Origin of the sequence: Mycobacterium sp. E183, from assembly GCF_001667735.1 — a bacterium.
Classification (GTDB): Bacteria; Actinomycetota; Actinomycetes; order Mycobacteriales; family Mycobacteriaceae; genus Mycobacterium.
Genome location: NZ_LZJN01000207.1, coordinates 1 through 46,965 on the forward strand (window position 1 = coordinate 1; position 46,965 = coordinate 46,965).

Consider the following 46,965-nt stretch of genomic DNA (forward strand, 5'->3'; position numbering starts at 1 on the left):
GGGCGGCGGTCAGCCCGCGCCCAGCGGCCACGGGCCGATCCAGTGTTACGCCTGCCACCCACCGGTCCCGCAACAGCCGGTTCACCCGCAGCCGGTTCACCCGGAGCCGCTGCAGCATCCCTGAGCGAGCGGTGCGCTATCGGGCCGTTCGCGAGCGCAGCGCCCGGTGGGCGTGTGGCCAGAAGGGCATGCCCGCCACGACGGTCGCGCCGGTGGCAATGAGGCCGACCGCGACGTCGACGCTCTCGCGGCCATCGCTTGCCCAGTAGACGTCCTTGAGGTCCAAGAGCAGGGCGAGCTCGTCGACGATCATGGCGTTCGCGGCGCCGTACGCGACGGCCGCCGCGGGATGCCGCCGTTGCTTGTCGGTTCCGCGTAGGCCCACAGCGCCGACCGTGGCCAGCATCCCGATGCCGATGTTGTAGTGGTGAAAATGCCTGCCGCCCATGGACATACCACCACCCGAGGGGCCATGGCCGGCGCGGATCCAGTGCGTGAGCGCCCGCAGCCCGGCGAACGTGAGCGTGAACGACGTCCAGGCCAGCACCGTGGCCTGCTCGCCGGGTTGCAGCCGCTGGTTCCATTGGTGGCGCAGGCGCTCCCACCGGGACCTCGGTGCGTCGGTGCCGTGAGGCTCCATACCCAACGACGCTAGACCAATAGCATTCCGAAGTGTGGAGTCCCGTTGGGTGCTGCACCTGGACATGGATGCCTTCTTCGCCTCCGTCGAACAACTGACGCGGCCGACGCTGCGGGGCCGGCCGGTGCTGGTCGGCGGCCTGGGCGGGCGGGGCGTGGTGGCCGGGGCCAGCTACGAAGCCCGCGTGTACGGCGCGCGCTCTGCCATGCCGATGCACCAGGCCCGCCGGCTGATCGGCGTGACCGCGGTGGTGCTGCCGCCGCGCGGGGTGGTGTACGGGGTGGCCAGCCGGCGGGTCTTCGACACCGTGCGCAGCGTGGTGCCCGTCGTCGAGCAGCTGTCGTTCGACGAGGGCTTCGGCGAGCCGCCCGACCTCGCGGGCGCGTCCGCCGAGGATGTCGAGGCGTTCTGCGAAGGCCTGCGGCGACGGGTCCGCGAGGAGACGGGCCTGATCGCGTCGGTCGGCGCCGGCTCGGGGAAGCAGATCGCCAAGATCGCGTCCGGGCTGGCGAAACCCGACGGAATTCGGGTCGTCTCGCGCGCCGAGGAACGGTCGCTGCTCGGGGGTCTGCCGGTGCGGCGGCTGTGGGGCATCGGTCCGGTCGCCGAGGAGAAGCTCAACCGGCTCGGCATCGAGACCATCGGCCAGCTGGCCGCGCTGACCGACGCCGAGGCCGCCAATATCCTGGGCGCGACGATCGGCCCGGCGCTGCACCGCCTGGCCCGCGGCATCGACGACCGCCCGGTCGCCGAGCGCGCCGAGGCCAAGCAGATCAGCTCCGAATCCACCTTCGCCGTCGACCTGACCACCCTGGAGCAGCTGCGCGAGGCGATTGACCCGATCGCCGAGCACGCGCATCAGCGCCTGCTGCGCGACGGGCGCGGCGCCCGCACCGTCACCGTGAAGCTGAAGAAGTCCGACATGAGCACGCTGACCCGGTCGGCCACGCTGCCGTACGCGACGACGGAGGCCGGCGCGCTGGTCGCCGTGGCCCGGCGGCTGCTGCTCGACCCTCGCGAGATCGGCCCGATTCGCCTTCTGGGCGTGGGGTTTTCGGGGTTGAGCGACGTGCGGCAGGAGTCGCTGTTCCCGGATCTGGACCTGGCGGGGGAGGACCACCCCGCGGAGACGGTGGCGACCGCGGCGGAGGCGATGTTCGCCGCGGCGCCCGGGGAGGGCTGGCGGGTCGGCGACGACGTCACGCATCCCGAGCTCGGGCACGGCTGGGTGCAGGGCGCGGGCCACGGCGTGGTCACCGCGCGGTTCGAGACCCGCAGCTCCGGCCCCGGCCCGGCCCGCACGTTCCCCGCCGACACCGCCGAGCTGACCAAAGCCAACCCCGTCGATTCCCTGGACTGGCCGGACTACCTGGGCGTGCTGCAGGCCCTGGACGCGAACGCCCCGTCAGCCCCAGCGGGCGATGACGTCGCCGACCGGTAGCCGCGCGGCCAGCGCGGCCATCATCAGCACCCGCGCCTGCGGCGGTCGTAGGCGGGGCACCATCACCGCGCCGGCGGCCGCCATCTGGTGCCCGGGCCCATAGGCGGCACCGACGCTCCCGCCGGGGACGCGGGTGGACACCGCGACGGCGACGCCGGCGCGGCAGTGCCGGGTCACCGCGTCGACCACCGCGTCGCCGGCGTTGCCCGAACCCAGCGCCTCGAGCACCACGCCCTTGGCCCCGGCCGCCACGCAGGCGTCGAGGGCCACCCCGTCGCTGCCCAGGTAGGCGGCGACGATGTCGACGCGCGGCGCGTCCGCCGCGCTGAGATCCCCGAGCTGAGGCCGTGTCTTGGTGACGGCCAGCGTGAGACCGCCGTTCACCGTGCCGATCAGCTCACCGGCGAATCCGGTCAGGTCGTTGGTCGCCACCTTGGTCAGCCCCAGCGGCTGCAAGACCCGGCCGGCGAAACACACCAGCACGCCCAGACCCCGCGCGCCGGGGCTGCCCGCCACGGCGAGGGCCGCACGCAGGTTGGCCGGGCCGTCGGCGTCGGGGGCGTCGGCGCTGCGCATCGCGCCGGTCAGTACCACCGGAACGTCGCCCGCGTGGGTGAGCTCGAGCCACAGCGCGCTCTCCTCCATGGTGTCGGTGCCGTGGGTGACCACCACACCGTCGGCGCCGCCGTCGATCGCCGCGCGCACGGCGCGGCGGATCCGGTCCCAATCCGCGGGCACCAGCTGCGAGCTGTCCAGCGCCAGCACGTCGACGACGTCGACGTCGAGGCCGGCGGCCAGGTCGGCCGCGCCATAAGCGGGCCGGTGCACGCCGTCCGCGCCGGTGCCGGTCGATATCGTGCCTCCGGTGGCGATCACGGTGAGCCGGCCCATGGTGAAATCATCGCGCACGCCAACCGCGAACATCGGCCAGCCCGCGTCGGCATTGGGGGATCGCGTGGGCATTGGGGGATGATGTGAGAGTGCCCGAGGAACCATCGACTGAGCCAGTGACCTCAACCGAGCAGGCCGGCGACGGCGCGGCCGCCGAGCCGCAGCGGCCGCCGAGGCGGCTGCGCCTGCTGCTGTCGGTGGCGGCGATCGTCTTGGCCCTGGACATCGTCACCAAGGTGCTGGCCGTCAAGCTGCTGCCGCCCGGTCAGCCGGTGCCCATCATCGGCGACACGGTCACCTGGACGCTGGTCCGCAACTCCGGTGCCGCGTTCTCGATGGCGACCGGCTACACCTGGGTGCTGACGCTGATCGCGACCGGCGTGGTGGCCGGCATCTTCTGGATGGGCCGGCGGCTGGTGTCGCCCTGGTGGGCGGTCGGGCTGGGCATGATCCTCGGCGGCGCCATGGGCAACCTGGTCGATCGCTTCTTCCGGGCGCCCGGGCCGCTGCGCGGCCACGTCGTGGATTTCCTGTCGGTCGGGTGGTGGCCGGTGTTCAACGTCGCCGACCCCTCGGTGGTGGGCGGCGCCATCCTCCTGGTGGTGCTGTCGGTCTTCGGCTACGACTTCGACACGGTCGGCAGGCGGAAGGCCGACCAGCGCCGATGACGCACCGTTCCATGCCCGTCCCCGAGGGGCTGGCGGGCATGCGCGTGGACGCGGGCCTCGCGCGGCTGCTGGGCCTGTCCCGCAGCGCCGCCGCGGCGCTGGCCGAAGACGGCGGGGTGGAACTCGACGGCGTGCAGGCGGGCAAATCCGACCGGCTGACCGGCGGCGCGTGGCTTGAGGTCCGGTTGCCCGAAGCGCCGCCGCCGGTGGAGAACACGCCGGTCGAAATCGAGGGCATGACGATTCTGTATTCCGACGACGACATCGTCGCGGTCGACAAGCCCGCCGCGGTGGCCGCGCACGCGTCGGTGGGCTGGACCGGACCGACGGTGCTCGGCGGACTGGCCGCGGCCGGTTACCGGATCACCACGTCCGGCGTGCCCGAGCGGCAGGGCATCGTGCATCGCCTCGACGTCGGCACCTCCGGGGTGATGGTGGTGGCGCTCTCCGAGCGCGCCTACACCGTGCTGAAGCGCGCGTTCAAACAGCGCACTGTCGACAAGCGTTATCACGCGCTGGTGCAGGGCCATCCGGACCCGTCGAGCGGCACGATCGACGCTCCGATCGGGCGGCACCGCGGCGGCGAGTGGAAGTTCGCGGTCACGACGAACGGCCGGCACAGTCTCACCCACTACGACACCATCGAGGCCTTCGTCGCCGCCAGCCTGCTCGACGTGCACCTGGAAACCGGCCGCACGCACCAGATTCGGGTGCATTTCTCCGCGCTGCATCACCCGTGCTGCGGTGACCTGGTCTACGGGGCGGATCCTAAGCTCGCGAAAAGGCTTGGGCTCCAACGGCAATGGCTGCACGCCCGGTCGCTGTCGTTCGCCCACCCGGCCGACGGCAGGCGGATGGAGATCGTCAGCCCCTACCCGGCCGATCTGCAGCACGCGCTGGACGTGCTGCGCGCCGAGGGCTGATCATTCTGATGGTCGCGACCCGTCCCCCAAGCTTCGCTGGGGGTGCCCCCAGCGCCCGGCTTCGCCGCGCTTGCGATCACTCGGCCGGCTTGCGCGCCTCGACGAGCAGCCGCGTGGAGTACGCGACGAACGGCCCGTCGGCCTCGATGCGCTCGTGCAGTTCGCGCAGCCGATCCCGGTAGGCGTCGACCGTGAAGTCCGGCACCGTCCAAATCACCTTGCGCAGGAAGTAGATAACGGCGCCGACGTCGAAGAACTCGGCCCGCATCCGCTCCATCCGGATGTCGACGACCTCCATCCCGGCGGCTTCGGCCTCGGCGCGCTGGACGTCGGGGTGTAGTTCGGCCCATTTTTCCGGTTGCGGCCCGATGAAGTACTCGACCAGTTCGGCCATCGTCGCGGGCCCGATCTGCTGGGCGAAGTAGGTGCCGCCCGGCCGCAGCACCCGCGCGATCTCGGCCCATCGCACCTCGATGGGATGGCGGCTGGTCACCAGGTCGAAGGCCGCGTCGGCGAACGGCAGCCCCGGCTCGTGGCCGGTCAACACCACCACCACGCCGCGGGGATGCAGGCGTCGGGTGGCCAGCGCCGCGTTGGGCGGCCACGATTCCGTCGCGGCCATCGCGGGCGGAAACCGCTCCGCGCCCGCGAGCACCTCGCCACCGCCGGTGTCGATGTCGCACGCGGCCGACACGCTCGCCAGCCGCCGGCTCATCTGACGCTGATACCCCCACGAGGGGCGTTCCTCGGTGGCGCGCCCGTCCAGCCAGGAGAAGTCCCAGCCGTCGACGGGGGCGGCATCGGCCTCGGCCACGAGGTCGTCGAATGTGCGGACCATGTCGAGCATGCTAGGCAGCGCTCAGGGCTGGTGATTACCGGCCTTGCCGTTCACCTGCGCAAGGGTGCTCCAAATCTGAGATGTGCCGTGCGAATAGATTTCGACGATGTTGCCGAAGGGGTCTTCGCAGTAGCACACATAGAATCCGATGCCGGGCGCGAACTCCCACACCGCGCTGCGTTGTCTGCCGCCGCTCTCCGCGATGCGCCGCGCAAGGCCTTCGACGTCGGGGTCGATGACGCAGAAGTGGAACGTACCGGTCTTGTGCAAGTAGAACTGTGTGTTCTCGTCAGCTGCCCGCTGCTCGGGTTTGGGTTCGGAGAACTCAAACAACTCCAGGCCGACACCATTGCCCGCGTCCATCATGGCGATCCTGCCGGATACCACGTGGGGGCCCAGCATGTCCGCGACCAGCTCGCCGAAGTAACCCTCGCCCGCGGTGTACTCCTGCGGCTCGTGCAGGAGTTGGAAGCCGAGGACGCGTTGGTACCAGTCGATGGCCGCCTCCGCATCGGTGACGGTCACACCGACATGAGTGATCGTTCGTGGCTGCACTTTCGCGATCGGTTCGGCCATCGGTGTCCCCCTTGGTGACGAGTTGGCAATTGCGCTCTCACTGCATCACGAAGTGAGCCCCGAATGGGCGCTGGTCCTCGAAGCCGTTACTGATCCGGTCGCTTTCTTGTATCGGCGGCCCTCAGCGGGCGGACTGGCGGCTGGCGTAACCGCGCGGCGTGGCGCCGAACCGGGTTCGGAACTCGCTGATGAAATGGGACACGTTGACGTAGCCGACCCGGTGGGCGATCTCGGTCACGGCCCATCTTCGATCCAGAACCAGTTCGCGCGCTCGGTTCAGCCGGACGTCTTTGACGTACTGATACGGCGACGATCCCGTCACCTCGCGGAACGTTCTGGTGAATGCGGATGAGCTCAGGCCCACCTCCGCGGCCAGGGTCGCGACCGTGATCGGCTCGGCCCAATGCTCATTGATGTAGGTCAGTGCCGCGCCGATGGGATTACCGGCCGCTTGCTGGGTGGCGAAGTGCAGCATCCGCGCAAACTGTTCGCGCTGCAGGACCCGATACACCAACTCGCGCAGATACAAGGGCGCCAGCACTCGCCGGTCGACCTCGGTCGAGAGCGACCGCACGAACCGCAGGACCGAGCTCATGACTTCGTCGTCGAGCGCGGAGACGACGCACGATTCGGTGAGCTCCGGTACCGACGCCGCCTCGGCGCCCCGCCCGCCCGGCATCTTCTCGGTGATCTCGCGAACGGTAGACGGATCCACCTCCAGCACCATGCATAGGCAGGGCTTGCGCGGCGATGCCTCGAGCACCTCGCTCTGGAAGTGCACATCGCCGTTGATCACCAGGTAGCTGAACTGGTCGTAGACGTGACGCCGGCCCATCTCGATGACGGCCTTGCGGCCCTGCGCGACGAGTCCGATCGACAGTCCCCGGATCTCCTGCCACTCGGGTTCGGTGGGCTCGGTGAATCGGTAGATGGTCAGACCGGGCCACAGCCCGACGTTCGCGCCGGGATGCGGTGCGCGCGCAGTCAATTCGGCGACGAGATCACCGGAACTGAGGTGATGTTCGATGTTTTCGGCGGCGGTCAGGTCAACACCCCCCTTGGCGTCAGCACACCGCGGGGGCCGGAACCGCTCCGCAAAGAAAAAGGTAGCCGAATACGAGGGCCCTCGCTGGGTGAGTGTCACCGCGCGGGATCGAAACCGGCAAACATCGGGCAGGAATCTTGTACCGCGGCCGCCGACCATCCGGTTGGCTATTGATCATCCTTCGGGCGGACCTATTCCCGGCGCAATCGCCGGTTACTTGCGGATATCGAGGAGACATCATGGCGATGCGGGCAGCACGCATGCACGGATACAACCAGCCGCTGGAGATCGACGAAGTGCCGGTTCCCGATGTCGGGCGAAGCCAGGTCCTGATCAAGGTCGCCGCGACGGGCATGTGCCGCAGCGACTATCAGCTGTTGGATGGCTACTTCCGCGACGGTCTCCCGGTGGACTTCCCGTTCATCCCGGGGCACGAAGTGGCGGGCACCATCACCGAGGTGGGCGCCGACGTGCCGGATTCCGCCGGCATCGGCGAGGGAGACCTTGTCGTGGTGGACCCGAACTGGGGGGACGGCACGTGCCGGCAGTGCCACGAAGGCAACCAGCAACTGTGCGCCGACGGGCAACTCGTCGGGTTCGGACCCAACGGGGGCTTCGCCGAGTACATGGTCGCCCCGTACGACCACGTGATCTCGGTCGCCGATCAACCGGATGCCGACCCCCGGTACCTGGCCCCGCTGACCGATGCGGGCCTCACTCCGTACCGCGGCATGAAGAAGTTGCGCGACGCGGGCAAACTCGGCGCCGGCCGTACGGTCGTCATCAACGGCATCGGCGGTCTGGGCAGCTACGCGGTGCAATACGCCCGGCTACTCGGTGGCGGCGCGACCGTGCTCGGATTCGCCCGGAGCGATGAAAAACTCAAGGTCGCAACCGAACACGGCGCGCATCACACCGTGAACGTCCGGGACAAATCCGTCGAGGACGTGCAGAACGAGCTCGAGGACCTGACCGGCCGACGCACCGTCGACGCGGTGCTGGACTGCGCCGGATCCACGGAGTCCCTGGGATTGGCGGCCGCGATTCTCGAGACGGAGGGTGCGCTATCGCAGGTGGGCCTCATGGGCCAGCGGGTGGAGCTCCCGTTGTTTCCGTTCGTCAGCGGAGAGAAGTCGTACTTCGGCTCGTTCTGGGGCAATTACAACGACCTTCGGGAGGTGCTCGCGCTTGCCAGCCAAGGCCTGATCAAGCACCACGTGGTCCCGGTCAGGCTCGACGACATCAACGACAACCTGGAAGCCCTGGGCCGGGGCGACATCGTCGGCCGGGCCGTGGTCGTCTTCGACTGACCGCTGGCCGGCGGCGCGCCGAATCACGGCGCGCGGCAGACGAATTTGGTGCCGTTGAGGTCGAGCTTGACCTCGCCCTGGTGCTCCCAGTATTCCGAGCCCTGCCGGCCGTACCTGGCGCCGCTGCCGGACGGCTCTTGGAACAGGATCTGCTGGTTGCCCTTCCAGTCGAGCACCGCCGCGGGCGGGTCGAACTCGTTGTAGAACTGCGCGGTCAACGGTCCGGTGTCCGCGGGGCACTGGTAGCTGACGACGGGCGGGCTCAAGGTGCCGGGGTCGGCGATGGCCAACTGGACCAGCCGCGTCTGATACGCCTCGGTCAGGCACGTGCGCATCTCGGGGTTTTGTGCACAGCCGTCCCGCCCGCTCGCCCAGTTGTTCTGCGCGCTGGCCAGCGCGGCTTGGTCCGCGCCGGGCCGGCCGAGCGCCTCCTGGTAGGCGGCCTGGACCCGATGGTCGAGATCGCTGAGGTGCGGATCGGTGCACACCTGCCGCTGGGCCGCGTTCGCCGGGGTGGCGCAGTCGAGCGGCGCCGCGGTCGGCGGGGCAGTGGTGGTCGCCGACGTGGTGGTGGCCGGCGCCGGGGTCGTCTTCGCGCCGCAGGCGCTCAGCACCAGGGCCGCAACGATGACGGCGAGCAGTCGCATACGTGCTGACTACCGCCTGCCGGGCGCACCGTCGGCGCGACACGCCGAAATGCGCGACCGCAACCGCCGCGGCGATCCCGGCGGGGACGGTCAGACCGTGGCCGTGTTGGCCTCGCCCGTCGCGATCTCGGGGGCCAGCGGCGCGATCGCGCCGATGATCGCGGTGACCGTTTCGGACGGCACCCCGGCCGCGGCCAGTGCGTCCGACAGGTGCCCGGCCACCAGGTTGAAGTGGTACATGGTGATCCCGCGCCCCTGGTGGACCTGCTTCATCGGCGCGCCGGTATAGGGCTCGGGGCCCCCGAGCGCGGCGGCGAAGAACTCGACCTGCTTGCCCTTGAGCCGGTTCATGTTGGTCCCGGTGAAAAAGCCCGCGAGTTGGTCGTCGGCGAGCACACGAACGTAGAAGTCCTCGACCACGACTTCGATTGCCTCGTGGCCGCCGATCCGGTCGTAGATGGTGCCCGGCTGTGGCTTGTGGAAGCGTGCCAGAATTTTCATAAGTCCGATTGGAACATTTCGGCGTTGCCCACCAGTTAGTTCGCAATCACGCTCGGATGTCCTTGCGTAACAACCGGATTGCTCACCCATGACGGCCCCGCCCGCCGCGGCGTGAGATGTGCGGCGCGCTTTACATGCCGGAAATCTGCATCGAGTGGGGGCGCTGATGTCCTAGGTTGGCTTTATGACTCGCGTCACAACATTCACACAGCCCCGCAAGGCGGTCGTGGTCAACGGGCAGGCCAGTTGCGGTCGGGGGGCCGACATCATCAGGAGCGAAAGCCAATGAATCTCGGCGACATCACCAACATGGTCGAAAAGCCGCTCGCGAATCTGGTGGAGAAGCCGATCGCGGCGGTGTCCCACATCGTCAACACCCCCAACTCCGCGGGCCGCTACCGGCCGTTCTATCTGAGGAATCTGCTCGACGCGGTGCAGGGACGCACGCTCGACGAGGCGGTCAGTGGCAAGACCGTCCTGATCACCGGGGGATCGTCGGGCATCGGGGAGGCCGCCGCGAAGCGGATTGCGGAAGCGGGCGGTGAGGTGGTGCTCGTCGCGCGCACCCGGGAGAACCTGGAGAAGGTCGCCGCTGAAATCGAAGGCAACGGCGGCAGCGCCCACGTCTACCCGTGCGACCTGACCGACATGGACGCGATCGCCGCGATGGCCGACCAGGTGCTCAGCGACCTGGGCAGCGTCGACATCCTGATCAACAACGCGGGGCGGTCCATCCGGCGCTCGCTGGAGCTGTCCTACGACCGGATCCACGACTATCAGCGGACCATGCAGCTGAACTATCTGGGCGCGGTCCAGCTCATCCTCAAGTTCATCCCGGGGATGCGGGAGCGCGGCTTCGGGCACATCATCAACGTCTCCTCGGTCGGGGTGCAGACCCGCGCGCCGCGCTTCGGCGCCTACATCGCCAGCAAGGCCGCGCTGGACAGCCTGTGCGACTCCCTGCAGGCCGAGACCGTCAACGACGGCGTGAAGTTCACCACCGTGCACATGGCCCTGGTGCGCACCCCGATGATCAGCCCGACCACCCTGTACGACAAGTTCCCGGCGCTGACGCCGGATCAGGCGGCCGGGGTGATCGCGGACGCGATTGTGCACCGGCCGCGCCGGGCCAGCTCGCCGTTCGGTCAATTCGCCGCCGTCGCCGACGCGGTGAACCCGGCGGTGATGGACCGGGTGCGCAACCGCGCGTTCGCCATGTTCGGCGACTCCCATGCCGCCAAGGGGGACGAATCATCAAGCGACTCACCGCAATTCGACAAACGCAGCGAGACGTTTGTGCGGGCGACTCGCGGGATACATTGGTGACATCATGAGCCTTCCGAAACCCGACATTCAGACCACTGTCGTCATCACCGGCGCCTCGTCCGGCATCGGCGCCGAACTGGCTCGCGGGCTGGCCCGCCGGGGCTTCCCGCTGCTGCTGGTGGCGCGGCGCCGCGAGCGTCTCGACGAACTCGCCAACGAGGTGGGCCAGGAATACTCGGTGGCGGTCGAGGTGCTGCCGCTGGACCTCGGCGATCCCAAGGGCCGCGCCAAGCTGGCCGATCGGCTGCGCGCCGAGCCCATCGCCGGGCTGTGCAACAGCGCCGGGTTCGGCACCAGCGGGGTCTTCCACGAGCTGCCGCTCGAGCGGGAAAGCGAGGAGGTGACCCTCAACTCGCTGGCGCTGATGGAGCTCACCCACGCGGCCCTGCCCGGCATGGTCGAGCGCGGGGCCGGGGCGGTGATGAACATCGCGTCGATCGCCGGCTTCCAGCCGGTGCCCTACATGGCGGTCTATTCGGCGACCAAGGCGTTCGTGCAGACGTTCTCCGAGGCGGTGCACGAGGAGTTGCACGGGACCGGGGTGTCGGTCACGTGCCTGTGCCCCGGGCCGGTGCCGACCGAATGGGCGGAGATCGCCAACGCCGAGCGGTTCAGCATCCCCATCGCGCAGGTCTCGCCCCGCGACGTCGCCGAGGCGGCGATCGGCGGCATGCTGTCCGGCCGGCGCACCGTGGTGCCCGGCGTCGTGCCCAAGGTCGTCAGCACCGGCGGCCGGTTCGCCCCGCGCAGCCTGCTGCTGCCCGGGATCCGGATCGGCAACCGCTTTCGCGGCGGACCAAACCGCTGAGCCTGCGTCGGTCGCCCGGTCACCGTGGTCACTTGCGCCGGGCGATCGACGAAGCGGCCGCGCTAGGCTCCGCTCATGGCCGCCGTTGACCTGACCGCCGACATGCCGATGAGCCCGCAGGAAATGTGGGATCACGTCTCCGACCTGTCGGACCTGGGCGACTGGCTGGTGATGCACGAAGGGTGGCGCAGTGATCTGCCCGAGGAACTCGGAGAGGGCGTCCAGGTGGTGGGCGTGGCCCGGGCCAAGGGTTTCCGCAACCGGGTGACATGGACGGTGACGACGTGGGATCCGCCCCATGAGGTGGCGCTCTCGGGTTCGGGCAAGGGCGGCGCCAAGTACGCCGTGACGCTCACCGTGCGGGCCGCCGACGAGGGATCGACGCTGGGCCTGCGCCTCGAGTTGGGCGGGCGGGCGTTGTTCGGCCCGGTCGGTTCGGCGGCCGCGCGGGCGGTCAAGGGCGACGTGCAGAAGTCTTTGAAAAACTTCGTCGAGCTGTACGGCTAGAGCGCCGGGTGTCTGCACGCGGCGGGTCGCCGCGAATCAATAGCAGACACACTTCGCGACACGCCCGAAACCCGTCGGTGCTCAGTCATAGACTGGCGTCCCTATGACAGGTTCGATTCCTCCTCACGCAAGCGTTCGTCGCGAGTCGTCGTTCGTGCACCTGCATAACCACACCGAGTACTCGATGCTGGACGGGGCCGCGAAGATCACGCCGATGCTGGCCGAGGTGGAGCGGCTGGGAATGCCCGCGGTCGGGATGACCGACCACGGAAACATGTTCGGCGCCAGCGAGTTCTACAACGCCGCGGCCAAGGCGGGGATCAAGCCGATCATCGGGGTCGAGGCCTACATCGCGCCTGGCTCGCGTTTCGACACCCGCCGGATCACGTGGGGTGACCCCGGGCAGAAGTCCGACGACGTGTCGGGCAGCGGGTCCTACACGCACCTGACGATGGTGGCCGAGAACGCCACCGGCCTGCGCAACCTGTTCAAGCTGTCCTCGCTGGCCTCCTTCGAGGGCCAGCTCGGCAAGTGGTCGCGGATGGACGCCGAGCTCATCGCCGAACACGCCGAGGGAATCATCGCCACCACCGGGTGCCCGTCGGGCGAGGTGCAGACCCGCCTTCGGCTCGGGCATGACCGCGAGGCGCTGGAGTCGGCCGCCAAGTGGCGGGAGATCTTCGGCGCCGACAACTATTTCCTCGAGCTGATGGACCACGGCCTGTCCATCGAGCAGCGGGTCCGCGACGGCCTGCTCGAGATCGGCCGCAAGCTCGGCATCCCGCCGTTGGCCACCAACGACTGCCACTACGTCACCCGCGACCACTCGCACAACCACGAGGCGCTGCTGTGCGTGCAGACCGGCAAGACGCTGTCGGACCCCAACCGGTTCAAGTTCGACGGCGACGGCTACTACCTGAAGTCGGCCACCGAGATGCGCCAGATATGGGACGCGACGGTGCCGGGCGCGTGCGACTCGACGCTGCTGATCGCCGAGCGCGTGCAGCCCTACGACGACGTGTGGGCGCCGCGCGACCGGATGCCGATCTTCCCGGTGCCCGAGGGACACGACCAGGCGTCCTGGCTGCACCACGAGGTGATGGCCGGGCTGCGGCGGCGTTTCCCGTCCGGTGTCGGCCAGGACTACATCGACCGGGCCGAATACGAGATCAAGGTCATCTGCGACAAGGGCTTTCCGTCGTACTTCCTCATCGTCGCCGACCTGATCAACTACGCCCGCTCGGTCGACATCCGGGTGGGGCCGGGCCGCGGTTCGGCGGCCGGTTCGCTGGTGGCCTACGCGCTGGGCATCACCAACATCGACCCGATCCCGCACGGCCTGCTGTTCGAGCGGTTCCTCAACCCCGAGCGGCCGTCGGCGCCCGACATCGACATCGACTTCGACGACCGCCGGCGCGGTGAGATGGTGCGCTACGCCGCCGACAAGTGGGGCCAGGACCGGGTGGCCCAGGTCATCACCTTCGGCACCATCAAGACCAAAGCGGCGCTGAAGGATTCGGCTCGAATCCACTACGGCCAACCCGGCTTCGCCATCGCCGACCGGATCACCAAGGCGTTGCCGCCGCCGATCATGGCCAAGGACATCCCGCTGTCGGGCATCACCGATCCGAACCACGAGCGGTACAAGGAGGCCGCCGAGGTGCGCGGCCTGATCGAAACCGATCCCGACGTGCGCACCATCTACCAGACCGCGCGCGGCCTGGAGGGGCTGATCCGCAACGCCGGCGTGCACGCCTGCGCGGTGATCATGAGCAGCGAGCCGCTCACCGAGGCCATTCCGTTGTGGAAGCGGCCGCAGGACGGCGCCATCATCACCGGCTGGGACTACCCGTCGTGCGAGGCCATCGGCCTGCTGAAGATGGACTTCCTGGGCCTGCGCAACCTGACGATCATCGGCGACGCGCTGGAGAACATCAAGGCCAACAGGGGAATCGACCTCGACCTGGAATCGGTGCCGCTCGACGACAAGCCGACCTACGAGCTGCTGGGCCGCGGCGACACCCTGGGGGTGTTCCAGCTCGACGGCGGCCCGATGCGCGACCTGCTGCGGCGCATGCAACCCACCGAGTTCAACGACATCGTCGCGGTGCTGGCGCTGTACCGCCCGGGCCCGATGGGCATGAACGCCCACAACGACTACGCCGACCGCAAGAACAACCGCCAGGCGATCAAACCGATCCACCCGGAGCTCGAGGAGCCGCTGCGCGAGATCCTCTCGGAGACATACGGTCTGATCGTCTACCAAGAGCAGATCATGTTCATCGCCCAGAAGGTCGCCTCCTACACGATGGGCAAGGCCGACGCGCTGCGCAAAGCAATGGGCAAGAAGAAGCTCGAGGTGCTCGAGGCCGAGTACAAGGGTTTCTACGATGGCATGACCGCCAACGGGTTCTCCGAAAAAGCGGTGAAGGCGTTGTGGGACACGATCCTTCCCTTCGCCGGCTACGCGTTCAACAAGTCGCACGCGGCCGGCTACGGCCTGGTGTCCTACTGGACGGCCTACCTGAAGGCCAACTATCCGGCCGAATACATGGCCGGGCTGTTGACCTCGGTGGGCGACGACAAGGACAAGGCCGCGGTGTACCTGGCCGACTGCCGCAAACTCGGGATCACCGTCTTGCCGCCGGACGTCAACGAGTCCCTGGTGAACTTCGCGTCGGTCGGCCAGGACATCAGGTTCGGGCTGGGTGCGGTGCGCAACGTCGGCGCCAACGTGGTCGGTTCGCTGATCAAGACCCGCAACGAGAAGGGGAAGTTCACCGACTTCTCGGACTACCTGAACAAGATCGATGTCTCGGCCTGCAACAAGAAGGTGACGGAGTCGTTGATCAAGGCCGGCGCGTTCGACTCGCTGAGCCATGCCCGCAAGGGCCTCTTCCTGGTGCACACCGATGCCGTCGATTCGGTGCTGGGCACCAAAAAGGCCGAGGCGATGGGGCAATTCGACCTGTTCGGCGGCGATGACGGGTGCACCGAGTCGGTGTTCACCATCAAGGTGCCCGAGGACGAATGGGAAGACAAACACAAGCTGGCGCTGGAGCGCGAGATGCTGGGCCTGTACGTGTCGGGTCATCCCCTCAATGGCGTGGCGCACCTGCTGGCCGCCCAGGTGGACACCCAGATCCCGGCCATCCTGGACGGCGACGTCCCCAACGAGACGCAGGTGCGGGTGGGCGGCATCCTGGCGTCGGTCAACCGGCGGGTCAACAAGAACGGAATGCCCTGGGCGTCGGCGCAATTGGAAGACCTCACCGGTGGCATCGAGGTGATGTTCTTCCCGCACGCATATTCCGCCTATGGCGCCGACATCGCCGACGACGCGGTGGTGCTGATCAACGCCAAGGTGGCCATCCGCGACGACCGCATCAGCCTGATCGCCAACGAGCTTGTGGTGCCGGACTTCTCCAATGCCCAGCCGAACCGGCCGATCGCGGTCAGCCTGCCGACCCGGCAGTGCACCATCGACAAGGTCAGCGCCCTCAAGCAGGTGCTGGCGCGCCACCCCGGGACCGCCCAGGTGCACCTGCGGCTCATCAGCGGGGACCGGATCACCACCCTGGAGCTGGACCCGTCGCTGCGGGTGACGCCCTCGCCGGCGCTGATGGGCGACCTAAAGGAGCTGCTCGGCCCGGGATGCCTGGGCGGCTAGCCGGGCGCCGCCGAGTGCGAATGTGGTTTCACACTCGCGGCCGAACGTGAAAGTAACCGCACACTCGCGGGCTCGCCGTCCCTTTCGTCAGGCGTCGCCGGCCTGCAGCCGCGCACGGACCGCTTCCATGCGTTGAGCCAGCGCCGCCTCGTCGATGACGTTGCGGGCAACCAGGGAGTGCGCCAGCGCGACCAGCTGGCTCTCCGGATACGGCAGGGCCACGTACACCTCCTCGCCGAGGCGATCCTCGTCGGTCCGGCGCATCAAGAGCTCCAGCGCTGTGCCCTGCCGGTCGAGCGCCTCGCACATCCCGTCGAGGCTGGACTTCCAGGGCGGCACCGGGTTGCTCACGCCATATTTCTCCGCCATCCGTGCCCACACCTGATCGCGTTCGGCGACCTGCTCCAGCGTCGGCACCCGGACGGCGGTGACGTCGATCTCCGCAGACATCGGCGGGCCCTCAGTAGTTCTCGGCGGGGCGGACGGCCGGATGCACGGGGCGGTCGATATTCGAGGTCACGCCGGGCCTGGGCAGGGCGACGCCGATCATGCAGTCGCGCGTCACGATTTCGGCGAGTTGCTCCTCGCTCCACCCATCGGTGCCTGCCGGCCGGAGCGGCAGGACGAGGAACCGGTGTTTGGAGTTCGAGTCTTCGACCCGGATCTCGACGTCCTCCGGCAGGTACAGGCCGAACTCGGCCAGGACTTGGCGGGGCCATCGCACGATGCGGCGCCGGTAGTTAGGCGTCCGGTACCACTCGGGTGAGTTCCCCAGCAGCGGGCGTGGGTAGCAGGAGCACAGCGTGCACACGATCACGTGGTGCAGCGTCTCGGTGTCCTCGAGTATGTGCAGTGCGGTGAAGTCGCTGGGTGTGCCGAAGCCGGTCGGATGGAGCCAGTCGATGCCGACCTCGCGGCTGGCGGCGACGCCGTCTTGCAGGGCCAGCCGTTTGAAGTCGGGGTCCACCCACGCCTTCGCGACGAGCCGGGCGCCCGGCGCAGGGCCCATCTGCTCGACGAACTCGGTGTAGCGCCGATGATCCTCGGCGGTGAACAAGCCCTTCTCGATTGCCAGCTCGCGCAGGGCGATTTCCAGCACTTCGAAGTCGGTGACCTCTTCGACCATCGGTGCCGCGTGGCGCTCGGGTTCGTGGGCCGCGTCGGTGTGCTCTGTCATCTCGCCATCCTGGTTGGTGAATCGGCTAAGAAGCCGGCTGCAGCCACCGCTCGGATATCTCCGCTTGCAGCGTGTCGTTCGGCGGGCCCGCATAGGGGTCCCAGAGGTCGGCCATCTTGAAGCGAACGATGTAGAACCACTCCGGCCGCTGATCTTCGCGGTCGAACGCCTCGTCCTCGGGGGCCGGGCTCTCGTACGACACCCGGACGACCGTGCCCGGCTTGCCCCGCAGGTATTCCTGGGTGCGGGTGTAGAAGATGGTGGGCAGATCCCGCACCACCACCGGGTCGCCGACCGCGAACCGTGCGTCACCGGCGAGGCCGTCGAAGCACTGCGGATCGCCCTTGCCGACGGCCTCGACGTGATGGCGGTTCCTGGGCACCGCGGCCGCGTCGCCGACAGTGTGAGACGCCGGCTCCAGCGGCGTCGCACCGGCCGCCGCGCGCCCACGTACTTCGGCCGCTCGTTCGATCAACTCACCGAGGGTGATGTGGCGTTTGTCGATGAGGCACCGGGCAATCGCCAAAACCCAACGGCCGTAGTAGGGGAAACCCTGATAAAGCATTCTCCCGACATCGACGTTGCCGAGCCGTCTGCGCTCCTCCGATGTCCAGATGCCCCGCCAGCCGAGCACCTCACACGTGACAAACGTGTTGAGTTCCCACTGCTCTTCCTCCTTCTCCTCGAAGACCGCCGGAGCGTCCGGCTCGCCGCCGACGTCGTGGGGCGTCTTCATGAAGGCGCGGAAGCGATCGTGAGTTATCTCGTCCGGGTAGGCCCAGTCCTGCAACCGGTGAAGGGCGACGCGCAGTTGGCTGACCAAGTCGCCCATAACAGAATTCGCCACGATCGCTACCTCAAAGTAGAAGCGAGAGTGCATAACCCGAAGACCACCGTAACATCGCGGGGGTCATCCGAGTGTGGGGAATCTGTGGACCGCCGCCGGTCACACCGTCGCGCCCCATTGTGCGGGGGGCTACGCGGACAACCCCAGCGCCGCCTCGTGGTCGTGGGTGGGGATGATCGTCACCGAGTGCCGGGCCAGGTGCAGTCGCTGCAGGGTCCGGAAGGCTTCCTCGCGGTCCTCGTCCACCAAAACACCCGGGTAACTCGACTTTTGGCGCACCTTCTCAATCTGCAACCAATGCCAGGCCGCGTCGCCGGCGATCAAGACCCACCCGCGCGCCGTGTGGGCGAGCACTCCGACGCTGCCGGGAGTGTGTCCGGGCAGGTCGACCAAGAGGACGGAGCCGTCACCGAACAGGTCGTGGCTCCGGGTGAAGGTCAGCACCGGCGGCCCGTCGAGCTCGTAGTCGACGGTGGGCCGGCCGCGCAGCGAATCGCGAACGCCGCCGACCGGCGCCACCGGACCCGAATCGATCCAGTCCCGTTCGGTGCGGTGCAGATGAACCGGCAGATCCGGCAGGTCCAGCAGACCCGACACGTGGTCCCAGTGCGCGTGAGTCGGCAGGGCGAAGTCCAACGCCGGCGTCTCGGGCAGCCGGGTCAGGGCCGTGATCGTGGGAACCGTGTCGGCGGGCGGACGGACCGCGACGCGAAGCACCGCGGGTAGTTGGGCGATCGCGCGGCGCTCGACGTCGCGGCACACGGCCGGATCGACGATGAAGGTGGCGTCCGGGTGGGTGACGACGAACGACGTCATCGAGTTGTCGACGCGGGTGGGCGCGAAAGTGCCCTCGACGATCGCCGCGGTGGGCACCGAGCGCGGCACCTGGGGCAGCGCGATCACGGTGACGGTGCGCCGGGGCTCGGGCAGGCCCGCGTCGGTGACACCGCGGAGGAAGCGGTCGTCGGGCCGCTTGGGGCGCACGGCGCCCCAGACCAACCCGGTTGCGGCGGCACAGCATTGGCGCAGGGTGGGGGAGCGAACCGGGTCGCGCGTCATGGCACCGCCACCCGGACGATGACGCTGTCGGCCCACACGCCGCGGTCGCGCGCGCGGCGCAGCTTCTCGCGCACGCACAAATCTTGGTGCACGTTCGTGACGCCCGGGACCTTGATCAGCGGCACGATGTTCCACTGCCAGCCGTAGCGGCGGTGCAGGAGGCGATTCGCCCGCTCGGCGTCGGCCCCCGCGAGGATGGTGGCGCGGCCCGCGACCGTCGTCGCCCCGCGGCGAACCCGGCCCCGATGGTCGCACGCGGTGAGTTCGACGTCGGCGCGGGCGGCAAGCCGGTTGGTCTTCGGCCCCCGCTTGGTGCGGAACAGCAGCGCGCCGCCGTCCAGCCCGAACCAGATCGGGGTGTCGACCGGGGTGCCGTCGCGGCGAAACGATCGGAGCAGCGCGTAGCGCGCCGCGCCCAGCCCGTCGAGTGAATGTGTGTGCATGCCCCCAGTCAACGACTTAGAGTTGGCTCTAAGTCAAGCGTCGAGGAGGCCCGATGAGTGCTCGGCTCACGATCGGTGAGGTGGCGCGCCAAGCCGGCGTCGCGGCGACCACCCTGCGCTACTACGAACAGATCGGGCTGGTGCCCCCGCCGGGCCGGCTGGGCGGGCAGCGCCGCTACGACGACTCGGTGCTGGCCCGGCTCGACGTGATCCGGCTCTGCAAGTCGGCCGGCTTCGCACTGGAGGAGATCCAGCTGCTCTTCGCCGACGACGCGCCGGGGCGGCCCGTCAGCCGGGCGCTGGCCGAATCCAAGCTGGCCGAAATCGATGCCCAGATGGAGGCGCTGGCCCGGGCCCGTGCCGTGATCGAATGGGGGATGCGCTGCACGTGTCCCTCAATCGACGCGTGCACGTGCGGGATTCACACCGCGCTGCCCGCCTGAGCAAAGGAGCTCCATGACCCAGCCCATCGCCGTGCGCAACTTCTCCCACGTCTGCATCGGCGTCTCGGACATCGAGGCGTCGCGCGCGTTCTACACCGCGGTGCTGGGCATGGACGTCGTCTTCGACGTCGAGCTCGACGGTGCGGGACTGGACTCGGTGACCGGCGGGGCCGCGCAACGGGGCCGCATGGTCGGCGGGCTGGTCGGCTCCGCGATGGTCGAACTGCTGTCGTTGGGCGCCGTCCCCGACTGCCCGAGCGGACCGCACCTTGGCTACACCAACGTCTCGTTCCGGGTCGACGACCTGGATGCCACCTACGACGCGGTGCGGCGCGAGCACCCCGGCGTGCGGGCCGAGCCGCCCGTCGACATCGGCGGGGTGCGGATGTTCTTCATCTACGACCCCGACGGCACACCCATCGAACTGCTGGAGTTGCCGGCCGGCATTTCGAGCACGGTGCAGCTCTGGCGCCCGGATCCGGCGTGATCCATTCCGCGTCTCCGATCGCGGACGTACGCTCACGAAGGCACAGCTGAGAGGACACCCATGACCGAGCGTCCCATCACCCTATGCGAGGCGTTCCAGCGCAACGCGTCGATCGATCCGGACGCCGTCGCGCTGCGCACCCCGGGCAACACCCAGACCATGACGTGGCGCGAGCTCGCGGCGCAGGTGCGCAAGGTGGCCGCCGGCCTGGCGGGCTTGGGCGTCGGGCCCGGCGACACGGTCTCGCTGATGATGGCCAACCGCATCGAGTTCTACCCCTTCGAGATCGGCGCCCAACACCTGGGCGCCACTTCATTTTCCGTCTACAACACGCTGCCCGCCGAACAGCTGACCTACCTGTTCGAGAACGCGGGAACCCGGGTCGCGATCTGCGAGGAGCAGTACGTGGACCGCATCCGCGCCAGCGGCGCACCGATCGAGCACATCGTTTGCATCGACGGCTCGCCACCGGGCACCATGTCGGTCGACGACGTCTACGCCGCCGCGCGGGAGGGCTTCGACTTCGAGGCGACCTGGCGGGCGGTGCGGCCGGACGACGTCGTCACGCTCATCTACACCTCCGGGACCACCGGCAACCCCAAGGGCGTCGAGATGACGCACGCCAACCTGCTTTTCGAGGCGTACGCCCTCAACGCCGTCCTCCCGTCCCAGTTCGGTGACCGCGTCACGTCGTACCTGCCGACAGCGCACATCGCCGACCGGGTGATGGGCCTGTACGGCCTGGAGGTCTTCGGCGCCCAGGTCACCGTCGTCTCGGACGTCCGTGCCATCGCCGCCGCGCTGCCCGACGTGCGGCCCACGGTGTGGGGCGGCGTGCCGCGGGTGTGGGAAAAGCTCAAGGCCGGAATCGAATTCGCCGTCACCAGCGAGACCGACGAGGTCAAGCGGCAGGCGCTGCAGTGGGCGATGTCGGTGGCCGGCAAGCGGGCCGCCGCCCTGGTGGCCGGCGAGCCGATGTCGGACGAGCTGGCCGCCGAATGGGCCCAGGCCGACGAGCTGGTGCTGTCGAAGCTGCGCGAGCGGCTCGGCTTCGGCGAACTCCGCTGGGCGGTGTCCGGCGCGGCCCCCATCCCCAGGGAGACCCTGGCGTTCTTCCTCGGCATCGGCATCCCGATCGCCGAGGTGTGGGGGATGTCGGAGCTGAGCTGCGTCGCCAGCGTCAGCCACCCTCGCGACGCGCGGTTGGGCACCGTCGGCAAGCTGCTGCCCGGGCTGGAGGGCAAGGTCGCCGACGACGGCGAGTTCCTGGTGCGTGGCCCGCTGGTGATGAAGGGCTACCGCAAGGAACCCGCCAAGACCGCGGAGGCCGTCGACGCCGACGGCTGGCTGCACACCGGTGACATCATCGAGGTCGACGACGAGGGCTACCTGAGGATCATCGACCGCAAGAAGGAGTTGATCATCAACGCCGCCGGAAAGAACATGTCGCCGGCCAACATTGAGAACACCGTGCTGGCCGCGTGCCCGATGGTCGGCGTGATGATCACGATCGGTGACGGACGGCCCTACAACGCCGCGCTCATGGTGTTCGACGCCGAATCGGTCGGCCCCTACGCGGCGCAGCACGGCCTGGGCGACGCGTCGCCCGCGGCGCTGGCGGCCCATCCGGAGGTCGTCGCCCGCATCGCCGCGGGTGTGGCCGAGGGCAACGCGAAGCTGTCACGCGTGGAACAGATCAAGCGCTTCCGAATACTGCCGTCACTCTGGGAGCCCGGGGGAGACGAGATCACGCTGACCATGAAGCTCAAGCGCAAGCCGATCATGGCGAAGTACGCGAGCCAGATCGAGGAACTCTACGCGCCCGAACTCCACCCGGACGTGCACGAGCCGTCGGCGGCGACGGTGCAGCCGGCATGAGCGGGGGCCCGGGGACTACGGCCCGCGAGTTCGGTCGGGTCGGCGTGCGAAAGTTGCTGCAGCGCACCGGCGTCGTGGAGGAGGCGACGACACCGCTGACGACGGACCCTGCGGAGGTCGTCCAGCTGCTTGCGGCCCCGTGGTATGACGAGCGGCTGGGCGGCCTGGCCGACGAGCTCGGGCGCAACCTGGCCAGCGTGCGCGCCGAGGCCGCCGGCTACCTAAGGGAGATGGCGCCGTCGCTGGACGAGCGGGCGGTCCGGGCGTGGCGCAGCTTCAGTCGCTGGCTGATGCGCGCCTACGACGTCCTGGTCGACGAGGACCAGATCGCGCAGCTGCGCAAGCTGGATCGCAAAGCGACTCTGGCGTTTGCCTTTTCGCATCGCTCCTATCTCGACGGCCTGCTGCTGCCGGAGGTGATCCAGGCCAACCGGCTTTCCCCGGCGCTCACCTTCGGTGGCGCGAACCTGAATTTCTTTCCGATGGGCGCGTGGGCCAAGCGGACGGGCACGATTTTCATCCGGCGCCAGACCAAAGACATTCCGGTGTACCGCTTCGTGTTACGCGCCTACGCCGCGCAGCTGGTGCAGAACCACGCCAACCTCACCTGGTCCATCGAAGGCGGCCGCACGCGAACCGGCAAGCTGCGGCCCCCCGTTTACGGCATCCTGCGCTACATCAGCGACGCCGTCGACGAAATCGACGGTCCCGAAGTCTATTTGGTGCCCACCTCGATCGTGTACGACCAGCTGCACGAGGTGGAGGCGATGACCACCGAGGCCTACGGCGCCACGAAGCGGCCCGAGGACTTTCGTTTCCTGATCCGGCTGGCGCGCCAGCAGGGGGAGCGGCTCGGGCGCGCCTACCTGGACTTCGGCGAACCGCTGCCGCTGCGCAAGCGCCTCGAGGAGCTGCGCGCCGAGGAGTCCGGGACGGGCACCGAGATCGAACGCATCGCACTCGATGTCGAGCACCGGATCAACCGCGCCACCCCGGTCACGCCGACCGCGGTGGTTAGCCTCGCGCTGCTGGGTGCGGACCGGTCGCTGTCCATCAGCGAGGTGCTGGCCACCGTGCGACCGCTCGCCAGCTACATCGGGGCGCGGAACTGGTGCGTCGCCGGCGCCGCCGACCTGACGAACCGCTCGACCATCCGCTGGGCGCTGCATCAAATGGTCGCCTCGGGCGTCGTCAGCGTGTATGACGCCGGCACCGAACCCGTCTGGGGCATCGGGGCCGAGCAGCACCTGGTGGCCGCGTTCTACCGCAACACGGCCATCCACATCGTGGTCGACCGTGCTATCGCCGAGACCGCACTGCTGGCCGCCATCGAGGACGCCGAGGGTTCGGTGGACGGCTTGGTGGAGCCGACGACGGTGCGCGACGAGGCGCTGCGGCTGCGCGAGCTGCTGAAGTTCGAGTTCCTGTTCTCGGCGCGCGCGCAATTCGAGAAGGAGCTCGCCGACGAGGTGCGTCTGATCGGGCGGGTGGAGGACACCAGCAAGGCGGCCAACGCGGCCGACGTGCGTGGTCTGCTGGAGAAGGCCGACCTGCTGCTGGCGCACCTGGTGCTGCGGCCGTTCCTGGACGCCTACCACATCGTCGCCGACCGGCTGGCCGCCTTCGACGACGAATCGTTCGACGAGAAGGCCTTTCTCGCCGACTGCCTCGAGGTGGGCAAGCAGTGGGAGCTGCAACGCAGGATCGCCAGCGCCGAGTCGAGGTCGATGGAGTTGTTCAAGACCGCGCTGCGGCTGGCCCGGCATCGCGAGCTGGTGGACGGGTTCTCCGACGTCGACATCGCCCAGCGGCGCCGCGAGTTCGCCGACGAGATAGCCACGGCCGTCCGGCGCGTGAACACCATCGCGGGGCTGGCCGGGGCGCGCTAGGCGGGCTTTCTGCGGAGAGTGCCATTGCGCCTCAGCGCGTGGGCGGGACCGGCATGTCGGCATGGCGAACCTGGTTGCCGCCCGCGCGTTTCGCCTCGTACATCGCCAGGTCGGCCGCGTGGACCAGGCGCTCGATCACCTGCCGTTCGGTGCTTTCGCTTGGTGCCCGCAGTTGGATGCTGCTGACACCCAGGCTGGCCGTGACACCCCAGGGTGTCGCGGCGATCGCCAGCCGCATCGCTTCGGCGGTCTTGAGGGCTTCGGAAGTGCCGGCCATCTCGGCGACCAGGAATTCCTCCCCGCCCACCCGCGCGATGACCGTGCTGTCGTTGCCGATCCGCCGCAGGTTGTCGGCGACGGACACCAGGATGCGATCCCCGGTCGCGTGGCCGTGCGTGTCGTTGATCCGCTTGAAATTGTCGAGATCGGCCATCAGCACACTGAGGCACGAGGTGCGCCCGTCGGCGGCTACCAGTTTCGCGGCCGATCGGTAGAACCCCCTGCGGTTACGCAAGCCGGTGAGCGGATCGGTCGAGGATTTCAGAGCATCCACCGAAAGCCAGTGCACCAGTACCTGCCCGCAGAACGGCACCGCCAGGATCCCCGCGCCGAGCAACAGAAAGTTGGCCGCCGCCATCGATGCGTCACCGGACGTAGCGATACGCACGGCGCACGCCGCGGCCGCACCCAGGGCGGTGCCGAGCGTGAAGACCAGCAGGCGGGCGGAGTGACAAAACGCGACATAGCCCGCGAGGCCGCCGAATGCCGCGCAACTCAGCATCCCGCTGCGCGGGTCGGCCTCGGTCACGCACACGGCGGCGATACCGATCGTGCCCACCACCGAAAACACTTGTGATTCAACGCGCGAGGGCCACCGTCGCGCCCACACCAGCGCCATGCCCGCCAGGCAGGCGATGAACGCCACCGCCAGGCCGCCCCGCACCGGCGTCTGCATACCCGACGGGCTGTTCAGCATCAGCAACGTCGCCGCGATCAGGATGGACATGATGCCGACCATCAGGTAGCGGATGAATGGCTGCAATCCGCGCGCGCCGAGGTAGTCGGAGAACCAGTCGTAGTGGTCGGGCTGACGCCACCACGCGCCCATCCAGTGCATTCCGCGACGCCCCTAACCCGTACCTTCGACTACGTGATGCTACTGAGCGCCGACGGAGTCGGGAGCCGATTATGACCACCGTCGACAATCCCATTCCGCCGCAGGACTTGTCGGGGATCGTGGGATGCCGGTTCATTTACACCTACGCCAACGGCTGGCGCTACGAGATGTATGTCAAGAACGACCGCACCATCGACTATCGAATCCATTCCGGCCATGTCGGCGGACGGTGGGTCAAGGGTCAGGACGTCGACCTGGTGCAGCTCGACGACGACAGCTACAAGGTCTCCTGGACCGAGCCCACGGGCACGTCGGTGGCAGTCAACGTCATGCCCGGCAAGCGGCGAATCCATGGCGTGATCTTCTTCCCCCAGTGGATCCGCGAGCACGGCGAGCGCACGGTGTGTTTCCAGAACGAGCACCTCGACCAGATGCGCGCCTACCGTGATGAGGGACCGACTTACCCGATATTCACCGTGCCCGAATTCGCATACATCACCCTGTTCGAGCGTGTCGGTGCCGACGACGAATCGGTGATCGACGTGGCCCCCGACCAGCTTCCACCGGGTTGGGCCGACCGCACCAATTGACGCCGAGATTTGTCGTACCCCCCTGCGATGATGAAGCCATGTCTTCGATCGCCTCGCCTCCCGCGGAGGTGAAACCTGTTGACCGTCTTGAGGTGTTGTTCGACGAGCTGGCGGAGCTGGCCGGTCAGCGCAACGCGATCGACGGCCGCATCGTCGAGATCGTCGCGGAGATCGAGCGTGATGGGCTGTGCGCCATGACCGGCGCGCGCTCGGTGCCGGCGTTGGTGGCCTGGAAGCTGGGTTTGTCCTCGACCACCGCGCACACGATCGCCACCGTCGCGCGCCGGGTCGAGGAGTTCCCACGCTGTGCGCAGAGCATGCGGGAGGGCCGGCTGTCGCTGGATCAGGTCGGCGTCATCGCGGCCCTGGCGGGCGATGGATCCGACGAGCACTACGCGGAGTTAGCCCGGGTCGCCACGGTCAACCAGCTGCGCACCGCGGTCAAGCTGGAACCGCGACCGGAACCCGACGCCCGGCCGCACGAGCAGCGCTCGATCACCAAGACCGCCTGCGACGAGTTCACTTGCTGGCGGATCAGACTTCCCCACCTGGACGCGGCGAAGTTCGACGCGGCGCTGGCGTCTCATCGTGACGCGCTGATCGCCGAATGGAAACACGACCGCGCCGAGGGTGCGTCAGACAGCGCGCCGCCCCTGCCTGGCACCGTCGAGGCGTTCATGCGGCTGGTCGAGGCCGGATGGGATGCCGAGGCGGCCCGCCGTCCGCACGGGCAGCACACCACGGTGGTGGTGCACGTCGATGTCGAGCAGCGCGCCGCCGCGCTGCACATGGGTCCGCTGCTCACCGACGCCGAACGCCGATACGTGACGTGCGACGCCACCTGCGAGGTTTGGTTCGAACGGGACGGTGAGGTCATCGGCGCCGGGCGGGCGACCCGCCAAATCAACCGGCGGCTTCGCCGCGCACTCGAGCATCGCCACCCCACCTGCGCGGTTCCCGGCTGTGGCGCCACGCGCGGTCTGCACGCACACCACATCCGGCACTGGGAAGACGGCGGCCCAACGGAGCTGGCCAATCTGGTGCTGGTCTGCCCCTATCACCACCGGTTGCACCACCGGGGCGTCATCACGATCACCGGACCCGCCGACGACCTCGTCGTCGCCGACAGCTCGGGCCGACCGCTGAGTGCGGGATCGCTCGCCCGTGCGCCCGACCGTGCCCCGCCCGCCGTACCGCCGTGGTCCGGGCCCACCGGCGAGCGCGCCGACTGGTGGTGGTACCAACCCTTTCAGCCGCAGCCACCACCAAGCAACAACTAGGTTGGTTGGCGAACAAATGGCGGCTGGCTGCGCGGCGCCGAAGCCCCACCGCCGGTTCGCCGAGAAGGTGACGGGCAAGCTCTTCACATGATCCGAATGGCAACGCCGGAGGATGCGGACGCGATCTCCGACATTTATGCGCCGTATGTGCGCGACTCCGCGATCTCCTTCGAAGCGGTGCCGCCGACGGCCGAAGAGATGCGGTCGAGGATCAAGGCCACGCTGACCGACCTGCCCTGGCTGGTCATCGCCCATGCCGACGCCGTCAGGGGCTATGCCTACGCAAGTCCGCACGGCGAGCGGGCCGCCTACCGCTGGTCGGTCGACGTATCCGTTTACCTCGACGCGTCACTGCAACGGAAGGGCAACGGCCGCCGACTGTACGCAGCTTTGTTCAATGTGCTTGCCGCTCAGGGGTACGTCAACGCCTACTCCGCCATCGTGCTGCCCAACCCGGCAAGTGTCGGCCTGCATGAGGCGGTGGGCTTCCGTCGCGTCGGCCTCTTCAATCGTGTGGGCTTCAAGAACGGAGCGTGGCGGGACATCGGCTGGTGGCATCGCCCGCTCGTCGATCCGTCCGCGCAGCCCGACGACCCGCGGCCGTGGTCGGACCTGCCGGCTCACACGCTCGAGGCCGCCCTCGCAGGGCACACTGGGTAATGGTTTGGGAAGGTCTGCGCAACCGGCGAATCGAGGGGAGTCGATGAGCGACAAGTCCGGAGGGCCCGCGCGCCCGCTGATCGCGTTCACCACCGCGGACAACGCGCCGCCAATCGCGCCCGCGCCCATCAGCCGGCCGTGGATGTCGCACCTACGCAATGGTTGGCCTAACCGGTGCCTACCGATCCTGATCGCGAACCAGAGTGGCTGGGAGCTGCGCAACCCGTGCGCATTCACCGCGACCTGGATGGGCGGCGACGACAGCATGGGGGTCATCATCGCGCCCGACCGGCGCGACCCGGGTCAGCTGTTGCCGTTCAGCCACTTCGGTCACGGCATCCTGACCTGGCACCTGCCGATGCTGTTCCGCACCCCGCCCGGTTACAACCTGTTGGTCCGCGGGCCGGCGAACTATCCGAAGGACGCGGTGTCACCGTTGGAGGGCATCGTCGAGACCGACTGGGCCACATCGAGTTTCAGCATGAGCTGGCAGATGACCCGCAAGATGATGCCGGTGCGGTTCGAGGTCGACGAGCCGATCTGCATGATCGTCCCGCAGCGCCGGGCCGAGCTGGAGGAGTTCGCGCCGGAAATCAGGCCGATCGACTCCGACGAGGAAGTGCGCCGTAAACACGAGTTCTTCCTGCGTTCACGCAACGAGCTGGGTCAGGCGCAGGCGGCGACCAACACCGAACTGGGCGAAAAGGTGCCGTGGCAGGGCGACTACACCCGCGGCAAGCACGCCGACGGCGAACCCGGGGCGCCCGACCACCAAACGCGCGTCCACCTCCGCCCGTTCGTCGACACGCGGCGATAGGCCATCACCCCGCGCGTACCGCGGCCGGCCCAGGGATCCGGGCCGGCGCCTGGGCCGACGGCCCCGCCCAGCCGATGTACCCGTCTGGGCGCACCAGCACGGCCGGCCCGCGGTCGGTCCGCTCGGCCTGCAGCATCCCGGGCGCCTCGACCGGTGGGGCACCGCGTTCGCGCACCAACACGAAGCCGCCGGTGCGCTGCAATTCGGTCAACCGTCCCTCGACGAGGGGGATCTGGGTGGCGCGGGTGCCGACCAGGCCGTGCCGGCCGTAGCGCAGCGTCGTGCCGGCGAAACTGCCCGCCACCCTGTCCCGAACCGACGGAATCCGAAGCAGCCTGGGCGCCAACAGGTTCCGCAACCATCGGGCGCCGCGCGGATGGAGAGTCGCGGCACGGGCCATCAGTCCGGACTGCAACACCACGCGCTTGCCGATCGGGTGGCGTTCGGTGTGGTAGCTGTCCAGCAGCGCCTCGTCGGCGCCGCCGAGCGCCGCGTCGAGCTTCCAGGCCAGGTTGGCGGCGTCCTGAATGCCGGTGTTCATGCCCTGACCGCCCATCGGGGAGTGCACGTGCGCGGCGTCGCCGGCCAAGAACACCCGCCCATGCCGGTACCGCTCGACTTGCCTTTCGTCGCAATGGAACCGGGACTTCCAGCCCACCTCGACGACGCCGTGGTCGGTGCCCATGCCGCGGGCGAGCACGTCGACGATCTCGGCGTCGGAGACCGGTTCGCCGTCGGGTACTTGATGCGCGCGGTCCCAGACCATGGCGCGATACCAGGAACCGCCCGCTCGGTCGTAGGGAGCCAGGAAGGCCAGGAGGTCGCCGGGGGCGGCGACCGTGAGGCCGCCACCGGCGGGCCCGTGCGCCAGCCTGACGTCTGCCAGCACGATCGACGTCAGCACCGTCTTACCGGGGAATGCGGCGCCCACCAGCCGCCGCACGGTGCTGTGCGCGCCGTCGGCGCCGATCACGTACCGCGCCCGCCACGTCAGCCGGTGGGCCGGATCGTCGTCGTCCTTGGGGCGGGCGGTGACGGTCACGGAGTCGGAGTCCTGGCGGAGCGCGACCACCTCGATGCCGCGCCGGATCTCGGCACCCTCGGCCACCGCGTAGCGACGCAGCGCCGCATCGACGTTGGTCTGCGGGGTGATCAACACGAACGGATAGGGGGAGTCGAGGTGGGTCAGGTCGATCTGCGCGCCGGCGAACAGTCGCACGCCCGGTGCGCGGTGCCCGCGCGCCAACAGGTCGTCGGCCAGGCCGCGCGCGTCGAGCACTTCCAGCGTGCGCGCCATGGTGGCGAACGCGCGGCTCGCCGGGTTCTCCGTGGGCCAGCGGTCCAACACGGTGACCGACCGCCCGGCGCGGGCCAGGTCGCCCGCGGCGGTCAGGCCGGTGGGGCCGGCCCCCACCACCAGGACGTCGACTTCGTGGGTCGTCATCGCGCCGCCCCCTCGGGCTGCGGGTACCAGCGGCGGATGTCGCCGGGCGTGGACTGCGCTGCGCGGTTGAAGACGAATCGGCAGCCGGGTTGGGTCGCGTGCGCCGCGTTGACGATCGACTCGAACAGCAGCGTGTTGTCGGCTACCAACCGGATCCCGGCCCCGATCAACACCGCGTCGTAGCGCTTGGCCTGAAGCCACCGGCGGGCCTTGTCGGCGCCGGCCGTGCCGAAGTCGATCAGACAGTTGTCGACCTCGTAGCCGGCGGCACGCAACGCCGCGACGTTGTCGTCGTTGGCCGTCCGCAACACTTCCCTCGAGAGGCCCGCGAACTGCGCGAAATCCGGCGACGAGCAGTCGACCACGTCGGGATCGAGCCCGATCTGGATGACGGACACGGTCATGAGTAGGACCTCCCCGGAGTTGAGTTCAACAGTTGTTGAACTCAACGGTAGGCCCGGGATGCTGGCTGTGTCAACAGTTGTTGAATACAATCGGGACCATGCCCGCGAAGACGCGCGACGGGAAGGTCACCCGCGAAACCATCCTGCGCGCCGCGCGCGCCCAGTTCTCCACGCACGGCTTCGAGCGCACCACCATCCGCTCGATCGCGTCGGAGGCCGGCGTGGACCCCGCGCTGGTCATGCACTACTTCGGCAGCAAGGCCGATCTGTTCGCCGCCGTGTCGCGGCTCGAGGTCAAGTTTCCCGACCTGTCCGGTGTCGCGCCCGAGCGCCTCGCGGACGTGCTGGTTCCCCTGTTCGTCCAGGTTTGGGACCCGCACGGCTCCTTCCTGCCGCTGCTGCGCGCGGCCGCCACCAATCGCACGGCCGCCGACACCCTGCTGGCCGTGTTCGTCGAGCAGGTCGCCCCGGCGCTGGCCAGCGTCACCCCCGACCGCGCCGCCGAGCGGGCCGCGCTGGTGGGCTCACAGGTGCTCGGAATCGCGATGGCGCGCTACGTCGTCGGGGTGCCGGCCCTGGCCGAGCTGGACGACGCGGCGCTGACCGAATGGGTACGCCCGGTGCTCGCCCGCTACCTGACGGGCCCGGCGCCCCCGGCTTCCCCGGCCTAGAGTTGGGGCATGCCACTTTCTGGGGAATACGCGCCGAGCCCATGGGATTGGTCCCGCGAACAGGCCGAGAAATACGAGCAGTCCGGCGGGACCGAGGCCACCGACATGAAGGGCAAGCCCATCATCGTGCTGACCACGGTCGGGGCGAAGACGGGCAAGCTTCGGAAGACCCCGCTGATGCGGGTCGAGCACGACGGCGAGTACGCGATCGTCGCGTCGCTGGGCGGCGCCCCCAAGCACCCCGTCTGGTACCACAACGTCGTCAAGAACCCCCGGGTCGAGCTGCAGGACGGCGGCACCACCCGCGAGTACGACGCGCGTGAGGTGTTCGGCGACGAGAAGGCGGTTTGGTGGGAGCGCGCCGTCGAGGCCTGGCCCGACTACGCCGAATATCAGAAGAAAACCGACCGCCAGATCCCGGTGTTCGTGCTCACCCCCGTCGGCTGAATTCCTGTGTTGACCGGCTGGCATGGCACCATTGACCAGTGTCCGCCGAACTGAGCCAGCACCCGCACGTGCCGTACGTTTGCGGGTCTGACATCGACACCGCGGCGAAGCGGATCGCCGCGGTGGTCACGCCGACCCCGCTGCAATACAGCGACCGGTTGTCGGCGATCACCGGCGCGCAGGTCTACCTCAAGCGGGAAGACCTGCAGGTGGTGCGCTCCTACAAGCTGCGCGGGGCCTACAACCTGCTAGTGCAGCTGTCCGACGAGGAGCTGGCCGCGGGGGTCGTGTGCTCGTCGGCCGGCAACCACGCGCAGGGCTTCGCCTACGCGTGCCGGACGCTGGGGGTGCACGGGCGCGTCTACGTGCCCGCCAAGACGCCGCAGCAGAAGCGCGACCGGATCCGCTACCACGGCGGGGAGTTCATCGAACTGATCGTCGGCGGCACGACGTACGACCTGGCCGCCGAGGCCGCGTTGGCCGACGTCGAACGCACCGGCGCCACGCTGGTGCCCCCGTACGACGACCTGCGCACCATCGCCGGTCAGGGCACCATCGCCGTCGAGCTGCTCGAGCAGCTCGACGAGGAGCCGAACCTGGTCGTGGTTCCCGTCGGCGGTGGCGGTTGCATCGCCGGCATCACCACGTACCTGGCGGAGCGGACGACGAACACATCGGTGCTGGGCGTCGAGCCGGCCGGGGCCGCCGCGATGATGGCCGCGCTGGCCGCCGGCGAGCCGGTGACGCTGGATCACGTCGACCAGTTCGTCGACGGCGCCGCGGTGCGCCGCGCGGGGACGCTGACCTACGCCGCGCTGGCGGCCGCCGGTGACATGGTGTCGATCACCACGATCGACGAGGGCGCGGTGTGCACCGCGATGCTGGACCTGTATCAGAACGAGGGCATCATCGCCGAGCCCGCGGGCGCGCTCTCGGTCGCGGGACTGCTGGAGGCGGACGTCGAACCGGGCTCGAGCGTGGTGTGCCTCATCTCCGGCGGCAACAACGACGTCTCACGCTACGGCGAGGTGCTCGAGCGGTCGCTGGTCCACCTCGGCCTCAAGCACTACTTCCTGGTGGACTTCCCGCAGGAGCCGGGCGCGCTGCGCCGGTTCCTGGACGAAGTGCTGGGCCCCGACGACGACATCACGCTCTTCGAGTACATCAAGCGCAACAACCGCGAGACCGGCGAGGCGCTGGTGGGCATCCAGCTGGCCTCGTCAGCCGACCTGGACGGCCTGCTCGCGCGGATGCGGGCGACGGAGCTGCACGTCGAACGCCTCGAGCCGGGTTCGCCGGCTTACCGCTACCTGTTGTTCTAGGGCCCGGGCCGCGCTGCATGGACCAGCAGTATGGCCCCGGTGCTGGCGGGTTCGGCCTGGTCGGCGCCGGCATCGTGGTTCTGTTCGTGCTGCTTGCGTGGGTGGCGGTTCGGGTCGCCCGACGCGGACCCCCGTTCCGGACGCTCTGGGTGAAGGTGTCCAAAACGCTGACCCGGGCCCGTGACCGGATCAGCGACCGAGGGTGGTCGCTGGCCCGTCGGTGGTCGGAGAGCGAGGTCGCCGGTGCCGCATTGCTGCTCGGGCTGGCCGTGGTCGTCGCGCTTGCGGTCGGCTTCAGCGAGATTCTCGAGGACGTGCTCGAGGGCGACGGCATCGCCGGAATCGACCAGCCGGTGACTCGTTGGCTCGCAGCCCACCGTGAATTGTGGCTGACCGCCGCGTTGCGGGCGATCACCATGGCGGGCGGACCCCTTTTCCTGACGGCGATCGCGTTCCCGATCTCCGTTGCCGCTGGTTATCGGAGCAGGTCGTGGCGGCCCGTCGTGCTCGCGCTGGTCGGCGGCGGTGTGGTTCCGCTGGTCCTCTTCACCGCCAAGGCCCTGGTGGGTCGGCCACGGCCGCCCTTTCCCTTCGCCCTCGTCGACGCGGACGGGTATTCGTTTCCGTCCGGGCACGCCACCGGCACCGCCGCGATCATGGTGATCTCCGCGTGGATGCTGACGCGGTGGCTGATCATGCGGTGGACCGGGCGGGTGGTCGTGTGGACGGTCGCGATCGGCTCGGCGTTCCTGATCGGGTTCTCGCGGATCTACCTGGGAGTCCATTACGTCAGCGACGTGCTCTCCGGCTGGATGTTGGGCCTGGCCTGGGCCGGCACCGTCATGCTCGTCGGAACCTGGTGGGACGACAGCCGGCGCGCGCGGGTGGGCCTCAGCCCCTTCGCTCGCTGAGGTACGCCGGCACCGGCAGTGCCGGGTCCAGGTCCGAGGCCGGCACCGGCGCACCGGCCGTCACGCTCAGCGGCACCACCCCCGCCCAGTGCGGCAGCGCGCAATCCTCCGGATCGTCCACCGGCCCGCCGCCGCGCACCTTGGCCGACACCTCCACCAGGTCGAGGGCGAGCACCCCCGTCGCGGCCAGCTCGCGCGGGTTCGGCGCCCGGCAGTCGGCGGCGCGCCCGGGCGCGATGCGATCGAGCAGGCCGGCGAGCGCCCGCAGTTTCTCCGCCGCGTCATCGACCACACGCGCGGTGCCGAGCACGACGACCGAGCGGAAGTTCACCGAGTGGTGCATGGCGGCGCGCGCCAGCACCAGCCCGTCGACCAGGGTGACGGTGACGCACACGGGCAGGCCCGAGGGCGCCGCGCCTGCCGCGAGCAGGGGGCCGCTGCCGGTCGAACCGTGCAGGTAGAGGGTCTCGCCCAGGCGGGCATGGGTGGTCGGCAGGACCACCGGCCGGCCGTCGCCGAGGTAGCCCAGGTGGCAGATCAGCGCCTCGTCCAGGATGCGGTGGACGGTCTCGCGGTCGTAGCGCGCGCGCTCCCGGTAGCGGGTGGGCGTCGTGCGCGGTGTGGGCTGGTATCCGGCGGTCATGGCGCCTACCTTTGTTCTAGTACATAATCGATTGCGTGCCAGTACAAAACAGCATAACCGGGACCGGTGCCGATTCCATAGCCGCCAGCATCGAGGCGGCCATCTCGGCCGGCTCGCTGGCGCCCGGCGACGCGCTGCCGCCCGTCCGCGACCTCGCCGCCCAGCTCGGCGTCAACGCCAACACCGCGGCCGCGGCCTACCGCCTGTTGCGGCACCGCGGGGCGGTGGAGACCGCCGGCAGGCGCGGCACCAGGGTGCGGCAGCGCCCGGCGACCACGCCACGATCCCTGCTGGGGCTCGACGTCCCCGCCGGGGTGCGCGACCTGTCGACCGGCAATCCCGACCCCGCCCTGTTGCCCCTGGCGGGGGCGTCGCTGCCCGGCCCGGTCGGGGGCCGCCCGGTGTTGTACGGGGAGCCGGCCATGTCGGCGGCCTTGGTGGAGTTCGCCCGGGCGGCGCTGTCCGCCGATGGTGTCCCGGCCGAGCACCTCGCGGTGACCAGCGGCGCGCTCGACGGCATCGAGCGCGTGCTCACCGCGCACCTGCGTCCCGGTGATCGGGTCGCCGTCGAGGACCCGGGCTGGGCCAACCTGCTCGATCTGCTTGCCGCCCTTGGGCTTTCGGCCGAGCCCGTTCGGGTCGACGACGAAGGGCCATTGCCCGCCGACCTGGCGCGGGCGCTGGACCGCGGGGTGCGCGGGTTGATCGTCACCACCCGCGCCCAGAATCCGACGGGGGCGGTGTTGTCCGCGGGCCGCCGCGACGAACTACGAAACCTGTTGGTGCGCCGGGCCGCTGACCTGCTGGTGGTCGAAGACGATCACTGCGCGGGCATTTCGGGCGCGCCGCTGCACACGGTGGCGGGCGTGACCGAGCGGTGGGCCTTCGTGCGGTCGGCGTCCAAGGCGTACGGCCCGGACCTGCGCGTGGCCGTGCTGGCGGGGGATCGGCGCACCGTCGAGCGCGTGCACGGCCGCCTGCGGCTGGGGCCGGGCTGGGTCAGCCATCTGCTGCAGGACCTGGCCGTCAGCCTGTGGTCCGACCCGGCGGCCGCGCGCCTGGTCGCCACGGCCGAGCGCAGGTACGCCGACACCCGCCGGCGGCTGGCGACCGCGCTGGCCGAGCGCGACGTCGCCGCGCGTGGCCGCTCCGGACTCAACGTGTGGATCCCGGTGCCCGACGAGACGGTCGCGATCACCCGGTTGCTGGGCGCGGGCTGGGCCGCGGCGCCGGGCACGCGGTTCCGCATCGGCACGCCCCCAGGCATCCGCGTCACCATCGCGGACCTCGGCGCCGACGAGATCGACCCGCTGGCGGACGCGATCGCCGAGGCGGTGCACGGCGCGGGCCGCCCCAGCGTCTAGCCGAGGGTCAGATTATTCGGTGCGCCCGAGGCCGGGGCCGGTCCACAACAGCTCCACGCTGCGTTGTGGCGGCGCCTCGTCGGGCGGGACGAGCGGAGCCGAAACCGGCTGTTTCTTCCTCAGCAAGCCGATCCACCGGCCGAACACGGATTGATCCATGGGCGAATCATCGGCGGTCGCGCGCCGGGCCGCGCACCGTTGTCCACAGGCGTCAGCGCTGCTCGCCCACCGCGAGGATGGCGAGCGAATGCCCTTCGAGCACCGTCTTGTCGGCGTCGACCGCGGGGTCGCCCCAGGCCAGCACCACGTCGCCGGCGACGGGCACCGTCGCCGCCTCGGCGCCGAGGTTGCACACGATGCGCAACCGGCCGCGGGACACGCTGATCCAGCGTTGCTCCTCGTCGAAGTCGACGGCGAGGTGCGCCAGCCACGGATCGGCGAGGTCGGGGTCGCGGTGCCGTAACGCGATCAGGTCGCGGTAGAACCGGTGCAGCCGGCCGTGCTCGCCGGAGTCCACCTCGGCCCAGTCGAGCTTCGAGCGCTGGAACGTCTGCGGGTCCTGCGGGTCGGGGATGTCGTCGGCGTCCCAGCCGTGCTCGGCGAATTCCGCCTTGCGCCCCTCCGCGGTGGCCTTGGCCAGCTCCGGTTCGGGATGCGAGCTGAAGAACTGGAACGGGGTCGACGCCGCATACTCCTCGCCCATGAAAAGCATTGCGGTGAAGGGCGTTCCGATGGCGAGCGCGGCCTTGATCGCCAGCTGGCCACCGGACAGGTTCTGCGACGGTCGGTCGCCGAGCGCCCGGTTGCCGACCTGGTCATGGGTGCAGGTGTACGCGACCAGCCGGGTGCCGGGGATCCCCGAGTTCTCGGTGGTGTCCAACGGGCGCCCGTGGCGGCGGCGCCGGAACGACGAATAGGTGGCGGCGTGAAAGTAGCCGTGGCGCAGCGTCCGCGCCAGGGTGGCCAGGCTGCCGAAGTCGGCGAAGTAGCCCTGGCGCTCGCCCGACACCGCGGTGTGGATCGCGTGGTGGATGTCGTCGGCCCATTGCCCCGTGAGGCCGTAACCACCCCGGTCGCGGGGGGTTATCAGCCGCGGGTCGTTGAGATCGCTCTCGGCGATCAGCGACAGCGGGCGACCCAATTGTCGTGACAGCCAGTCGGTTTCGGTCGCGAGCTCCTCGAGGATGTGGATGGCGGTCGTGTCCACCAGGGCGTGCACGGCGTCCAGGCGCAGCCCGTCGGCGTGGAAATCGCGCATCCAGCGCAGCGCGCACCCGATGATGTAACGCCGGACCTCGTCGGAGTCGGCGTCGGCGATGTTGATGCCTTCGCCCCACGGGTTGCTCGCCGACGACAGGTACGGGCCGAACTTGGGCAGGTAGTTGCCCGACGGGCCGAGGTGGTTGAACACCGCGTCGATCAGGACGCCCAGGCCCCGCGCGTGGCAGGAGTCGACGAACCGGACCAGGGCGTCGGGGCCGCCGTAGGGCTCGTGCACGCTGTACCACAGCACCCCGTCGTAGCCCCAGCCGTGCGTTCCGGCAAAGGAATTCACCGGCATCAGCTCGACGAAGTCGACGCCGAGATCCACCAGGTAGTCCAGCTTCTCGATGGCCGAGTCGAGGGTCCCCTCGAGGGTGAAGGTGCCGAGGTGCAACTCGTAGATCAGCGCGCCCTCGACCGACCGGCCCTGCCAGTCGTCGTCGGTCCAGGCGGCGCCGGCCGGGTCCCACAGCTGCGAGCGGGCGTGCACGCCGTCGGGCTGGCGGGGCGAGCGCGGGTCGGGCAGCACCGTGGGATCGTCGTCGAGCACGAACCCGTAGCGGGCGTCCGCTGCCGCGTCCACGGACGCGTGCCACCACCCGTCGTCCGAGCGCGTCATCGGGTGCACGCGGCCCTCGACGTCGAGCCGGACCAGCTCCGGTTTGGGCGCCCAGACCCGGAATTCAGTCATGGTGGCGCTCCAGCAGCACGACGGGCAGCTCGGCGAACAGTTGGGCCGCCGCCGTCGGCCCGTCCGCGATGACGCCGGTGAGGGCGTCCTTCCAGGTGCCCTCGGGCAGCGCCAGCACCGTGTTACCCCAACCGGTTTCGGTCAGGCGCACGGTCCACCGGGTCACCGCGACCACGATGTCGGAGCCCCGGCGGAAGGCCAGCACGTGATCGCCGGCGTCGCCATTGGCCAGCACGGGAACGTAGTCGCCGCGCAGGAAGGTGTCCGGATGGGCGCGGCGCACCCGAAGCGCGGTCGTGACCACCCGAATCTTGGGATGCTCCAACGCCTTCAGCGCGGCCCGCCGGGCGGCGTAGTCGACGGCCCGCCGATTGTCCGGGTCCACCAGGCTGTCGTCCCACAGTTCGGTGCCCTGGTAGACGTCGGGTATCCCGGGCACGGTCAGGGCGAGCAGCTTCTGGCCGAGCGCGTCGCTGGCGGCGTGCGGGTTGAGCTGGGCGACGAGCTCGGTCAGCTGGCCGGCCACCGGGCCGTCGAACACACCGTCCAGCCACCGGTGCACCGCGTCCTCGAACTCGGTGTCCGGGTCGTTCCACGAGGTATGCCAGGCCGCCTCCCGAATGGCCTTCTCGGCGTAACCGTGCAGCCGCTCGCGCAGCTCCGGGCTGACCTCACCGGTGACCGGCCAGACGCCGAAGATGTTCTGCCACAAGAACTGTCCGGTCGCCGGGTCGGGGGAGGGCGCGTCGATCTCCCAGCGGGCGAGGAACTCGGTCCACAGCGACGGGACCTGTGACAGCACCCCGATCCTGGCCCGCACGTCCTCGCCGCGCTTGGTGTCGTGGGTGGTCAGCGTCGTCATCGTGTGCGGCCACAGCCGGGCCCGGGTGGCGGCGCTGTGGTGGAATTCCGCCGCGCCGACACCGAAGCGATGCGGTTCACCCCCGACCTCGTTGAGCGACACCAGCCGCGCGTCCCGGTAAAAGTAGCAGTCCTCGACTGATTTGGCGGTCACCGCACCGCAGAGCTGCTGCAGCCGGACGGCCGGCTCGCCGCCCGGGGCCAGCGCGGCGGCGATCACCTGCAGCGCGGGCCCCAATTCCGGTGACTGTGCCTGTGTTTCGGCCAGCGCCGTGGGCATGATCGCCGACAGCCCCGGGTAGTCGCAGCGGTAGACGCCGATGTGGGTGAGCAGCGTGGCCACCGCTTCGGGCAACCGCGGGTGGTCGTCGCCGGCCGCGGCCACGATCGCGCGGCGCAGCCGGCGCAGTTCGCTCGCGAGGGTGTCGGTGGCCGCACGGATCTTGAGTTCCGCCAACATCTCCGGCGCCGCTCCGTAGTCCAGACCCGCCGACTCGACGAGCTCGGTGAGCGCGGGCGCGCCGCTGGGGTCGACGAAGACCCCGCCGATCTCCCGCAGCACGTCGTAGCCCGTGGTGCCGCCGATCGGCAGCGTGGGTTCGAGCGCCTCGTCGACCGCCAGGATCTTCTCGATCACGATCCAGGTTTGCGGCCCAACCGATTCTCGCAGCCAGGCCAGGTAGCCGCAGGGGTCGGAAAGCCCGTCGGGATGGTCGATGCGCACACCGTCGACGAGTCCCTCGGCGGCCCACCGGGCAACCTCGGCGTGGGTGGCGTCGAACACGGCGCGGTCTTCCTGGCGCAGCCCGGCCAGCGAGGTGATCGAAAAGAAGCGCCGATAGCCGCACACGCCGTTGCGCCAGCCCACCAGGCGGTAGTGCTGGCGGTCGTGAACCTCGGGCCCGGTGCCCTCGGCGGTGCCGGGCGCGATGGGAAGCGCCAGGTCGCCCAGCCGCAGCAGGTCCCCGTCGACGTGGAGGTCTGCGGCGTCGTCGTCGGAGCCCAAGATGGGCAGGACGATGCGGCCGTCCTCATCGAGGTCCCAATCGATGTCGAAATACGTTGCGTAGTCAGACGAACGGCCGTGCCGCAACACGTCCCACCACCATGCGTTCTGTTGGGGCTGGTCGATTCCCACGTGATTGGGCACGATGTCGACGATCAGGCCGACGCCGCGCTCCCGCGCCGCGGCCGACAGCCGCTCGAGGCCGTCGCGGCCGCCCAGCTCGGGGGAGACGGTCGTCGGGTCGGTGACGTCGTAGCCGTGATTCGACCCGGTGGCCGCGGTCATGATGGGGGACAGATAGAGGTGGGACACCCCGAGTTCGTCCAGGTAATCCAGCAGGCGTTCCGCGTCGGCGAAGGTGAACGCGAACCCGCTGGCCTCACCGCGCAGCTGCAACCGGTAGGTCGAGAGTATGGGAAAAGGCATGCGTCACATGGTCTTACGTAAGACCAGAAGCGATCGCCCGGGCAACGAGACCTTCTCTTCGGCATTCACCACCTGGTCGGCCTCACCCGTCGGGTGGTTGGTGTCCAGTTCCACGGTCCACTCCTGCGCATAGTCGTCGTTCGGCATCACGAACTCCACGGGTTCTTCGCCGGCGTTGAAGCACAACAGGAACGAGTCGTCGACGACCCGTTCACCGCGCGCGTTGGGCGCGGTGATGGCCTCGCCGTTGAGGAACACCGCCACACATTTGTGAATGCTCTCGCCCCAGTCCTCGTGCGTCATCTCCCGGCTGCTGGGATTCAGCCAGGCGATGTCGCGGACCTCGTCGCCGGTGCGGATCGGTTCACCCTCGAAGAACCGGCGGCGCCGGAATACCGGGTGGGTCTTGCGCAACGTGGTGACCTTGCGCGCGAAGGCCAGCAGGTCCGAATTCTTGTCGACCAATGACCAATCCATCCAAGACAATTCGGAGTCCTGGCAGTAGACGTTGTTGTTGCCGTTCTGGGTGCGGCCCAGCTCGTCGCCGTGCGCGATCATCGGCGTGCCCTGGCTGAGCATCAGCGTCGCCCAGAAGTTGCGCATCTGGCGACGGCGCAGAGTCAAGATGTCCGGGTCGTCGGTGGGCCCCTCGACACCGCAGTTCCACGAGCGGTTGTGGCTTTCGCCGTCGCGGTTGTCTTCGCCGTTGGCCAGATTGTGTTTCTCGTTGTAGGACACCAGGTCGTTGAGCGTGAAGCCGTCGTGGGCGGTGACGAAGTTGATGCTGGCGCTGGGGCGCCGTCCGGTCGCCTCGTAGAGGTCCGACGACCCGGTCAGCCGGGACGCGAACTCGCCTAGGGTCGCGGGCTCGCCCCGCCAGTAGTCACGCACAGTATCGCGATACTTCCCGTTCCACTCGGTCCACAAACCCGGGAAATTGCCGACTTGGTAACCGCCCTCGCCGACGTCCCACGGTTCGGCGATCAGTTTGACCTGGCTGACGATCGGATCCTGCTGAACCAGGTCGAAGAACGCGCTCAGCCGGTCGACGTCGTGCAGCTCCCGGGCCAGCGTGGCGGCGAGGTCGAAACGGAAGCCGTCGACGTGCATCTCGGTCACCCAGTAGCGCAGCGAGTCCATGATGAGCTGCAGCACGTGCGGGTGACGCGGGTTCAGGCTGTTGCCCGTGCCGGTGTAGTCCTTGTACAGCCGCAGGTCGGAGTCGACGAGCCGGTAGTACGCGGCGTTGTCGATGCCGCGGAAGTTGATCGTCGGCCCGAGGTGATTGCCCTCGGCGGTGTGGTTGTACACCACGTCGAGGATCACCTCGATGTTCGCCTCGTGCAGGCTGCGCACCATCGATTTGAACTCGGCGACGCTGGAGGTGCGATTGGCCGCGTACTGGTTGTGCGGCGCGAAGAACCCGAAAGTGTTGTAGCCCCAGTAGTTTCGCAGACCCAGGTCCAGCAGGCGGGAGTCGTGCATGAACTGGTGCACCGGCATCAGCTCCAGCGCGGTGACGTTGAGCGACTTGAGGTAGTCGATGATCACCGGGTGGGCCAGGCCGGCGTAGGTGCCGCGCAGTTCGGCGGGGATGCCGGGGTGGGTCTGGGTCATGCCCTTGACGTGGGCCTCGTAGATCACCGTTTCGTGGTACGGGGTCAGTGGCGAACGGTCCGAGCCCCAGTCGAAGAAGGGGTTGCTCACCACGCTGGTCATGGTGTGGCCCAGGGAGTCGACCATCGGCGGCGTCCCGGGGTCGGCGTCGTCACCGTCGGGGTGGACGGCCTTCATGTCGTAGGAGAACAGCGCCTGCCCGAAGGTGAAATCCCCGTGGAAGGCCTTGCCATACGGGTCGAGCAGCAGCTTGCTCGGGTCACACCGGTGGCCGGCCGCCGGGTCGAAGGGCCCGTACACCCGGAAGCCGTAGCGCTGGCCCGGCGAGATGTTGGGCAGGTAGGCGTGCCACACGTAGCCGTCGACCTCGTCCAGGGGAATCCGTGACTGGCCCCCAGCGTCGTCGATCAGACACAACTCGACCTTCTCGGCAATCTCGGAGAACAACGAGAAGTTGGTCCCCGCGCCGTCATAGGAGGCACCGAGGGGATACGGGTTCCCCGGCCAGACGGTGGCCAGTTTCGGCTGTTGGTTACCAGCTACGCCTGCTGCTGAAGCGTGATTGTCGGTCGGCACCATCTGACCTTATCCGCGGTCGGGGCGGCGGGGCGCGTCACCACCAACCGGTATTGGCCGCGATCTGGCGGCCCAATTCGCCCACCATGGTCCGTACGTAAGTGGGGGTCAGGTGGTGGGCGCCGTGGTAGATCAGCACGTTTCCCTCGACCGGCCGGCACACGTCGGCGCGGCAGATCGCATCGGACATGTCGAGCACCTTCAGCAGCGGGAATTGTGTGACGAAGTCGAGGGTCTGATTGCGGTCGGAGAGCGCGTCGGAACGCTTGATCGCGCACGACTGGGGGCTGCCGCCCTTCTTGGCCAGGCAATCCGCCGGGTCGAACGGCTGGCCGTTTTTGACCAGCCACGGGGTGTCTCGCATGCCGAGGATCGGAATGTTGTTGTCCGAGAACCGCTGCCAGATTCCGATGTAGGTCGCCGGCATCACGTCGCCGGGCTTGATGTTCCACGGCCGGGTGGTGGTGGTGAACACGTAGTCGGGACGGTCGGCGATCACCCTGTCCATCGTCTGTTCGACCCACTGCCGGCACTGCGGGTAGGCGGCGTTGTTGCCCATGATCAACGGGACTTCCTCGGTGGACAACGGGCAGCCCATCTTGAGGTACGTCACCACTTTGAAGTGATGCATCTTGCCGAGCAGGTCGAGAGCGGGCAGCCAGTGTTCGGCGTGGGACCCGCCCGCCAGCGCAATCGTGCGGTCGGCGGCCACGTCGCCGTAGGTGCACGCCACCACCGCCGGGTTGACGAAGTCACTGATGCAGCCGTCGCGGGTGGAGACCGGCAGATCCTCCTTGACCTCCAGGACGCTGGGCCGCATCGGCAACGCGGGCACCCGCACGTGTTCGGTCAGGGCGCGCGCCCCCGGATAGTCCTGCGGGTTGAGCACGCTGAGCTCCTTGCCCGCGGCCCGCAGGACCGTGACGTGCTGGCGCCACGTGAACGACGTCGCGGTCAGCGTGACCCCCAGCAGCACGATCGCCGTCCCCAGCGCCATCGTGGGCCTGGGCAGGCGCGCCAGCCAGGCGGGCGCGGTCGCCGGTGACCTCCCTGCGGTCCGGTAGCGCAGCGGGTCCTCGACGAGCCGGGTGGTCAGGTAGGCCAGCAGGCCCGAGACGAGCAGCACCGCCGCACCCTCGACGAAGCCGGCGTGCCGGTGCCCGCTGAAAGACAGCCAGAAGATCAGCAGTGGCCAGTGCCACAGGTAAAGGGAGTACGCCATCGCGCCCAGCGCGACCAGCGGCCCGGCCGCCAGCAGGCGATTGGGCAGCGGCAGCCGGTTCCCGGTGGCGGGGCCGCCCTGCAGGTTGGCCCCCGCCAGAATCATCAGCATGGTGGCCCCGACGGGCACCAGGGCCCAGGGGCCGGGGAATTCCTTCACGCCGTCGATCAGCGCCCCGCACGAGACGATCGCCGCCAGCGCCAAGGTGGCCACGACCGTTCGCAACCACATCGGCCAGCGGATGGCAGGCACCAGCGCACCGACCAGCGCGCCGAGCAGCAACTCCCAGCCGCGCGCGAAGCTGTTGTAGTAGGCGGCCGCCTGGTCGCCCTGATGCGCCACGATCGCGTAGACGAACGACGCCACCGTCAGCGCCGTCAGCAGCACCAGGAACAGGGTGCGCAGCCGGCGGCCCAGCGGACGCCTGAACAGGTAGGCGCACGCGGCGATCAACAGCAGGAAGCCGACGTAGAACTGGCCCTGCACCGACATGGACCAGATGTGCTGCAGCGGACTGACGGCCTCGCCGGCGCGCAGGTAATCGGACGCCGTGTTGGCCAGCTCCCAGTTCTGGTAGTAGCCGAGGCTGGCGAGGCTCTGGTCGGCGAAGGTCTCCCAGCGGGTCTCCGGTTGGACCAGGATGGTCAGCACCGCGCACCCGGCCAGCACCACGACCAGGGCGGGCACCAGGCGGCGCACGAGCCGGACCACCTCCGCCACCGGCGACAGGGTGACGGCAGGGTTCAGCGCCGCGCGAATGATCTTGCCGCCGAAGAAGAATCCGGACAGCGCCAAGAACACGTCGACGCCGCCGGAGACCCGGCCGAACCAGATGTGGAAGACGGCCACCAGCGCGATCGCGATGCCGCGCAGGCCGTCCAGGTCGTAGCGGTAGAACCCCGAATTGCGCGCCGCCGTACCGACCGGTTCCGCGGTCGCGACCGGTCGGTGAGACGGGGACAGGATCGGCATGATCGATCGCTAATTTACCGAAAACCGCCACCCGCTCCGGTTTAGGAGCAGGTGGCGGCGGTCGTGGGCCCCCGAAAAGCCGGGGAATCTACCGGGCGGTGCCGGGCGCCGGCGGGAGGAACGGCGATTGCTGCGGCGGCAGCAGCTGCACCGGGGCCTGCGGCGCCGGAAGTTGCTGCGTCGGCAGCTGCTGGACCGGTGCCTGCGGCGCGGGGACCCGTTGCAGCGGGGCCTGTTGCAGCGGCGCCGGCGGGGCCGGGAGCTGCTGCACCGGCGCCTGCGGCAACGGGAGCTGGCCGGACTGCTGCTGCAGCGGCGCCTGCTGCACCGGGGCCTGCTGCGTCGGGAGTTGCTGGACCGGGGCCTGCTGCGTCGGGAGTTGCTGGACCGGGGCCTGCTGCGTCGGGAGTTGCTGCACCGGCGCTTGCTGCGTCGGCGCCTGCTGCGCGGGCAGTTGCTGCACCGGTGCTTGCTGCACCGGAGCCTGCTGCGGCAGCTGCTGGACCGGCGCCGGCTGGACCCCGAGGACCCGGACCAGGTAGGGAGCCATGCCGTTGGCGCGCACCGGCGACACCTGGACGACGTCGCCCACCTCGAGCATCTGGTTGTTGCCCAGGTACATCGCGACGCTTTGGGTGCCCTCGGGGCCGTAGAAGATCATGTCGCCCTTTTGCGCTTGCTGGGGCAGCACCTTCTGGCCGACCCGGTAGATCGCCCCCGACGAACGCGGCAGCTTGATGCCCGCGCCGGCGTACGCGTACTGCATCAGGCCTGACGCGTCGAATCCGACGGTGTTGATGCCCGTCCCGGTGCCGCGGGTCGGGCCGTTGATCCCGCCGCCGGCCCAGGAGAACGGCACGCCCCGCTGCGACAGCCCGCGCGCGATCACCACGTCGGCGGCCTGCTGGTAGTCCATCGGCCGGATGCCCGGGTCGGCGGAAGCGACCACGGGAGCGGCCATCGGTGCGGCGAACAGCGCCAAACCGATCGCGAAGGCGTAGATGCGTTTCATTGTCTTGGCCTCTCAGGGGCTCACTGGCCTCAGCGCGGTGACTTCGCGCGTCCGCCGCCGTTCCATGACTGGGCGACAGCCTCCCCGTTGGGACCGACGCCGCTGCATGACACTTGCGGATGTGAACAGCGGTCCTGTTTTCACATCAGTCACTGCAGCCACTCTGACAACAGAAGTTGTTAGCCGCCAGGCCCCGGCGGGATTTTTTGTCGGAACGTGACCGGACGGTGACTGGGCGGCCCAAATCCGGGTGCGCAGTTGTGATTTGGGTCTCAGTCGCGCGTGCGCCGGCCGGACCGGGGCGTGGCGGCGCCTACGCCCAATAGCGTTCGCTGAACACCGTCAGCAGCGAGCCGACGAGGGAGCTGAGCATGATCAGCGCGAGGGCCAGGACCGGCCAGAAGGACATGTACCAGCCCTTCAGGAGCGAAACGACCGGCCCGAGGACCGCGGCGGCGATTGCAGCCCCGATGCCGCCCCACACGATCGGGCGGATGTAGTAGTCGACCCCGAAGGGCACCGGCCCGCACGTCTCGTCGGCGCAGACGTGCTCGAGGAAGCCGAAGAGGCGGTCCGGCCACGCCGTCGCGGTGGCCAGGACGATGAGCAGCGCCAGCAGCGCGACGGTGCAGGCGACGTCCCAGGGGGCCAGCCGCACCCGGATGACCCGCGGCGCCTCGTCGTCGTAATTGGCCAGCAGGGAATTGGTGGTCGCGGTCGGAGGGGCGCCCGCGGCGGGTTCACCGGGGGTTTGCGGCGTAGCCATCGGATCCCATGCTCCCCGATGGGCGGATTTTGTGCGACTCGGCTGCTTTACCCTCGATCACTATGCCTGCGGCGAGGGCCGGGTTGACCCCCGGGCAGATCAGCGCGATCGACGCTGCGCACCTGTGGCACCCGTACAGCACCATCGGCGGCGAAGCCGTCGCGCCGGTGGTCGCGGTCGCCGCGCGGGGGGCCACGTTGACGTTGATCCGGGACGGCGAGCCGATCGAGGCGCTCGACGCGATGAGCTCGTGGTGGACCGCGATTCACGGGCACGGCCACCCGGTGCTGGACGCGGCGCTGACCACGCAGCTGGGAGTGATGAACCACGTCATGTTCGGCGGGCTCACGCACGAACCGGCCGCCCGGCTGGCGCAGCTGCTGGTGGACATCACCCCGGCCGGGCTGGACACCGTGTTCTTCAGCGATTCCGGATCGGTGTCCGTCGAGGTCGCGGTCAAGATGGCGCTTCAGTACTGGCGCAGCCGCGGCCGGCCCGGCAAGCACCGGCTGATGACCTGGCGGGGCGGCTACCACGGCGACACGTTCACGCCGATGAGCGTCTGCGATCCCGACGGCGGCATGCACACGCTGTGGACCGACATCCTGGCCCGCCAGGTGTTCGCCCCGCAGGTCCCGCGCGACTACGACCCCGGCTACACCGCGGCGTTCGAGCAGCAGCTCGCCGAGCACGCCGGCACAGCTCGCGCAGGTCGCGCAGGTAGCGGGGGTCGTGGAAGCGCATCCCGCCGGCGCCCTGCACCACCGGTTCGACGATGACGGCCGCCAGTTCGCCGGCGTGCTCGGCGAGCTGCTGCTCGAACGCCGCGGTGTAGCCGGGGTCGTAGTCGCGCGGGACCTGCGGGGCGA

43 protein-coding genes and 3 pseudogenes are annotated in these 46,965 nt (G+C 69.2%); 22 read left to right on the forward strand and 24 right to left on the reverse strand.

Annotation, left to right across the window (positions count from 1 at the left end):
* Nucleotides 1–136: 136 nt before the first annotated feature.
* Entirely contained in the window at nucleotides 137–640 is a 504-nt protein-coding gene (locus A5691_RS25775) for a hypothetical protein (RefSeq protein WP_067761280.1), read from the reverse strand.
* A gap of 49 nt (nucleotides 641–689) precedes the next feature.
* Here A5691_RS25775 and A5691_RS25780 point away from each other — a divergent pair, with 49 nt between their 5' ends.
* Complete coding sequence (locus A5691_RS25780) at nucleotides 690–2,081, forward strand: DNA polymerase IV (protein ID WP_197505071.1); 1,392 nt, start codon at nucleotides 690–692, stop codon at nucleotides 2,079–2,081.
* On the opposite strand, the gene A5691_RS25785 is transcribed toward A5691_RS25780, so the two are convergent.
* The gene (locus tag A5691_RS25785; RefSeq protein ID WP_068016276.1) at nucleotides 2,046–2,972 is read right to left on the reverse strand and encodes an asparaginase; all 927 of its coding nucleotides are present in this window, start codon (nucleotides 2,970–2,972) and stop codon (nucleotides 2,046–2,048) included. The genes A5691_RS25780 and A5691_RS25785 overlap by 36 nt on opposite strands.
* An 89-nt stretch (nucleotides 2,973–3,061) precedes the next feature.
* On the opposite strand from A5691_RS25785, the gene lspA reads away from it, so the two are divergent.
* Nucleotides 3,062–3,640, forward strand: a complete 579-nt coding sequence (gene lspA, locus A5691_RS25790; RefSeq protein ID WP_082950500.1) for a signal peptidase II — start codon at nucleotides 3,062–3,064, stop codon at nucleotides 3,638–3,640.
* Complete coding sequence (locus A5691_RS25795) at nucleotides 3,637–4,563, forward strand: RluA family pseudouridine synthase (protein ID WP_068016267.1); 927 nt, start codon at nucleotides 3,637–3,639, stop codon at nucleotides 4,561–4,563. The genes lspA and A5691_RS25795 overlap by 4 nt, the downstream gene beginning before the upstream one ends.
* 76 nt (nucleotides 4,564–4,639) lie before the next feature.
* Here A5691_RS25795 and A5691_RS25800 read toward each other — a convergent pair whose 3' ends face one another.
* From A5691_RS25800 to A5691_RS25810, 3 genes are all read right to left on the reverse strand, one after another.
* Nucleotides 4,640–5,401, reverse strand: coding sequence for a class I SAM-dependent methyltransferase (locus tag A5691_RS25800; RefSeq protein ID WP_067761324.1), 762 nt, complete (start codon nucleotides 5,399–5,401; stop codon nucleotides 4,640–4,642).
* A gap of 21 nt (nucleotides 5,402–5,422) precedes the next feature.
* Nucleotides 5,423–5,977, reverse strand: coding sequence for a VOC family protein (locus tag A5691_RS25805; RefSeq protein ID WP_067783558.1), 555 nt, complete (start codon nucleotides 5,975–5,977; stop codon nucleotides 5,423–5,425).
* 121 nt (nucleotides 5,978–6,098) lie between these two features.
* A complete protein-coding gene (locus A5691_RS25810; protein ID WP_197694398.1) occupies nucleotides 6,099–6,965 on the reverse strand; it encodes an AraC family transcriptional regulator in 867 nt (288 codons plus the stop codon).
* A 296-nt stretch (nucleotides 6,966–7,261) separates the two neighbouring features.
* Between A5691_RS25810 and A5691_RS25815 the strand changes: the two genes are divergently transcribed.
* The gene (locus tag A5691_RS25815; protein ID WP_082950502.1) at nucleotides 7,262–8,332 is read left to right on the forward strand and encodes an NAD(P)-dependent alcohol dehydrogenase; all 1,071 of its coding nucleotides are present in this window, start codon (nucleotides 7,262–7,264) and stop codon (nucleotides 8,330–8,332) included.
* 23 nt (nucleotides 8,333–8,355) lie between these two features.
* Here the strand turns inward: A5691_RS25815 and A5691_RS25820 are convergent, their stop codons facing one another.
* Both A5691_RS25820 and A5691_RS25825 read right to left on the reverse strand, forming a co-directional pair.
* A complete protein-coding gene (locus A5691_RS25820; protein ID WP_067761295.1) occupies nucleotides 8,356–8,979 on the reverse strand; it encodes an MliC family protein in 624 nt (207 codons plus the stop codon).
* A 90-nt stretch (nucleotides 8,980–9,069) separates the two neighbouring features.
* Complete coding sequence (locus A5691_RS25825; RefSeq protein ID WP_067761299.1) at nucleotides 9,070–9,480, reverse strand: group 1 truncated hemoglobin; 411 nt, start codon at nucleotides 9,478–9,480, stop codon at nucleotides 9,070–9,072.
* Nucleotides 9,481–9,765: 285 nt separating this feature from the next.
* Here A5691_RS25825 and A5691_RS25830 point away from each other — a divergent pair, with 285 nt between their 5' ends.
* From A5691_RS25830 to dnaE, 4 genes are all read left to right on the forward strand, one after another.
* Complete coding sequence (locus A5691_RS25830) at nucleotides 9,766–10,806, forward strand: SDR family NAD(P)-dependent oxidoreductase (protein ID WP_067761302.1); 1,041 nt, start codon at nucleotides 9,766–9,768, stop codon at nucleotides 10,804–10,806.
* A 4-nt stretch (nucleotides 10,807–10,810) separates the two neighbouring features.
* Nucleotides 10,811–11,614: an SDR family oxidoreductase gene (locus A5691_RS25835; protein WP_067761305.1), complete on the forward strand. Its 804-nt coding sequence runs from the start codon at nucleotides 10,811–10,813 to the stop codon at nucleotides 11,612–11,614.
* Between the two features lie 75 nt (nucleotides 11,615–11,689).
* Nucleotides 11,690–12,121 carry an SRPBCC family protein gene (locus tag A5691_RS25840; RefSeq protein ID WP_067761308.1) on the forward strand — a complete coding sequence of 144 codons (432 nt, stop codon included), beginning with the start codon at nucleotides 11,690–11,692 and terminating at the stop codon, nucleotides 12,119–12,121.
* Between the two features lie 103 nt (nucleotides 12,122–12,224).
* The gene (dnaE, locus tag A5691_RS25845) at nucleotides 12,225–15,791 is read left to right on the forward strand and encodes a DNA polymerase III subunit alpha (protein WP_067761309.1); all 3,567 of its coding nucleotides are present in this window, start codon (nucleotides 12,225–12,227) and stop codon (nucleotides 15,789–15,791) included.
* Nucleotides 15,792–15,878: 87 nt separating this feature from the next.
* On the opposite strand, the gene A5691_RS25850 is transcribed toward dnaE, so the two are convergent.
* The 5 genes from A5691_RS25850 to A5691_RS25870 form a co-directional block, all read right to left on the reverse strand.
* The gene (locus tag A5691_RS25850; protein WP_067761313.1) at nucleotides 15,879–16,241 is read right to left on the reverse strand and encodes a thiocyanate hydrolase; all 363 of its coding nucleotides are present in this window, start codon (nucleotides 16,239–16,241) and stop codon (nucleotides 15,879–15,881) included.
* Between the two features lie 10 nt (nucleotides 16,242–16,251).
* Nucleotides 16,252–16,968 carry a thiocyanate hydrolase subunit gamma gene (gene scnC, locus A5691_RS25855; protein WP_067761315.1) on the reverse strand — a complete coding sequence of 239 codons (717 nt, stop codon included), beginning with the start codon at nucleotides 16,966–16,968 and terminating at the stop codon, nucleotides 16,252–16,254.
* Nucleotides 16,969–16,993: 25 nt separating this feature from the next.
* Nucleotides 16,994–17,800 carry an SH3-like domain-containing protein gene (locus A5691_RS25860; RefSeq protein WP_068016264.1) on the reverse strand — a complete coding sequence of 269 codons (807 nt, stop codon included), beginning with the start codon at nucleotides 17,798–17,800 and terminating at the stop codon, nucleotides 16,994–16,996.
* Between the two features lie 144 nt (nucleotides 17,801–17,944).
* Complete coding sequence (locus A5691_RS25865) at nucleotides 17,945–18,874, reverse strand: MBL fold metallo-hydrolase (RefSeq protein ID WP_068016261.1); 930 nt, start codon at nucleotides 18,872–18,874, stop codon at nucleotides 17,945–17,947.
* A complete protein-coding gene (locus A5691_RS25870; protein WP_068016259.1) occupies nucleotides 18,871–19,317 on the reverse strand; it encodes a PPOX class F420-dependent oxidoreductase in 447 nt (148 codons plus the stop codon). Before A5691_RS25870 ends, A5691_RS25865 begins: the two co-directional genes overlap by 4 nt.
* 53 nt (nucleotides 19,318–19,370) lie before the next feature.
* Between A5691_RS25870 and A5691_RS25875 the strand changes: the two genes are divergently transcribed.
* Genes A5691_RS25875 through A5691_RS25890 form a run of 4 tightly spaced genes read left to right on the forward strand, consistent with a single transcriptional unit; the run spans nucleotide 19,371 to nucleotide 24,014 of the window.
* The gene (locus A5691_RS25875; RefSeq protein ID WP_067888032.1) at nucleotides 19,371–19,760 is read left to right on the forward strand and encodes a helix-turn-helix domain-containing protein; all 390 of its coding nucleotides are present in this window, start codon (nucleotides 19,371–19,373) and stop codon (nucleotides 19,758–19,760) included.
* A 13-nt stretch (nucleotides 19,761–19,773) separates the two neighbouring features.
* A complete protein-coding gene (locus A5691_RS25880) occupies nucleotides 19,774–20,247 on the forward strand; it encodes a VOC family protein (RefSeq protein ID WP_067758214.1) in 474 nt (157 codons plus the stop codon).
* A 60-nt stretch (nucleotides 20,248–20,307) separates the two neighbouring features.
* Nucleotides 20,308–22,125 carry a fatty acid--CoA ligase FadD11 gene (gene fadD11 / locus A5691_RS25885; RefSeq protein ID WP_067888029.1) on the forward strand — a complete coding sequence of 606 codons (1,818 nt, stop codon included), beginning with the start codon at nucleotides 20,308–20,310 and terminating at the stop codon, nucleotides 22,123–22,125.
* Complete coding sequence (locus tag A5691_RS25890; protein WP_067888026.1) at nucleotides 22,122–24,014, forward strand: lysophospholipid acyltransferase; 1,893 nt, start codon at nucleotides 22,122–22,124, stop codon at nucleotides 24,012–24,014. Before fadD11 ends, A5691_RS25890 begins: the two co-directional genes overlap by 4 nt.
* Before the next feature lie 31 nt (nucleotides 24,015–24,045).
* On the opposite strand, the gene A5691_RS25895 is transcribed toward A5691_RS25890, so the two are convergent.
* The gene (locus A5691_RS25895; RefSeq protein ID WP_231975385.1) at nucleotides 24,046–25,122 is read right to left on the reverse strand and encodes a GGDEF domain-containing protein; all 1,077 of its coding nucleotides are present in this window, start codon (nucleotides 25,120–25,122) and stop codon (nucleotides 24,046–24,048) included.
* A gap of 80 nt (nucleotides 25,123–25,202) precedes the next feature.
* On the opposite strand from A5691_RS25895, the gene A5691_RS25900 reads away from it, so the two are divergent.
* The 4 genes from A5691_RS25900 (at nucleotide 25,203) to A5691_RS25915 (ending at nucleotide 28,478) form a co-directional block, all read left to right on the forward strand.
* A complete protein-coding gene (locus A5691_RS25900) occupies nucleotides 25,203–25,721 on the forward strand; it encodes a phenolic acid decarboxylase (RefSeq protein WP_067758226.1) in 519 nt (172 codons plus the stop codon).
* A gap of 38 nt (nucleotides 25,722–25,759) precedes the next feature.
* Complete coding sequence (locus tag A5691_RS25905) at nucleotides 25,760–27,001, forward strand: HNH endonuclease signature motif containing protein (RefSeq protein WP_068016256.1); 1,242 nt, start codon at nucleotides 25,760–25,762, stop codon at nucleotides 26,999–27,001.
* A gap of 96 nt (nucleotides 27,002–27,097) precedes the next feature.
* Nucleotides 27,098–27,661, forward strand: coding sequence for an arsinothricin resistance N-acetyltransferase ArsN1 family B (locus A5691_RS25910; RefSeq protein WP_068016270.1), 564 nt, complete (start codon nucleotides 27,098–27,100; stop codon nucleotides 27,659–27,661).
* Nucleotides 27,662–27,704: 43 nt separating this feature from the next.
* Nucleotides 27,705–28,478, forward strand: a complete 774-nt coding sequence (locus A5691_RS25915) for a DUF6065 family protein (protein WP_068016253.1) — start codon at nucleotides 27,705–27,707, stop codon at nucleotides 28,476–28,478.
* A gap of 4 nt (nucleotides 28,479–28,482) precedes the next feature.
* Here A5691_RS25915 and A5691_RS25920 read toward each other — a convergent pair whose 3' ends face one another.
* Complete coding sequence (locus A5691_RS25920) at nucleotides 28,483–29,922, reverse strand: FAD-dependent oxidoreductase (RefSeq protein WP_068016251.1); 1,440 nt, start codon at nucleotides 29,920–29,922, stop codon at nucleotides 28,483–28,485.
* Nucleotides 29,919–30,326 (reverse strand): hypothetical protein, encoded by a 408-nt coding sequence (locus tag A5691_RS25925; protein WP_067758238.1) that lies wholly within the window; start codon nucleotides 30,324–30,326, stop codon nucleotides 29,919–29,921. The genes A5691_RS25920 and A5691_RS25925 overlap by 4 nt, the downstream gene beginning before the upstream one ends.
* 98 nt (nucleotides 30,327–30,424) lie before the next feature.
* Here A5691_RS25925 and A5691_RS25930 point away from each other — a divergent pair, with 98 nt between their 5' ends.
* Genes A5691_RS25930 through A5691_RS25945 form a run of 4 tightly spaced genes read left to right on the forward strand, consistent with a single transcriptional unit; the run spans nucleotide 30,425 to nucleotide 33,677 of the window.
* Nucleotides 30,425–30,997 carry a TetR family transcriptional regulator gene (locus A5691_RS25930; RefSeq protein ID WP_068016248.1) on the forward strand — a complete coding sequence of 191 codons (573 nt, stop codon included), beginning with the start codon at nucleotides 30,425–30,427 and terminating at the stop codon, nucleotides 30,995–30,997.
* Between the two features lie 9 nt (nucleotides 30,998–31,006).
* The gene (locus A5691_RS25935) at nucleotides 31,007–31,444 is read left to right on the forward strand and encodes a nitroreductase family deazaflavin-dependent oxidoreductase (protein ID WP_067758244.1); all 438 of its coding nucleotides are present in this window, start codon (nucleotides 31,007–31,009) and stop codon (nucleotides 31,442–31,444) included.
* Between the two features lie 38 nt (nucleotides 31,445–31,482).
* Nucleotides 31,483–32,766, forward strand: coding sequence for a threonine ammonia-lyase (gene ilvA / locus A5691_RS25940; protein WP_067758247.1), 1,284 nt, complete (start codon nucleotides 31,483–31,485; stop codon nucleotides 32,764–32,766).
* 17 nt (nucleotides 32,767–32,783) lie between these two features.
* Nucleotides 32,784–33,677, forward strand: coding sequence for a phosphatase PAP2 family protein (locus tag A5691_RS25945; RefSeq protein WP_068016245.1), 894 nt, complete (start codon nucleotides 32,784–32,786; stop codon nucleotides 33,675–33,677).
* Here A5691_RS25945 and A5691_RS25950 read toward each other — a convergent pair.
* Entirely contained in the window at nucleotides 33,658–34,320 is a 663-nt protein-coding gene (locus A5691_RS25950) for a pyridoxamine 5'-phosphate oxidase family protein (protein WP_067758253.1), read from the reverse strand. The two genes, A5691_RS25945 and A5691_RS25950, sit on opposite strands and share 20 nt — an antisense overlap.
* A 35-nt stretch (nucleotides 34,321–34,355) precedes the next feature.
* Between A5691_RS25950 and A5691_RS25955 the strand changes: the two genes are divergently transcribed.
* The gene (locus A5691_RS25955; protein ID WP_068016242.1) at nucleotides 34,356–35,684 is read left to right on the forward strand and encodes an aminotransferase class I/II-fold pyridoxal phosphate-dependent enzyme; all 1,329 of its coding nucleotides are present in this window, start codon (nucleotides 34,356–34,358) and stop codon (nucleotides 35,682–35,684) included.
* Between the two features lie 12 nt (nucleotides 35,685–35,696).
* Here the strand turns inward: A5691_RS25955 and A5691_RS28200 are convergent, their stop codons facing one another.
* From A5691_RS28200 to A5691_RS25985, 7 genes and pseudogenes are all read right to left on the reverse strand, one after another.
* Complete coding sequence (locus A5691_RS28200; RefSeq protein ID WP_156675581.1) at nucleotides 35,697–35,843, reverse strand: hypothetical protein; 147 nt, start codon at nucleotides 35,841–35,843, stop codon at nucleotides 35,697–35,699.
* Between the two features lie 52 nt (nucleotides 35,844–35,895).
* Entirely contained in the window at nucleotides 35,896–37,638 is a 1,743-nt protein-coding gene (gene treZ / locus A5691_RS25960) for a malto-oligosyltrehalose trehalohydrolase (protein WP_068016239.1), read from the reverse strand.
* The gene (treY, locus tag A5691_RS25965; protein WP_067758263.1) at nucleotides 37,631–39,931 is read right to left on the reverse strand and encodes a malto-oligosyltrehalose synthase; all 2,301 of its coding nucleotides are present in this window, start codon (nucleotides 39,929–39,931) and stop codon (nucleotides 37,631–37,633) included. Before treY ends, treZ begins: the two co-directional genes overlap by 8 nt.
* Nucleotides 39,932–39,934: 3 nt before the next feature.
* A complete protein-coding gene (gene glgX / locus A5691_RS25970; RefSeq protein ID WP_067784183.1) occupies nucleotides 39,935–42,127 on the reverse strand; it encodes a glycogen debranching protein GlgX in 2,193 nt (730 codons plus the stop codon).
* A gap of 34 nt (nucleotides 42,128–42,161) precedes the next feature.
* Complete coding sequence (locus tag A5691_RS25975) at nucleotides 42,162–44,318, reverse strand: acyltransferase family protein (RefSeq protein WP_067758268.1); 2,157 nt, start codon at nucleotides 44,316–44,318, stop codon at nucleotides 42,162–42,164.
* A 343-nt stretch (nucleotides 44,319–44,661) separates the two neighbouring features.
* Nucleotides 44,662–45,330 (reverse strand): annotated as a pseudogene (gene ripD, locus A5691_RS25980) (NlpC/P60 family peptidoglycan-binding protein RipD); the annotation flags it as partial.
* Nucleotides 45,331–45,643: 313 nt separating this feature from the next.
* A complete protein-coding gene (locus tag A5691_RS25985; RefSeq protein ID WP_067758281.1) occupies nucleotides 45,644–46,096 on the reverse strand; it encodes a hypothetical protein in 453 nt (150 codons plus the stop codon).
* A gap of 62 nt (nucleotides 46,097–46,158) precedes the next feature.
* Here A5691_RS25985 and A5691_RS25990 point away from each other — a divergent pair.
* Nucleotides 46,159–46,806 (forward strand): annotated as a pseudogene (locus tag A5691_RS25990) (aminotransferase class III-fold pyridoxal phosphate-dependent enzyme); the annotation flags it as partial.
* Here A5691_RS25990 and A5691_RS27685 read toward each other — a convergent pair.
* Nucleotides 46,787–46,965, reverse strand: a pseudogene (locus A5691_RS27685) (aminotransferase class III-fold pyridoxal phosphate-dependent enzyme); the annotation flags it as partial. The pseudogenes A5691_RS25990 and A5691_RS27685 sit on opposite strands and share 20 nt — an antisense overlap.

Bases quoted from the DNA above. Each gene is read 5' to 3' on its own strand.
- A5691_RS25805 (WP_067783558.1), bottom strand. From the start codon at position 5,977: ATGGCCGAACCGATCGCGAAAGTGCAGCCACGAACGATCACTCATGTC.
- A5691_RS25825 (WP_067761299.1), bottom strand. From the start codon at position 9,480: ATGAAAATTCTGGCACGCTTCCACAAGCCACAGCCGGGCACCATCTAC.
- A5691_RS25815 (WP_082950502.1), top strand. From the start codon at position 7,262: ATGGCGATGCGGGCAGCACGCATGCACGGATACAACCAGCCGCTGGAG.
- A5691_RS25860 (WP_068016264.1), bottom strand. From the start codon at position 17,800: ATGGGCGACTTGGTCAGCCAACTGCGCGTCGCCCTTCACCGGTTGCAG.
- A5691_RS25840 (WP_067761308.1), top strand. From the start codon at position 11,690: ATGGCCGCCGTTGACCTGACCGCCGACATGCCGATGAGCCCGCAGGAA.
- A5691_RS25820 (WP_067761295.1), bottom strand. From the start codon at position 8,979: ATGCGACTGCTCGCCGTCATCGTTGCGGCCCTGGTGCTGAGCGCCTGC.
- A5691_RS25795 (WP_068016267.1), top strand. From the start codon at position 3,637: ATGACGCACCGTTCCATGCCCGTCCCCGAGGGGCTGGCGGGCATGCGC.
- A5691_RS25875 (WP_067888032.1), top strand. From the start codon at position 19,371: ATGAGTGCTCGGCTCACGATCGGTGAGGTGGCGCGCCAAGCCGGCGTC.
- A5691_RS25785 (WP_068016276.1), bottom strand. From the start codon at position 2,972: ATGGGCCGGCTCACCGTGATCGCCACCGGAGGCACGATATCGACCGGC.
- A5691_RS25945 (WP_068016245.1), top strand. From the start codon at position 32,784: ATGGACCAGCAGTATGGCCCCGGTGCTGGCGGGTTCGGCCTGGTCGGC.
- A5691_RS25800 (WP_067761324.1), bottom strand. From the start codon at position 5,401: ATGGTCCGCACATTCGACGACCTCGTGGCCGAGGCCGATGCCGCCCCC.
- treY (WP_067758263.1), bottom strand. From the start codon at position 39,931: ATGCCTTTTCCCATACTCTCGACCTACCGGTTGCAGCTGCGCGGTGAG.
- A5691_RS25890 (WP_067888026.1), top strand. From the start codon at position 22,122: ATGAGCGGGGGCCCGGGGACTACGGCCCGCGAGTTCGGTCGGGTCGGC.
- A5691_RS25915 (WP_068016253.1), top strand. From the start codon at position 27,705: ATGAGCGACAAGTCCGGAGGGCCCGCGCGCCCGCTGATCGCGTTCACC.
- A5691_RS28200 (WP_156675581.1), bottom strand. From the start codon at position 35,843: ATGGATCAATCCGTGTTCGGCCGGTGGATCGGCTTGCTGAGGAAGAAA.
- A5691_RS25895 (WP_231975385.1), bottom strand. From the start codon at position 25,122: ATGGGCGCGTGGTGGCGTCAGCCCGACCACTACGACTGGTTCTCCGAC.
- A5691_RS25950 (WP_067758253.1), bottom strand. From the start codon at position 34,320: ATGACCGCCGGATACCAGCCCACACCGCGCACGACGCCCACCCGCTAC.
- A5691_RS25850 (WP_067761313.1), bottom strand. From the start codon at position 16,241: ATGTCTGCGGAGATCGACGTCACCGCCGTCCGGGTGCCGACGCTGGAG.
- A5691_RS25900 (WP_067758226.1), top strand. From the start codon at position 25,203: ATGACCACCGTCGACAATCCCATTCCGCCGCAGGACTTGTCGGGGATC.
- A5691_RS25930 (WP_068016248.1), top strand. From the start codon at position 30,425: ATGCCCGCGAAGACGCGCGACGGGAAGGTCACCCGCGAAACCATCCTG.
- A5691_RS25865 (WP_068016261.1), bottom strand. From the start codon at position 18,874: ATGACGCGCGACCCGGTTCGCTCCCCCACCCTGCGCCAATGCTGTGCC.
- A5691_RS25775 (WP_067761280.1), bottom strand. From the start codon at position 640: ATGGAGCCTCACGGCACCGACGCACCGAGGTCCCGGTGGGAGCGCCTG.
- A5691_RS25830 (WP_067761302.1), top strand. From the start codon at position 9,766: ATGAATCTCGGCGACATCACCAACATGGTCGAAAAGCCGCTCGCGAAT.
- A5691_RS25925 (WP_067758238.1), bottom strand. From the start codon at position 30,326: ATGACCGTGTCCGTCATCCAGATCGGGCTCGATCCCGACGTGGTCGAC.
- A5691_RS25880 (WP_067758214.1), top strand. From the start codon at position 19,774: ATGACCCAGCCCATCGCCGTGCGCAACTTCTCCCACGTCTGCATCGGC.
- fadD11 (WP_067888029.1), top strand. From the start codon at position 20,308: ATGACCGAGCGTCCCATCACCCTATGCGAGGCGTTCCAGCGCAACGCG.
- A5691_RS25835 (WP_067761305.1), top strand. From the start codon at position 10,811: ATGAGCCTTCCGAAACCCGACATTCAGACCACTGTCGTCATCACCGGC.
- A5691_RS25985 (WP_067758281.1), bottom strand. From the start codon at position 46,096: ATGGCTACGCCGCAAACCCCCGGTGAACCCGCCGCGGGCGCCCCTCCG.
- dnaE (WP_067761309.1), top strand. From the start codon at position 12,225: ATGACAGGTTCGATTCCTCCTCACGCAAGCGTTCGTCGCGAGTCGTCG.
- A5691_RS25935 (WP_067758244.1), top strand. From the start codon at position 31,007: ATGCCACTTTCTGGGGAATACGCGCCGAGCCCATGGGATTGGTCCCGC.
- A5691_RS25905 (WP_068016256.1), top strand. From the start codon at position 25,760: ATGTCTTCGATCGCCTCGCCTCCCGCGGAGGTGAAACCTGTTGACCGT.
- A5691_RS25870 (WP_068016259.1), bottom strand. From the start codon at position 19,317: ATGCACACACATTCACTCGACGGGCTGGGCGCGGCGCGCTACGCGCTG.
- scnC (WP_067761315.1), bottom strand. From the start codon at position 16,968: ATGACAGAGCACACCGACGCGGCCCACGAACCCGAGCGCCACGCGGCA.
- A5691_RS25910 (WP_068016270.1), top strand. From the start codon at position 27,098: ATGGCAACGCCGGAGGATGCGGACGCGATCTCCGACATTTATGCGCCG.
- glgX (WP_067784183.1), bottom strand. From the start codon at position 42,127: ATGGTGCCGACCGACAATCACGCTTCAGCAGCAGGCGTAGCTGGTAAC.
- A5691_RS25920 (WP_068016251.1), bottom strand. From the start codon at position 29,922: ATGACGACCCACGAAGTCGACGTCCTGGTGGTGGGGGCCGGCCCCACC.
- A5691_RS25975 (WP_067758268.1), bottom strand. From the start codon at position 44,318: ATGCCGATCCTGTCCCCGTCTCACCGACCGGTCGCGACCGCGGAACCG.
- treZ (WP_068016239.1), bottom strand. From the start codon at position 37,638: ATGACTGAATTCCGGGTCTGGGCGCCCAAACCGGAGCTGGTCCGGCTC.